Annotated in this window: 53 protein-coding genes and 1 riboswitch; of the genes, 28 read left to right on the top strand and 25 right to left on the bottom strand. The window is 63.0% G+C overall.

The genetic code is table 11. The annotated features are described in order from the left end of the window. Positions 1 to 123 precede the first annotated feature (123 nt). Together CTATCC11996_RS17625 and tenA are read right to left on the bottom strand one after the other, a co-directional pair. Positions 124 to 594 (bottom strand): hypothetical protein, encoded by a 471-nt coding sequence (locus CTATCC11996_RS17625; protein WP_003078689.1) that lies wholly within the window; start codon positions 592 to 594, stop codon positions 124 to 126. Positions 595 to 973: 379 nt separating this feature from the next. Continuing rightward, positions 974 to 1645, bottom strand: coding sequence for a thiaminase II (gene tenA, locus CTATCC11996_RS17620; RefSeq protein ID WP_003078687.1), 672 nt, complete (start codon positions 1643 to 1645; stop codon positions 974 to 976). Positions 1646 to 1960: 315 nt separating this feature from the next. Here tenA and CTATCC11996_RS17615 point away from each other — a divergent pair, with 315 nt between their 5' ends. Then, entirely contained in the window at positions 1961 to 3136 is a 1176-nt protein-coding gene (locus CTATCC11996_RS17615; RefSeq protein WP_003078685.1) for an aromatic ring-hydroxylating oxygenase subunit alpha, read from the top strand. Positions 3137 to 3492: 356 nt separating this feature from the next. After that, a complete protein-coding gene (locus CTATCC11996_RS17610) occupies positions 3493 to 4119 on the top strand; it encodes a TetR/AcrR family transcriptional regulator (protein WP_034349556.1) in 627 nt (208 codons plus the stop codon). A gap of 14 nt (positions 4120 to 4133) precedes the next feature. Here CTATCC11996_RS17610 and CTATCC11996_RS17605 read toward each other — a convergent pair whose 3' ends face one another. Next, a complete protein-coding gene (locus CTATCC11996_RS17605; RefSeq protein ID WP_003078682.1) occupies positions 4134 to 5090 on the bottom strand; it encodes a LysR family transcriptional regulator in 957 nt (318 codons plus the stop codon). Positions 5091 to 5287: 197 nt separating this feature from the next. Between CTATCC11996_RS17605 and CTATCC11996_RS17600 the strand changes: the two genes are divergently transcribed. The 3 genes from CTATCC11996_RS17600 to CTATCC11996_RS17590 all read left to right on the top strand — a co-directional run bounded on the left by CTATCC11996_RS17600 (position 5288) and on the right by CTATCC11996_RS17590 (position 9102). Beyond that, positions 5288 to 6481 (top strand): acyl-CoA dehydrogenase, encoded by a 1194-nt coding sequence (locus CTATCC11996_RS17600; protein ID WP_003078680.1) that lies wholly within the window; start codon positions 5288 to 5290, stop codon positions 6479 to 6481. A 289-nt stretch (positions 6482 to 6770) separates the two neighbouring features. Further along, the gene (locus CTATCC11996_RS17595; RefSeq protein ID WP_003078678.1) at positions 6771 to 8021 is read left to right on the top strand and encodes a CaiB/BaiF CoA transferase family protein; all 1251 of its coding nucleotides are present in this window, start codon (positions 6771 to 6773) and stop codon (positions 8019 to 8021) included. 112 nt (positions 8022 to 8133) lie between these two features. Beyond that, positions 8134 to 9102, top strand: a complete 969-nt coding sequence (locus CTATCC11996_RS17590; RefSeq protein WP_003078675.1) for a tripartite tricarboxylate transporter substrate binding protein BugE — start codon at positions 8134 to 8136, stop codon at positions 9100 to 9102. A gap of 107 nt (positions 9103 to 9209) precedes the next feature. Here the strand turns inward: CTATCC11996_RS17590 and CTATCC11996_RS17585 are convergent, their stop codons facing one another. The 3 genes from CTATCC11996_RS17585 to CTATCC11996_RS17575 form a co-directional block, all read right to left on the bottom strand. Further along, positions 9210 to 10259: a porin gene (locus CTATCC11996_RS17585; RefSeq protein ID WP_003078673.1), complete on the bottom strand. Its 1050-nt coding sequence runs from the start codon at positions 10257 to 10259 to the stop codon at positions 9210 to 9212. Positions 10260 to 10330: 71 nt separating this feature from the next. Further along, on the bottom strand, positions 10331 to 11539 hold the full coding sequence (locus CTATCC11996_RS17580; protein ID WP_003078671.1) for a sugar transporter: 1209 nt from the start codon (positions 11537 to 11539) through the stop codon (positions 10331 to 10333). A 129-nt stretch (positions 11540 to 11668) separates the two neighbouring features. Beyond that, positions 11669 to 12328 (bottom strand): NAD(P)-dependent oxidoreductase, encoded by a 660-nt coding sequence (locus tag CTATCC11996_RS17575; protein WP_003078670.1) that lies wholly within the window; start codon positions 12326 to 12328, stop codon positions 11669 to 11671. Positions 12329 to 12436: 108 nt separating this feature from the next. On the opposite strand from CTATCC11996_RS17575, the gene CTATCC11996_RS17570 reads away from it, so the two are divergent. After that, the gene (locus CTATCC11996_RS17570; RefSeq protein WP_034349555.1) at positions 12437 to 13348 is read left to right on the top strand and encodes a LysR family transcriptional regulator; all 912 of its coding nucleotides are present in this window, start codon (positions 12437 to 12439) and stop codon (positions 13346 to 13348) included. Positions 13349 to 13492: 144 nt separating this feature from the next. On the opposite strand, the gene CTATCC11996_RS17565 is transcribed toward CTATCC11996_RS17570, so the two are convergent. Next, positions 13493 to 14629, bottom strand: a complete 1137-nt coding sequence (locus CTATCC11996_RS17565; RefSeq protein ID WP_003078665.1) for a branched-chain amino acid ABC transporter substrate-binding protein — start codon at positions 14627 to 14629, stop codon at positions 13493 to 13495. A gap of 239 nt (positions 14630 to 14868) precedes the next feature. After that, on the bottom strand, positions 14869 to 15411 hold the full coding sequence (locus CTATCC11996_RS17560) for a 6,7-dimethyl-8-ribityllumazine synthase (RefSeq protein ID WP_003078663.1): 543 nt from the start codon (positions 15409 to 15411) through the stop codon (positions 14869 to 14871). Positions 15412 to 15501: 90 nt separating this feature from the next. Then, a riboswitch (FMN riboswitch) is annotated at positions 15502 to 15670 on the bottom strand. Positions 15671 to 15917: 247 nt separating this feature from the next. On the opposite strand from CTATCC11996_RS17560, the gene CTATCC11996_RS17555 reads away from it, so the two are divergent. Continuing rightward, a complete protein-coding gene (locus tag CTATCC11996_RS17555; protein WP_042438484.1) occupies positions 15918 to 16541 on the top strand; it encodes a hypothetical protein in 624 nt (207 codons plus the stop codon). A gap of 87 nt (positions 16542 to 16628) precedes the next feature. Next, positions 16629 to 17312, top strand: a complete 684-nt coding sequence (locus tag CTATCC11996_RS17550) for a DUF4124 domain-containing protein (protein WP_003078660.1) — start codon at positions 16629 to 16631, stop codon at positions 17310 to 17312. 119 nt (positions 17313 to 17431) lie between these two features. On the opposite strand, the gene CTATCC11996_RS17545 is transcribed toward CTATCC11996_RS17550, so the two are convergent. Further along, positions 17432 to 18379 (bottom strand): SDR family oxidoreductase, encoded by a 948-nt coding sequence (locus CTATCC11996_RS17545; protein ID WP_034349553.1) that lies wholly within the window; start codon positions 18377 to 18379, stop codon positions 17432 to 17434. Positions 18380 to 18488: 109 nt separating this feature from the next. Here CTATCC11996_RS17545 and CTATCC11996_RS17540 point away from each other — a divergent pair, with 109 nt between their 5' ends. Further along, on the top strand, positions 18489 to 19535 hold the full coding sequence (locus CTATCC11996_RS17540; protein ID WP_003078655.1) for a CDP-6-deoxy-delta-3,4-glucoseen reductase: 1047 nt from the start codon (positions 18489 to 18491) through the stop codon (positions 19533 to 19535). 120 nt (positions 19536 to 19655) lie between these two features. Continuing rightward, positions 19656 to 20624 (top strand): Bug family tripartite tricarboxylate transporter substrate binding protein, encoded by a 969-nt coding sequence (locus CTATCC11996_RS17535; protein WP_034349551.1) that lies wholly within the window; start codon positions 19656 to 19658, stop codon positions 20622 to 20624. Positions 20625 to 20742: 118 nt separating this feature from the next. Here CTATCC11996_RS17535 and folK read toward each other — a convergent pair whose 3' ends face one another. The 4 genes from folK to hda are packed head-to-tail and all read right to left on the bottom strand — an operon-like array spanning position 20743 to position 24267. After that, complete coding sequence (gene folK / locus CTATCC11996_RS17530) at positions 20743 to 21255, bottom strand: 2-amino-4-hydroxy-6-hydroxymethyldihydropteridine diphosphokinase (RefSeq protein WP_003078652.1); 513 nt, start codon at positions 21253 to 21255, stop codon at positions 20743 to 20745. Next, complete coding sequence (gene pcnB / locus CTATCC11996_RS17525) at positions 21248 to 22813, bottom strand: polynucleotide adenylyltransferase PcnB (RefSeq protein WP_003078650.1); 1566 nt, start codon at positions 22811 to 22813, stop codon at positions 21248 to 21250. The genes folK and pcnB overlap by 8 nt, the downstream gene beginning before the upstream one ends. Beyond that, entirely contained in the window at positions 22810 to 23511 is a 702-nt protein-coding gene (locus tag CTATCC11996_RS17520) for an HAD family hydrolase (RefSeq protein WP_034349549.1), read from the bottom strand. The genes pcnB and CTATCC11996_RS17520 overlap by 4 nt, the downstream gene beginning before the upstream one ends. A 57-nt stretch (positions 23512 to 23568) precedes the next feature. Beyond that, the gene (hda, locus tag CTATCC11996_RS17515; RefSeq protein ID WP_003070849.1) at positions 23569 to 24267 is read right to left on the bottom strand and encodes a DnaA regulatory inactivator Hda; all 699 of its coding nucleotides are present in this window, start codon (positions 24265 to 24267) and stop codon (positions 23569 to 23571) included. A 357-nt stretch (positions 24268 to 24624) separates the two neighbouring features. Here hda and purM point away from each other — a divergent pair, with 357 nt between their 5' ends. Both purM and CTATCC11996_RS17505 read left to right on the top strand, forming a co-directional pair. After that, complete coding sequence (purM, locus tag CTATCC11996_RS17510; RefSeq protein ID WP_003078647.1) at positions 24625 to 25677, top strand: phosphoribosylformylglycinamidine cyclo-ligase; 1053 nt, start codon at positions 24625 to 24627, stop codon at positions 25675 to 25677. Between the two features lie 37 nt (positions 25678 to 25714). Then, positions 25715 to 26773, top strand: a complete 1059-nt coding sequence (locus CTATCC11996_RS17505; protein ID WP_034349547.1) for an AI-2E family transporter — start codon at positions 25715 to 25717, stop codon at positions 26771 to 26773. 24 nt (positions 26774 to 26797) lie between these two features. Here the strand turns inward: CTATCC11996_RS17505 and CTATCC11996_RS17500 are convergent, their stop codons facing one another. Continuing rightward, a complete protein-coding gene (locus tag CTATCC11996_RS17500; RefSeq protein WP_003078643.1) occupies positions 26798 to 27646 on the bottom strand; it encodes a SirB1 family protein in 849 nt (282 codons plus the stop codon). Between the two features lie 104 nt (positions 27647 to 27750). Next, the gene (gene murJ / locus CTATCC11996_RS17495; protein ID WP_003078641.1) at positions 27751 to 29316 is read right to left on the bottom strand and encodes a murein biosynthesis integral membrane protein MurJ; all 1566 of its coding nucleotides are present in this window, start codon (positions 29314 to 29316) and stop codon (positions 27751 to 27753) included. Between the two features lie 234 nt (positions 29317 to 29550). Here murJ and rpsT point away from each other — a divergent pair, with 234 nt between their 5' ends. The 3 genes from rpsT to CTATCC11996_RS17480 all read left to right on the top strand — a co-directional run bounded on the left by rpsT (position 29551) and on the right by CTATCC11996_RS17480 (position 33352). Continuing rightward, positions 29551 to 29844, top strand: coding sequence for a 30S ribosomal protein S20 (rpsT, locus tag CTATCC11996_RS17490; RefSeq protein ID WP_003052598.1), 294 nt, complete (start codon positions 29551 to 29553; stop codon positions 29842 to 29844). Positions 29845 to 30169: 325 nt separating this feature from the next. Further along, a complete protein-coding gene (mqo, locus tag CTATCC11996_RS17485) occupies positions 30170 to 31864 on the top strand; it encodes a malate dehydrogenase (quinone) (protein WP_003078637.1) in 1695 nt (564 codons plus the stop codon). A gap of 111 nt (positions 31865 to 31975) precedes the next feature. Beyond that, a complete protein-coding gene (locus tag CTATCC11996_RS17480) occupies positions 31976 to 33352 on the top strand; it encodes an MATE family efflux transporter (RefSeq protein ID WP_003078635.1) in 1377 nt (458 codons plus the stop codon). Positions 33353 to 33431: 79 nt separating this feature from the next. On the opposite strand, the gene CTATCC11996_RS17475 is transcribed toward CTATCC11996_RS17480, so the two are convergent. Further along, entirely contained in the window at positions 33432 to 33758 is a 327-nt protein-coding gene (locus tag CTATCC11996_RS17475) for a DUF3579 domain-containing protein (protein ID WP_003052588.1), read from the bottom strand. A 236-nt stretch (positions 33759 to 33994) separates the two neighbouring features. Between CTATCC11996_RS17475 and CTATCC11996_RS17470 the strand changes: the two genes are divergently transcribed. The 4 genes from CTATCC11996_RS17470 (at position 33995) to CTATCC11996_RS17455 (ending at position 37094) form a co-directional block, all read left to right on the top strand. Then, on the top strand, positions 33995 to 35191 hold the full coding sequence (locus CTATCC11996_RS17470) for an aspartate aminotransferase family protein (RefSeq protein WP_003078633.1): 1197 nt from the start codon (positions 33995 to 33997) through the stop codon (positions 35189 to 35191). A gap of 17 nt (positions 35192 to 35208) precedes the next feature. Next, entirely contained in the window at positions 35209 to 36129 is a 921-nt protein-coding gene (argF, locus tag CTATCC11996_RS17465) for an ornithine carbamoyltransferase (RefSeq protein WP_003078631.1), read from the top strand. A 214-nt stretch (positions 36130 to 36343) separates the two neighbouring features. After that, positions 36344 to 36607, top strand: a complete 264-nt coding sequence (locus CTATCC11996_RS17460) for a hypothetical protein (RefSeq protein ID WP_003078629.1) — start codon at positions 36344 to 36346, stop codon at positions 36605 to 36607. A 121-nt stretch (positions 36608 to 36728) separates the two neighbouring features. Further along, positions 36729 to 37094, top strand: coding sequence for a YkgJ family cysteine cluster protein (locus CTATCC11996_RS17455; protein WP_003078627.1), 366 nt, complete (start codon positions 36729 to 36731; stop codon positions 37092 to 37094). A 153-nt stretch (positions 37095 to 37247) separates the two neighbouring features. Here CTATCC11996_RS17455 and CTATCC11996_RS17450 read toward each other — a convergent pair whose 3' ends face one another. Genes CTATCC11996_RS17450 through CTATCC11996_RS17440 form a run of 3 tightly spaced genes read right to left on the bottom strand, consistent with a single transcriptional unit; the run spans position 37248 to position 39719 of the window. After that, positions 37248 to 37442: a hypothetical protein gene (locus tag CTATCC11996_RS17450; protein WP_003078625.1), complete on the bottom strand. Its 195-nt coding sequence runs from the start codon at positions 37440 to 37442 to the stop codon at positions 37248 to 37250. 13 nt (positions 37443 to 37455) lie between these two features. After that, positions 37456 to 39390 carry a ferrous iron transporter B gene (gene feoB / locus CTATCC11996_RS17445; RefSeq protein ID WP_003078623.1) on the bottom strand — a complete coding sequence of 645 codons (1935 nt, stop codon included), beginning with the start codon at positions 39388 to 39390 and terminating at the stop codon, positions 37456 to 37458. Then, positions 39387 to 39719 carry a FeoA family protein gene (locus tag CTATCC11996_RS17440; protein WP_003078622.1) on the bottom strand — a complete coding sequence of 111 codons (333 nt, stop codon included), beginning with the start codon at positions 39717 to 39719 and terminating at the stop codon, positions 39387 to 39389. The genes feoB and CTATCC11996_RS17440 overlap by 4 nt, the downstream gene beginning before the upstream one ends. Positions 39720 to 39976: 257 nt before the next feature. On the opposite strand from CTATCC11996_RS17440, the gene CTATCC11996_RS17435 reads away from it, so the two are divergent. Then, positions 39977 to 40297, top strand: coding sequence for a YkgJ family cysteine cluster protein (locus CTATCC11996_RS17435; RefSeq protein WP_034349544.1), 321 nt, complete (start codon positions 39977 to 39979; stop codon positions 40295 to 40297). Between the two features lie 35 nt (positions 40298 to 40332). Here CTATCC11996_RS17435 and CTATCC11996_RS17430 read toward each other — a convergent pair whose 3' ends face one another. Continuing rightward, a complete protein-coding gene (locus CTATCC11996_RS17430; RefSeq protein ID WP_003078616.1) occupies positions 40333 to 41064 on the bottom strand; it encodes a Stp1/IreP family PP2C-type Ser/Thr phosphatase in 732 nt (243 codons plus the stop codon). A 228-nt stretch (positions 41065 to 41292) separates the two neighbouring features. On the opposite strand from CTATCC11996_RS17430, the gene CTATCC11996_RS17425 reads away from it, so the two are divergent. From CTATCC11996_RS17425 to kynU, 5 genes are all read left to right on the top strand, one after another. Continuing rightward, positions 41293 to 41919, top strand: a complete 627-nt coding sequence (locus CTATCC11996_RS17425; RefSeq protein WP_003078613.1) for a LysE family translocator — start codon at positions 41293 to 41295, stop codon at positions 41917 to 41919. A gap of 10 nt (positions 41920 to 41929) precedes the next feature. Beyond that, positions 41930 to 42730 (top strand): AraC family transcriptional regulator, encoded by an 801-nt coding sequence (locus tag CTATCC11996_RS17420; RefSeq protein WP_003078610.1) that lies wholly within the window; start codon positions 41930 to 41932, stop codon positions 42728 to 42730. A gap of 100 nt (positions 42731 to 42830) precedes the next feature. Continuing rightward, entirely contained in the window at positions 42831 to 44207 is a 1377-nt protein-coding gene (locus tag CTATCC11996_RS17415; RefSeq protein WP_003078606.1) for an amino acid permease, read from the top strand. Positions 44208 to 44328: 121 nt separating this feature from the next. Continuing rightward, positions 44329 to 44961, top strand: a complete 633-nt coding sequence (gene kynB / locus CTATCC11996_RS17410) for an arylformamidase (protein WP_003078601.1) — start codon at positions 44329 to 44331, stop codon at positions 44959 to 44961. A gap of 164 nt (positions 44962 to 45125) precedes the next feature. Then, positions 45126 to 46433 (top strand): kynureninase, encoded by a 1308-nt coding sequence (gene kynU, locus CTATCC11996_RS17405; protein ID WP_003078599.1) that lies wholly within the window; start codon positions 45126 to 45128, stop codon positions 46431 to 46433. 34 nt (positions 46434 to 46467) lie between these two features. On the opposite strand, the gene CTATCC11996_RS17400 is transcribed toward kynU, so the two are convergent. Further along, on the bottom strand, positions 46468 to 47883 hold the full coding sequence (locus CTATCC11996_RS17400; protein ID WP_003078597.1) for an SLC13 family permease: 1416 nt from the start codon (positions 47881 to 47883) through the stop codon (positions 46468 to 46470). 97 nt (positions 47884 to 47980) lie between these two features. Here CTATCC11996_RS17400 and CTATCC11996_RS17395 point away from each other — a divergent pair, with 97 nt between their 5' ends. Further along, complete coding sequence (locus CTATCC11996_RS17395; protein ID WP_003078594.1) at positions 47981 to 48553, top strand: helix-turn-helix domain-containing protein; 573 nt, start codon at positions 47981 to 47983, stop codon at positions 48551 to 48553. Between the two features lie 41 nt (positions 48554 to 48594). Here CTATCC11996_RS17395 and CTATCC11996_RS17390 read toward each other — a convergent pair whose 3' ends face one another. Then, positions 48595 to 49584, bottom strand: a complete 990-nt coding sequence (locus CTATCC11996_RS17390; protein WP_003078592.1) for a DNA-3-methyladenine glycosylase family protein — start codon at positions 49582 to 49584, stop codon at positions 48595 to 48597. A gap of 93 nt (positions 49585 to 49677) precedes the next feature. Beyond that, positions 49678 to 50556: a bifunctional DNA-binding transcriptional regulator/O6-methylguanine-DNA methyltransferase Ada gene (gene ada, locus CTATCC11996_RS17385; protein WP_003078589.1), complete on the bottom strand. Its 879-nt coding sequence runs from the start codon at positions 50554 to 50556 to the stop codon at positions 49678 to 49680. Positions 50557 to 50711: 155 nt separating this feature from the next. Between ada and kynA the strand changes: the two genes are divergently transcribed. Then, positions 50712 to 51587, top strand: a complete 876-nt coding sequence (gene kynA, locus CTATCC11996_RS17380) for a tryptophan 2,3-dioxygenase (protein WP_034349541.1) — start codon at positions 50712 to 50714, stop codon at positions 51585 to 51587. A gap of 110 nt (positions 51588 to 51697) precedes the next feature. Continuing rightward, a complete protein-coding gene (locus tag CTATCC11996_RS17375) occupies positions 51698 to 52963 on the top strand; it encodes an MFS transporter (RefSeq protein ID WP_003078581.1) in 1266 nt (421 codons plus the stop codon). Between the two features lie 61 nt (positions 52964 to 53024). Here the strand turns inward: CTATCC11996_RS17375 and CTATCC11996_RS17370 are convergent, their stop codons facing one another. After that, positions 53025 to 54215, bottom strand: coding sequence for an FAD-dependent monooxygenase (locus tag CTATCC11996_RS17370; protein WP_003078579.1), 1191 nt, complete (start codon positions 54213 to 54215; stop codon positions 53025 to 53027). A gap of 123 nt (positions 54216 to 54338) precedes the next feature. After that, the gene (locus CTATCC11996_RS17365; protein ID WP_003078576.1) at positions 54339 to 54629 is read right to left on the bottom strand and encodes an H-NS histone family protein; all 291 of its coding nucleotides are present in this window, start codon (positions 54627 to 54629) and stop codon (positions 54339 to 54341) included. Positions 54630 to 54797: the final 168 nt, after the last annotated feature.

Below are 54797 nucleotides of genomic sequence, written 5' to 3'. Positions count from 1 at the left end.
AGCACAAGCCCGATGCGTCGTTGCTTCCCCTTGTCGTAGCTCTGTACTATTTGCGGCTTCGCGCCTCATCTCAACCACAACCCCAGGTTTGCCGGGTCGTGTTGGCCGCTCTAAATCCATGACTCAAACAGGCCCGGTCGCAGCGGCCTGATGGCCAGCCACATCGACAGTCGCTGCGGCGGCTTGCGGCCAGAAAAGAGCACGCACGTCAGCGCAGACATAGGGCAGGATCAGCGCCATACCGCTCAGCAAGGTGCCGACACTGGCGGCAGCGCTGCCCAGACCCGATTGCAAGATAGGGCCCGCAAAACAGGACAGCAGCAAGCCGGCTAGCGTTGAGCTGACAGCCAGACTCGGCGCCCAACTCCTGAAGCGCAGTTGCCCGTAAAAAGACACCAGCATGGTCACAGTCACCACCGCCATGGCCAGCCATACTCTTGGCAGGTAGCGCTTGATAGCACCAAATTGCACCATGCTGTCATAGATCGACTTCAGACTCGCCGGGATCAGCGGGAAATAGGAATCCAGGCACAGGCCCGCCACAGGCATAGCCATGGAGGCAAGAACAATGGCCCGGTACGTCGATTTCTCCAACTCCCTCTCCCTCAATGTTTTTAGCGCGCATCGCATCGGGATATCCCCATTCGCCCGCTACAAGCTTGTGGACAATACCAACCACTCAACGGGATAAGAGCATCAAGTCATTGTTCTGTAAAGACTTTTGAATGCGCGCTTATTTTTTAAGCAAATCACACCACGAGGCTCTTAAAGCCGACAAACTCCGCATTTCATAGCAGCTCGCGCCTACCCAAATTGGGCTGCAGTCCAGTTTTCCCCACTAAATCACTACAAGCTTGTGGACAAACCGGAGCAAGCACTTGAATAAGCGACTTAACTCCTTGTCACACTAGGGAAAACGGGGTGCTGATTATTTTTTAATCAGCACCCCATTTATGCACCAGAACTCAGCGACTCAGCGCAGCGGCCCTTGCCAATCGGCCAGGCGATAGGCACTGTCCCAGAACTGCCATTCCAGCCGGGCCGCATCCTTGTAGGCGGCATGCATGGCAGTACGCGTGGTCTCGGTGGCTTCCTCGGCCAGGCGATCGACAGTGGCGCAGACGCCGCGCACCGCCGCATGAAACTCCTCGCTGGCATAGGTGTCCACCCAGGCCTGATACGGATTGTCCTTGGCCGAGCGCGCATGAATGTCGCGCCCGACCTCTGCATAAATCCAGAAGCAGGGAAGCAACGCGGCCACAGCCACCGGGTAAGTGGCGCTCCAGGCCGTGGCCAGCAGATAGCTGGTGTAGTGATGGCAGGCAGGCGTCAGCGGCGCTGCTGCAAACTGCTCGGGCGTCACGCCGAAATCACGCATGAAGCCGCCATGCAGGGCGCGCTCCACCACCACGGCCTCATTGGCGGCATTGGCAAACTGCACCACGCCTTCGGCGTTATCGGATTTGGCCGCCGTCACGGCCAGCGCGCGGCCATAGGCGACGAGGTAGTGCGCATCCTGAATCATGTAGTGGCAAAAGCGCTCCCGGCTCAGCGTTCCGGCTGCCAGTTCCTGGTTGAAGGGCAGCTCCAAGGTACTTTGAAACAGCGCCTGGTTGGCATTCCACAGACTTTGGCTGAATGACATGACTCGACTCTCCACTACAAAAATTCATAGCAGCCAGCGCTTTACTGGCTGGTCCAGAAGCTGTTTTTACCTGAAATAAGCCATTTGCTATTCATACAGCTACGGCTTTGAGGTCAAAGCTGTATTGCGCGCTGATGCGCGCCATTCGCCCGAACTTGTCCGTTGATTCATACAAGTGCCAAACCAATAGACAAGACTGAAGAGGCCACAGGCTCCAAAGGCCTCATTAGCCCCATTGACTGACTGATCAGTCAGTTCATAAACTTGCATCGAGGAATCACCAAAACATCACAGGTATTGGAAGGAGCCAGGGGAATGAATACCAATTTCGCAAACGAGCTTCACCGCCGCTCCACACATGCCATGCAAACCGGACTGGCCGACGCCGATACACAGGGCGGGCAGGTCGCAGTCTCCCAATACATCAGCGATGAGCAGACCACGCAGGAGCTGCGCCTGTTGCGCCAGTTTCCCCAGCCCGTGGCCGGTAGCTCATCCATTCCCACGCCCGGCGCCTGGCTGTCGCTGACTCCATTTGATGTTCCGCTTTTGTTGGTCAGGCAATCCGACGGAGCCGTCCACGCTTTCTTGAATGTCTGTCGCCACCGCGGCGCACGCGTTGTGGCTGAGGGCAGCGGCACCGAAGCACGAGCCTTCATCTGTCCCTACCACGCATGGACTTACCAGCCCGATGGCGACTTGCGAGGTGTTCCCGACTCCTTCGGCTTCCCTCGCCTGAAGAAAGAGAAGTCCGGTCTCAAAAGGCTGGCCGCCGTAGAGCGAGGCGGCATCATCTGGGTGGTGCTGGACCCCACATCACCCATCAGAGATATCGACACACACCTGGGCCCACTCATGGAGAACCTGGAGTCGCTGGACGGGCTCCACACCCCCGTGTCCTATGCGCAGCGCTCGCTCGAAGTCAACGCCAACTGGAAGCTGCTGACAGATGGCATCTTTGAAGCCTATCACTTCAAGGTTGCGCACCGCCAGACCATTGCCCACATGTTCATGAACAACCTGCAACTGGTGGACGAATTTGACTTGCACCGACGCTTGTACCTCATCAAGTCCCGCTTTCCAAAAGAGCAACCCGAGGCAAACGGCTTTGACCCGCGCAAGTATGGCAACCTGACTTATTACTTCTTTCCCAACACGATGATCCTGGTCCAGCCCGACCACGGGCAGCTCAGCTACCTGGAGCCGCTCAGCGCCTCTCGCACACGGATTCATGAGATCACGCTGCTTCCGTCCGAGCCCGCTACGGACAAGGCCGCTGCGTACTGGAACGCCAACGTGGACCTGTACCGCCGGACTCTGGCCGAAGACTACGCTCTCGCAGAGTCCATACAGGCCGGCCTGGCCTCGGGCGCCAATGACAGTCTCACATTTGCCTCCTTCGAGTACAGCGCGCCCCGCTTTCACACGCAGCTCCAACAGCAGCTGGAATCGCTCCAGCCCAGCCCAGCCCTCAGACCCACAAGCCTGTAAAAACCGCCACTAGCTGACCCCTGACCTCTACATTTGCCTCTGCGTTTACTGCTGCATTAGGTTGAGCCACGACCACCTGTTGTGCTTGAAGATTCGGACGCCCGCATGCTGATCATCGACACGAAGTTTCTAGACCGTATCGGCGCTCGCAGCACTTCGTCAGGCAAATGGGGCAGGTCAAACGCCCGAAACGCGTGGAATATCTGACAAGCCTACTGCGCACGGAATCAGGCAAGCTGCTCAAGCGCCAACTGCGCGCACCGAACTGGGCGGGACAAGAGCGGGCCATCAACTCAACGAGCCACAGCACACGCGCCGCCCACCGGCCTGTGCCTTCCCATTTCTATAATCACTGGATGCCCTGCAAACCGCTCTCTCGTAAAGAACTGATTCTGGATCGTGCCGAACAGCATTTCGCCGACCACGGATTTCAGGGGGCATCACTATCGGCCATTGCGCGGGACTGCCAGATTGGCAACCCCGGCCTGCTACACCACTTTCCCAGCAAGGAGGTGCTGTATCGCACCGTGCTTGAGGCTCAGGCACACGAGTTGATGCAGCGCATGGACAAAGGCGTGCAGTCCGAGGATCTGCTGCAGCAGCGCCTGCAGGCCTTCATCTTGCTGCAGATCGAATGGATGCAGGCCCGCCCTGCGGGCTTCAAACTCATTACTCGCGAGCTGTTGGATAACTCCGAGCGCATTGAACAGGCTCATTCCCGGCCGCTAGAGATTTTTTTGCTTCAGAGTGTGGCCTTGATTGAGGAAGGTCAGGCCGCCGGATTGCTGCGTCAAGACATCGCTGCCGTTGCTTTGCTGACCATTATTCTGGGCAGCCTCAATTACGCACAGATTGTGCGCCCCACCTTCGGCAGAGCCTTTACCGAGCCGACCCTCAAGAGCAACAGCCACTGGATGCAGCGCATCGCTGCCGATGTACAGCTACTCATCAGCAATTCAAGCTTCGCCCTGAAAAAGGCATAACGCAGCCAGTTCACTCACTCTGTTTTTCCACCACGAATTTCCTGTGCGCGGCCCTGCAGCCACTGGCTGAACACCCGCAGCGCCGGCGACGGTTGTGCATCGGCCGCCAGCGCAGGCGTAACCAGATAGTAGGCACGGTTGCCGCGCAGCGGCTGGGGGCAGGCAATGATGAGGTCGCCGCGCGCCAACTCCTGCTCGATCAGCATGGGCGGCACCAGGGCTACGCCCAGCCCCTGGCTGGCGGCCACGGCCAGCATGGAAAACAGCTCCAGCCGCATTCCGTCCAGGGCACGCGGCGCATCGACATGCATCGCGTCGAACCACTGGCGCCAGCCCTGGGGGCGCGTGCTTTGCTGCAGAAGCGGCAGGCGCGCAATCACCTCGGGGCCCACCGGCAGCCAGGCGCGGCCCAGGTCGCGCTGCTGGGCCGTGGCCAGCAGTTGCGGACTGCACACGGGAACCACCTCTTCGTCCATCAGCCACTGCGCCTGCACGCCGGGCCAGCGGGCCACCTGCTCGGGCGTTCCCGCATAAAGGGCCGCGTCAAACACGGTGTCGGCAAACAGAAACGGCCGGGTCTGCACATCGATGTGCACGGTGATGTCGGGGTGCTGCTGGGCCAGTTGCGGCAGGCGCGGCAGCAACCAGCGTGTGGCAAAGGTGGGCACTGCCGCCAGATTGATGGGGCCTCCCTCGCCCTGATGGCTCATCAGATCCAGCGTGTCACGCTCCAGCCCCTGCAGCCAGCGTCCGACCTGCTTGGCGTAATGCAGACCCGCATCGGTGAGCAGCACGCCGTGGCGCGTGCGCTTGAACAGGGCCACGCCCACAAACTCCTCCAGCGCAATGATCTGGCGCGAGACGGCACTTTGCGTCAGCGACAACTCCTGTGCAGCCTTGGTGTAGCTGATATGGCGGGCGGCCGATTCAAAGCAGGCCAGAGCCTGAGTGGAGGGCAGAACTCTGCGCATCTCTCTTATTCCTTGCTCGCATACATAGGAAACAAACAAAAGGGAAAACCCTTGATAATTAATTTATACATGCATTTTTCTCATCCATAGATGATTATTCATCGTTTGCCAGCCCCTGTTCTGCAAACCTAATATGTGTGCAAGCACTCAGGCGAAAATGCGCCTGCAACCCGACACCTTGCATTCAGGAGATGAACATGGCCAATGGCTACCAGTGGGACGACTGCTTCCAGCTCGACCAGCAACTGACCGAAGACGAGCGCATGATCCGTGACGCAGCGCGCGAGTACTGCCAGGACAAGCTCAAGCCTCGCGTGCAAGCCATGTTCCGCAACGAGTCCGTGGACATCAGCATCTTCCGCGAGATGGGTGAGCTGGGCCTGCTGGGTCCCACCATCCCCACGCAATACGGCGGCGCAGGCCTGAACTACGTGAGCTACGGTCTGGTGGCGCGCGAGATCGAGCGTGTGGATTCGGGCTATCGTTCCATGGCCTCCGTGCAATCGTCCCTGGTGATGGTGCCCATCAACGAGTTCGGCACCGAAGCGCAAAAGATGAAATACCTGCCCAAGCTGGCTTCGGGCGAGTTCATCGGCTGCTTCGGCCTGACCGAGCCCGACCACGGCTCCGACCCCGGCTCCATGGCCACGCGCGCCTACAAGGTCGACGGCGGCTATCGCCTCAAGGGCAACAAGATGTGGATCACCAACAGCCCTGTGGCCGACGTGTTCGTGGTCTGGGCCAAGGAAGTCTCCGAGGACGGCACTGTGGGCCAGATCCGCGGCTTTGTGCTGGAAAAGGGCATGAAGGGCCTGTCCGCCCCGGCCATCCACGGCAAGGTGGGCCTGCGCGCCTCCATCACCGGCGAAATCGTGATGGACGATGTGTTCTGCCCCGAAGAGAACGCCTTCCCCGAGGTGCGCGGCCTCAAGGGCCCGTTCACCTGCCTGAACAGCGCCCGCTTCGGCATTGCCTGGGGCGCGCTGGGTGCAGCAGAAGACTGCTGGCACACCGCCCGCCAGTACACGCTGGACCGCAAGCAGTTCGGCCGCCCTCTGGCCGCCAACCAGCTGATCCAGAAGAAGCTGGCCGATATGCAGACCGAAATCACCCTGGGCCTGCAAGCCGCGCTGCGCGTGGGCCGCATGAAGGACGAGCACCAGAACGTGATCGAGATCACCTCGCTGGTCAAGCGCAACAACTGCGGCAAGTCGCTGGACATCGCACGCATGGCGCGCGACATGCTGGGCGGCAACGGCATCTCCGACGAGTTCGGCGTGGCCCGCCATCTGGTGAACCTGGAAGTGGTCAACACCTACGAAGGCACCCATGACGTGCACGCGCTGATTCTGGGTCGTGCGCAGACTGGCATCGCGGCGTTTGCTAATTAACTCCCCCTGAGCGGCTACGCCTAGGCGGCTCCGCCGCTTCCCCCTCTCTCTACGCGCTTCGCGCTATGGGAGGGGGGGCGGCAGCTTCGCCGCAAGGCGGCTCTTGCTTGCTGCCCTTACCTTGGGTCGATGGCAGAGATTCGAGCCTCTTTTTCGCTATCTATTTGTTAGCTTCTACCGCTTTATCTGTATGGGTTTTGGATAGTTTTTCTATCAAAATCCATACCAATAAAGCGCAAGCAGCTTCTGTTTTCATAGTTCCTTCACTCGGTTTCTGGATTCCTCCTCAATGAACGCAAGCCCCATCACTCCCACCGGCGCACTGACAGGCATCAAGGTGCTGGATCTGTCTCGCGTGCTGGCAGGACCCTGGGCCACGCAGATGCTGGCCGATCTGGGCGCCGATGTGGTCAAGGTTGAGCGCCCGGTTGCTGGCGACGATACGCGCCACTGGGGCCCTCCGTTCCTCAGGGACGATGCGGGCAACGACACGCGCGAGGCCAGCTACTTCACGGCCTGCAACCGCAACAAGCGCTCCATCACCGTGGACATGGCACACCCCGAGGGCCGCGCCCTGCTGCTGCGCATGGCGCAGGAGGCCGATGTGGTGGTGGAGAACTTCAAGACCGGCGGTCTCAAGCAGTACGGACTGGACTATGCCAGCCTGAAGGCACTGAATCCGCGCCTGGTGTACTGCTCCATCACCGGCTTTGGCCAGGACGGTCCTTATGCGGAGCGCGCCGGTTACGACCTGATGGTGCAGGCCATGTGCGGCCTGATGAGCATCACCGGGCATGCCGATGGCGAGCCCGGCGGTGGCCCGCTGAAGGTGGGCGTGGCGGTGATCGACGTGTTCACCGGCCTGTATGCCAGCAACGCAATTCTCGCGGCCCTCAATGCGCGCCACACCACAGGCCAGGGCCAGTACATCGACATGGCGCTGCTGGATGTGGGCATGGCCGTGCTGGCCAATCAGGCCGCAGGTTTTCTGACAACCGGCCAGGCACCGGGCCGCGCCGGCAACACCCACCCCAGCCTCGCGCCGTATCAGGACTTTCCAACGCTGGACGGCAATGTGCTCTTGGCCATTGGCAACGACGGGCAGTTCGCCCGCTTCTGCGCCGCCATCGAATATGCCGAATGGGCACAGGACGAGCGCTTTGCCACCAACACCGCCCGCGTGCAAAACCGCAGCGCGCTGCTGGCGTTGATGAAGCCCGTGATGCTGACACGCAGCACGACAGACTGGATTGCGCTGCTGGAAGACAAGGCCGTGCCCTGTGGCCCCATCAACACCATTGCACAGGCATTTGAAGACCCACAGGTCAAGGCGCGCGGTATTCAGCAAAGCTTGCCGCGCAATGCAGGCGACGGCATTGGCCACATTGCCACTGTCTCCAATCCCATGCGCCTTTCGGCCACACCGGTTACCTACCGCCGCGCACCGCCCGCCCTGGGTCAGCACACCGATGAGGTGCTGCGCGAATTCGGACTTGATGACAACGCCATTGCTGCGTTGCATGAGCAAGGAGTGGTTTGAGGCCTTCATGGCCAAAGCAACCTCCTGACAACAAAAGAGGGCCCAAGCCCCGAAAACCGCAGGCAATTTCACCAGAGATGCACTGCCAATCACACTTTCCAAGGAGACATTGATGTTCAAGTTCACAGCCACCGTTCTGGCTGCCATGGCTTTTTGCGGCGCTGCACAGGCACAAGGCGCCTATCCCAACAAGCCCATCCGCCTGCTGGTTCCCTTTGCCGCCGGCGGCACGACCGACCTGATCGCCCGCGTCATTGCCGAGCCTCTGAGCCGTGAGCTGGGCCAGTCCGTTGTGGTGGAAAACAAGGGCGGCGGCGGCGGCACCATTGGCGCAGCCGAGACGGCACGCGCCAAGCCCGATGGCTACAACCTGGGCATTGCCACCGTGTCCACCACGGCCACCAACCCAGCCATCAACCCCAAGATCACCTACAACGTCGCCACCGATTTCACGCCCATCGTGAACATCGCTGCCACGCCCAACATCATTGCCGCCAACCCCAAATTTGCGGGCAAGGATTACAAGAGCTTCCTGACTGAGGTCAAGAGCAACCCCGGCAAGTACTCTTACGCATCGCCCGGTCAAGGCTCCATCACCCATCTGATGATGGAAATGTTCAAGCTGGAAACCAAGACCGACGTAGCCCACGTGCCTTATCGTGGATCGGGCCCTGCGCTGAACGACGCGGTTGCCGGCCAGGTGCCGCTGATTTTTGACAACCTGCCCTCCACCCTGCCCTTCGTCAAGGAAAAGCGCCTGACGGCCCTCGTCGTCGCCGCTCCCCAGCGTCTGGCTGCACTGCCTGATGTGCCCACCTTCAAGGAAATGGGTCTGCCCCAGGTCAACCGCATGGCGTACTACGGCATCGTTGGCCCCAAGAACCTGCCTAAGGAAGTGGTGGACAAGATCAACGCCGCCGTGCGCAAGGCGGTGCAAGATCCTGCGGTGAAAAAGCGCATCGAGGAAAGCGGCTCCATCATCATGGCCGACACCCCTGAAGCCTTTGCCAAGCAGATGGCCGAAGAGCTGGCCGTCTACAAGAACGTGGTGCAAAAGCAGAACCTGAAGATGGAAGACTAAGCGTCTTCATGCCAAAAAAGTCCTCGCAGGTGTGAATGCCTGCGAGGACTTTTTTCTTTGTACTGCTCATGCACAAGCAAGGTGCTGGTGCATGAAACTGGTGCAGCTTAGAAACGATGGCGGATACCCACCACCGCGCTGGTGCCGGATTTGTTGGGAATGTCCATGCTCACGCGGTCATACATGGCCACGGCGTAGACATCGGTGCGCTTGGACAGGAAATGGTCGTAGCCCAGGCTGACGGTGGTGCGTGTGCCGCTGACGTTGCCCACTTCCGACTTGGTGCGTGCAGCCGCAGCCTTGATCGTGCCTGCCGTGCCGCTGACGGGTACATCCAGACCCAGCGAGTAGGTGGTGTTCTCGCGATCCTGGGCGTTGATCTTGGCCTGGCCGTAAGTGGCATAGAGCTTGGCCACGCTGAAGTCATAGCTGCCGCCCACCATCCAGTTGCTCTTGGTCGGCATCACCGCCAGAGAGACCGGGTTGTTGATCTGCGCACGCTCGTAGAACGCGGTCAGGCTCAGCGGGCCGCCGAAGTACATCAGGTTCAGGCCCACATTCTTCTTGCCCTTGTTGCCGCTGCCGGTCTGCTCGCCGAACTGGTAATGCACATTGGCCTTGAGACCGCCAAAGCTGGGCGTGGTGTACAGAACCTGATTGCTCCAACCCGTGTTGGAGGCCGTGGTCAGGCTGTCAGTACCCCAGGCCGCAGTCGTCATATTGGCATGCAGCACCAGTGGCGAGACCGTGAAGGAGTCGCCAAACGGGTTGGTCAGCACCGTGGGCAGGAAGTTCGGTGCCAGGCCACGACCCAGGCTCACACGACCAAAGCTGCCGGCCAGACCCACATTGGCATCACGCGAGAAAAAGGGGTCGGCATCGAAACGGCCAGGGGTACCTGTATCGGCACGGAAAAAGCTCGTGATATTGAAGTCGGCCTTGAGACCGCCGCCCAGATCTTCCACGCCCTTCACACCCCACCAGGAAGTGGTCAGTCCGCCGGAGCCGACCGAGGCCACGCGCTCCTGCCCTGCCATCTTCATGGAGCCCACGTAGGTATCGACGGTACCAGTGAGCTGCACCGAGCTTTGGGCCTGAGCCGACAGACTGGCTGCTGCCAAGGCAATAGTGGTAAAGGTTGCGGTAAACGCTTTCATGGGTGGTTTCCTCTCTAAAAAGTTTGAGACAAACCACCCATGCAAGAGTCAGGCCAGTTTTGTATACAAAACTAGAACTTCAAACGGAAGCTGTCGGCCAGCTTCAGCATCATGAACAACCAGAGCGCAGCGCCCATGGCGATCAGCAGGCCCCCCACCAGGCCGATATGCGTCATGCCCCATTGCTGGCTGACGATGCTGCCCAGCAGTGCGCCGCCGCCGATGCCGATATTGAAGATGCCCGAGAACATGGACATGGCCACATCGGTGGCATCGGGCGCCAGATTAAGCACCTTGGACTGCATGGACAGCGCAAAGCAGATCATGGCGATGCCCCAGACCGAGCTTTGCAGATACAGGCTCCAGACATGTGTGCTGCTCATGACCAGCAGCAACAGGCTCAGCGCCAGCACGCCGATGGACGCCAGCAGAAAGCCACGCGGAAAGCGCAGACCGAACCAGCCGAACAGCACGCTGCCCACAATGCCCATGCCGCCATACAGCAGCAGCACAGCCGTGGTCACATCGCCGGCGTGGCCTGCAATGTCCTGCACAAAGGGCTCGATATAGCTATAGGCCGTGAACTGGCCGGTAATCACCAGCACCAGCAGCACATAGATGCCGACCAGGGCCGGGCGCCTGAACAGCATGGGCACACTGGACAGGGAGCCGGCGTTCTCGCTGGGCAGCAAAGGCAACAACTTGCCCAGCACCAGCATCACCGCTGCAGCCACCGCGCCAATGGCCAGAAACGTCATGCGCCAGCCCAGCCATTCGCCCACGATGCGACCCAGCGGAATGCCCAGCACCATGGCCACGGAAGTGCCCGTGGCCAGCAGGCTCAATGCCATGGCCTTCCTGCCCGGAGGTGCCACCCGCACGGCCAGCGAGGCCGTGATGGACCAGAACACCGCATGCGACAGCGCAATGCCGATACGGCTGATGACCAGGGACGCATAGCTCCAGGCCACACCCGAGAGCAGATGGCTGAGCACGAACACCGCGAACACGCCCATCAGCAGCTTGCGCCGCTCCACCTTGCGCGTGAGCAGCATGAAGGGCAACGAGGCCAGCGCCACCACCCAGGCATAGATGGTGAGCATCAACCCCACCTGCTCGACCTGCATGTCAAAGCTGGCGCCAATGCTGCTGAGCAGACCGACCGGCACGAACTCGCTGGTATTGAAAACAAAAGCCCCCAGCGCCAGCGCAATCACGCTGAGCCAGGCCTGGGTGGGAGATCGGGTCGATTCGATAGGGGCAGTCAAGGTTTCTGTCATGCAATAAAGGCGTGCCGGCTTCCAGGGCCGCAAAACCCGAAATTGTGCGCTTGCAGCATGACAACGGACAGACAGCCCGGCCTTGCCCCATCAATCAATGGGGTCGGACCGGGCGAGGACAAGGCCTGGTCAATACGCGACGGTGAAGCGGGCCTTGAGGTGTTCGTTCCTGTCCAGGGCATCGATCAACGCTACGGCCAGGTCCTGCACTGAAATATCGCCGGGCTGACCGTCGGCCTGCACCAAAGGTTCATCCTTGCCCGTACGGTACTGACCGGTACGGCCCCTGGATTGCGCATCGGAGCCGCCATGAAAGCCCACGGCCGGGCTCAGCATGGTCCAGTCCAGAGCAGCATCCTTTTGCAGCTCGGCAAACATGTCGCGCGCCGCCGAGGCGCCGGGCTTGATGAACGCAGGAAAGTCGGGGGAATCCACCAGTTGCTGGCCATTCACATACAGGCTGCCGGCTCCGCCCACGACGAGATAACGCTTGATGCCCGCAGCCTTGACGCCTTGCACGATGGCACGCGAGCCCTGCATGAAATCGTCATAGATATTGGGATTGCTCCAGCCTGCGTTATAGGCGCTGACCACCGCATCGCAGCCGGTCACAGCGCGCTGCACCTCGTCGGCGTTGAGCACGTCGGCCTTGACGAACTGCACATGCTCGCGTGGAGCAGCGGCCTCGGGTTTGCGTACCAGGGCCACGACCTCATGACCGCGACGCAGCAACTCATCCAGCAATCCGGCACCGACAAAACCCGTGGCGCCAATCAATGCGACTTTCATTGGAAAACTCCTTGTATCTTCAACAGGGCTAAAGATTAATCGGCATTAATTGCGAGAAAAACCCCTTTCAGCCACCATGACCTTGAAGCTGCACTTCAAAATAACCTCATGGAAGATTTCAGACGCATGGCCATTTTTGCCGCCGTGGTGGAGCGCGGCAGCATGAGCGCGGCCGCCCGCCAGCTCGACATGACGCCCTCGGCCGTCAGCCAGCATATCCGTCAGCTGGAGCAGGAGGCCGGCCTGACGCTGCTGCACCGCTCCACGCGCCAGCTGACGCTGACCGATGCCGGCCAGCGCTTCTACATCCAGTGTGCAGCCATGTGCGAAGCGGCCAGCCGGGCACGCGCCGAGCTGGCCGCCGAGCATCAGCGCCCCAGCGGCGAGCTGCGTCTGGCTGCCCCGGCAGGTTTCACCCAGCATGCTGCCCCGGCGCTGGGCCGGTGGCTGGCTGTGCATCCTGAGCTACGGCTGCGCCTGCTGATGGATGACGCTCCCATAGACCTGATCCAGGCGCGCGTGGATCTGGCGCTGCGCTTCGGCAATCTGCAGGATTCCAGCTGGGTGGCCCGTCACCTGGGCCGCAGCGCCACCGTGCTCTGCGCCTCGCCGCATTGGATCACGGCCCACAGCAGCACGCCTCGACACCCTGGCGAGCTGGCACAGCTGCCCTGGCTGGAGATGAGCCGCAGCGACGACGCTCAGGCCGACTTCCTATGGCGTCAGCAGGGCACAGCGCAGGAATACCGGCTGCAGGTGCGGCCGCTCATGGTCAGCAACCACCGCAGCGCGGTGCAGCAGTTCTGCGAAGCGGGTCTGGGGCTTGCCCTGCTTTCTGCCCATGACGTGGCGGCAAGTCTGAAAGCGGGCAGCCTGGTGCGCCTGCTGCCTGACTGGGACATGGGCATGCTGGATATCTGGGCCGTCACCGCCAGCCGCGACAGCCTGCCCGCCAAGGTGCGCGAGGCCATCGAGGTGCTGCGCGAGTATTTCGCGCAGCTAGAGGGCATGCAGAACTAGCGCAATCCTTGCACATGCAAGGACCCAACCAGCAGCCATCCAGGCCCGCCGCCCGGGCGCTGCAAGCAAAAAAGCCTGCAAATGCGAGGCATCCGCAGGCTTTGCAAAACAGGCCACACCACATGGCCCGTCGCACTCAAGCCATCATTTCAGGTCGATAGGCGTCTTGTTGCCGCCAACATAGCGGCTCAGCGTGTAGCTGGGGTTCTTCATCTCGCCATTTTTCTCGAACTGGATCTTGGAGGTCACACCCGAATAGTCGGACTTCTGCAGGAAGGGGATATAGACCTTGGGGTCCCATGAATTGGCACGCTTCATGGCATCGGCCAGCAGCATGGTGCCGTCATAGAAATAGGGGCTATAGACCTGGAACTGGCCGGGATACTTGGCGTCATAGCGCTTCTTCCACTCCGTGCCACCAGGCATCTTGGCAATGGAGGCACCACCATCGGCGCAGACCACGTTCTCCAGAGGCTTGGCGCCGGCAGCCACCTTGGCCAGCTCGGTCACGCAAATGCCGTCACCACCAAACATCTTGACGTCGTTCATGCCCAACTGGGCCATCTGGCGCAGCATGGGACCGGCCTGGCCGTACATGCCGCCGTAGAAGATGGCATCGGGCTTCTTGGCCTTGATGGAGGTCAGAATGGCCATGAAGTCCGTGGCCTTGTCGTTGGTGAACTCGTTGGCCACGATCTTGATGCCCTGCTTTTCGGCATCCTTCTTGAACACATTCGCCAGACCCTGGCCATAGGCCGTGCGGTCGTCGATCACGGCCACGTTCTTGAGCTTGAGGTTCTTGGCCGCATAGGTGGCGAGGGCCGCGCCCAGGGCGTTGTCGTTGGCAATCACGCGGTAGGTAGTGTTCCAGCCGGGCTTGGTCAGGTCGGGGTTGGTGGCCGCACCTGTGATCATGGGAATGCCGCAGTCCTGGAAGACCTTGGACGAAGGAATCGCCACGCCGGAGTTCACAAAGGCGACGGCACCGGCCACCTTGTCATCGCAGAGCTTCTGCGAAGCGGCCGTTCCCTGCTTGGGGTCGGCCACATCGTCTTCGGCCACCAGCACGAACTTGACCTTCTTGCCGCCGATTTCCATGCCTTTGGCGTTCAGGTCCTCGATGGCCATGCGCACGCCGTTTTCATCGTCCTTGCCGAAGTGAGCCTGAGGGCCGGAGGTCGGGCCGATATGGCCGATCTTGATGATCTGCTCCTGGGCCATCACGCCCCCTGCCATACCTGCTACGACTGTCGCGATACACAACTTGCCAAAATTCTTCATTGCGCACTCCACTCGGTTGAGACAAGACGCAACCTTATGCCCCGCGACAGGCAATTGGCAATGAGGCAATCACATAGGTGCAGCGAGTGCTACACCGGCACAACAATCAGTGTTTTCAGGGATCGGCAAGCGCCCCGGGCTGTGCTGGAAAAAACCGCCGCAAGCCCTTGCTCGCGAAATGGCAGCAGCGCCAAAGAAAAACGCCCCAGACTGGGGCGTTTTTCATCAAGGCCTGCTGCTCAGGCAGCCTTGGCCTGCAGCAGAGCATCCACCTTGGCATGCTGGTCCAGCGTGCTCAGGCAGGCATGGGCCACTTCCACGCCCTTCTTCACGAAGTGCTGGCGGAAGAACTCCACATGATCACCATGCTCGTGAAAATCGCGCGGCGTCAGCACGGCGGAGAACACGGGCACTTCGGTATCCATCTGTACTCGCATCAGACCATCGATCACGGCCGTGGTCACGAATTCATGGCGATAGATGCCACCGTTGACGATCAGTGCCGTGGCGATCACTGCATCGAAACGACCGCTTTGTGCCAGCTTCTTGGCCAGCAGCGGGATTTCAAAGGCACCGGGTACGCTGAAATGCGTGACGCTGGCGGCCTGCACGCCCTGCGCCTGGAGTTCGGCCTGGGCCGCATCGCGGGCCTGGTAGACCACTTCGGTGTGCCAGCTGGCGCTGATGATGGCAATGCGGCTGCGGCCGGCCACGGTCTTCCAGGGCGTGCCTTCGGAAGTCGCGTGAGTGGCAAAGTTCATGGAGATAGGAGTCTGATTCATGGTGGTATTTCCAGAAAATTCCAATGAATCAGGGCGTGCGCGGGTACACCTGCCCATGCGGCAGCGATAGCTGCATCAAGGACCGATGCTGCGCAATCTCTTTCATCCGGACTATGACCGTCGGCTCTGGCATCTCACCAGATCTGCTGACCCTGCAGGCTCTGGCGAGACTGCAGGCGCTCGCGGGCTGCTGCAGTCAATGCAAGGCATTGCCGCAGATACCGCCGGTGGGGAATTGCACCCCGCCCTGAGAACGCTGCTTTGCGGTGAACCTGGATTCACCGCAAGACAATTCATTCTAGCGAGGCTTTGGCTGCGCTTTTGGCAAAAGGGTCACTCTGGTGTCATTTTGAAAAATCAAGGCAAATACACCTCAAACGAGCACCCATCAAGCGCAAGCAGCTCTAGTTTGATGAGCAGACAACCGCATGCGGTCAACCTACAACTGCCGCCGGACGTTGAGAGCACAAAGCCTTGTTTCCACCCACACCTCCAACCGAGCCGCCATGAAGTCATCCCTGCAGGCAATGATGTCCACCTCCAAACGCTGGGCCAGCATGGGAGCTTTGGCTGTGCTGTGCACTGCCTGCGCGGTTCCCGGTGAGTTTGACTCCGGCTATGGCGGTGGTTATGGCGGCAGCTATGGCTCCACCACCATCTACAGCACCCAGCCTGCTTATCCGGCCTATCCGGTCTACCAGGGTCAGGACCGCAACGACTGGGCCTGGCGCGAGCGTGAGCGCCGTCAGTGGGAGCGCCAGCGCGAGCTGGAACGTGATCGCGCCCAGAACATGCGCGATCGCGAGCAATGGCAACGCCAGATGGAGCGCGACCGCGCTCAGCAACAGCGCGACCAGCAGCGCATGCAGGATCAGCAACGCCGTGAATGGGATCGTCAGCAATCCCAGAACCGTCGTGATCAGGACCAGATGCGCCGCCAGCAGGAGCGCGAACAACAACAGCAGTCGCAGCAACGCGAGCGTGAGCGCATGCAGGCCGAACGTGATCGCCAGCAACAGGCCCGCGACCGCCAACAGCAAGACCGCGAACGTGAGCGCGATCAGCGCCAGCAGCAACACCAGCGCGAAGGCCAGCAGCAAGGCTTTCCTCCTCGCGGTGACTGGCGTTGACCGGGCGCTGTGGCACGTCACCGCTTCTGCTTTTCCTGCCGCCACTTCATAATTTGCAGGCACTCAAACGCCTTTGAAGGAGCGGTCATGCCAGAGCCCCTATCTCCCGCCGTCACCATGCGCAAGCTGCCGCTGGGCTTGCTGCTGGGCTGGGTGCTGATCGCAGGCACAGCCCAAGCTCAGGTCATGCGCTGTGTCGATGCCAAGACCGGCGAGGTGACCTATACCAACGGCCGCTGCATCTCAGGCGAAATGAGCACGCAGATTCAGGCGGCGCAAAGCGCCGAGGAAATTGCGGCCGAGCGTGCCAATGCCAGCCAGGCGCGGGAGCGCAGCAAGGCCCAGATGGCGCGCGAAGATGCCCAGCGCCGTCAGCGTGAAGAGCAGGAGCGCAAGGAGCGCGAAGCCGCCGAGAAAGCCCAGGCCCGGGCCGGTGCCAATCTGGAAAACACACCCGCCTGCCGCCAGGCCCGCGAGCGCTACAACGCCATACTGGCCGAAGCCAGCCCCGATCCAGCCACCTGGGGCGAACGCAGCCACGCAGCCCAGGCCCAGATGGAGATGAGCTGTCTGGGCACAGCCGCCTACCAGCAGCTGCAGCAAAGCCGGGCGCTGCAGCCCAATGCCATCAACCGCCCGCAGTGGGGCTATGGCTATCCCAACCGCTACCCGCCGGCACGTCCCACGCCATCGCAGCCGCCCGCCAAGATCGTCAACTGCAATGTCTTCCGCTGCTATGACAACCGCGGCGGCGTTCATCCAATACCGTAATCCCCCTGAGGCGCTGTGCGCCTTCCCCCAGGGGACGACAGCTTCGCTGTGCGGCGGCGCCTGCTTGCTGCCCGATGCTTGTCCGCGCCAATTTTTGACGGTCGTGCTCTTGGCCCTGCCTAGCTTTGCAGGCCCTCGTTCACCGTGGGATAGCGCAGCCTGAGTCGCAACTCGCGCTTGAGCCGCCGATTCGACAGCCGCCGCGACTCGCTCATGAAACTCAGCAGACTCGCCGGCAGTTCGGTCTGCGCCTGCTCGCGCGAAATGCGCGGCGGCCGGGCCAGGCCGTAGAGATCGGCCGCCAGATCGAAGTAATCCCCCATCTTCAGCTGCGTGTCGTCGCTGGCGTGATAGATGCGCTGCGGCTTGCCACGCCACAGCGCAAGCAGACACGCACGCGCCAGGTCATCGGCATGAATATGGTTGGTATAGACATCGTCTTCGGGCTGCAGCACGGCGGTGCCTCGCTGCAGCCGGGCGCGGGGCGTACCGCCCTCACGATCAGGTGCGTAGATGCCGGGAATGCGCAATATGCTGACCCGCAGACCCGAGCGCCCTGCAAAGCGCACCGCGAGCTCGGCATTCACACGGCGCTGCGCCCTGGCGGTCGTCGGCGCGACGGACCGGGTTTCGCTCACCCACTGCCCCTGGCAGTCGCCATAAACGCCTGAGGTCGACGCATACACCAGGCTGCGCGGCAGACTGCGCAGGCGCAGTGTCCGCATGAGAGCCGTGGTGCGGGAGTCCAGCCACGAGCGTTCATCCCCTGCAACCGGTGCCTGAGGCGGTGCCAGATGCAGCACCCGCGTCGCAATGCCTGCCAGTCTGCGCAGGCTGGCCGGGTCATCCAGATCCCCCCACAAGGGCTTCACGGCCTGGGCATGCAGCTGCTCGGCCCGCACCGGGTTGCGGCTCAAGGCCAACACCTGAATGCCGTGCCTGCCACCGCCTGAAGCGACCGGCAATCGGGCCACGCGCTGACCCACATCGCCGTAGCCGACGATCAATAAGCGTTCACGACGAAAGCGCGCTGGCAGCGCGCCCAATGGGCTTTGGTTTGAAGGCAAAATCGGGACCTGCTGCGTACAAGATCTAAGGAGCCACTGGCGTTGCTGCGACAGCAGCAGCGCCGACAAAAAGGCTGCCGGATACGCCTTCAAGGATAACCAAAACGTCATGACCGAGATTGCCCACGCTTCGTTTGAAATTACCGTCCAGCCCAGCGGACGTGCTTTTGCCACTCAGGGCGCTGAAACCATTCTGGCCGCGGCCATTCGCACCGGCGTCGGCCTGCCCTATGGCTGCAAGGACGGTGCTTGCGGCTCCTGCAAGTGCAAGAAGCTCAGCGGCGAAGTCAGCCACGGCACGCACTCGGACAAGGCTCTGACCGCCGAAGAGGAAGCCGGCGGCTATGTGCTGACCTGCTGCGCCACGCCCCACAGCGATGTGGTTCTGGAGTCGCGCCAGGTTACGGACGCCAGCTCCTTCCCCATCAAGAAGATGCCCGTGCGCGTGGCCGCCCTCGAAAAGAAATCGCATGACGTGATGCAGGTGCGCCTGCAGCTGCCAGCCAGCGAGAAGTTCCGCTACCACGCAGGGCAGTATGTGGAGTTCATCCTGCGCGACGGTGCCCGCCGAGCCTACTCCATGGCGACCGCGCCCCACGTGCAGGAGACTGCGCCCGGCATCGAGCTGCATATCCGTCACATGGAAGGCGGCAAGTTCACCGACCATGTCTTCGGCGGCATGAAGGAAAAGGAAATCCTGCGTGTGGAGGGCCCGTTCGGCAGCTTCTTCCTGCGCGAGGACTCGGACAAGCCCATCATCTTGCTGGCCTCGGGCACGGGCTTTGCCCCTATCAAGGCACTGATCGAGCATATGCGCCACAAGAGCATCAACCGCCCCGTCACGCTGTACTGGGGTGGCCGTCGCCCCACCGACCTGTATGACGCCAGCTGGATTGCCGAGCACACGGCCTCCATGCCCCAGTTCAGGTATGTCCCCGTGATCTCCGATGCCCTGGCCGAAGATGCCTGGACGGGCCGCACCGGCTTTGTCCATCAGGCCGTGCTGGACGACTTTGCCGACCTGTCCGGCTACCAGGTCTATGCCTGCGGTGCCCCCATCGTTGTGGATTCAGCCCGCGCCGCTTATACCAGCGAACGCGCGCTGCCTGCCGAAGAGTTCTACGCCGACGCCTTCACCTCCGAAGCGGACAAGTAAGAACGCTGTTTTGCACAAACCCCGATGCATTCCATGGTGCATCAGGGTTTACGCGCAATTTTCTTGCACAAGTAACCGCCAGCTCCGGAGCCGCTGCAATTTTTTGCACAATAGAGCTCTATGAACCGTAGAAACAGCCTTCTCTCGGTCATGGCGGCCGTTGCTGCCTTGGCCTCTCCCCTCTCCCAGGCCCAAGAACCCATCCGTCTGATCGTGCCCTATGCGCCCGGTGGTCCGCTGGACATCACCTCGCGCGCACTGGCAGAGCGGGTGCGCGACTCCCTGGGCGTCGTCATCATCGACAACAAGGCGGGTGCCGGTGGCAATATCGGCGCCGACGCCATTGCCAAGGCCCAGCCCGACGGCCTGACCATAGGCCTGGCCGCCACAGCCACCCATGCCGTCAACCCCTGGCTCTACACCAAGATGCCCTATGACGCAGGCAAGGACTTTGCCGGTATCACCCAGATGGTGCGCGTGCCCAATGTGCTGGTGATGAATGCCGCCAAGGCCGAGCAGCTCAAGATCCATAGCGTGGCCGATCTGATCACCTACGCCAAGGGCCATCCCGGCAAGCTCAACTACGGCAGCGGCGGCAATGGCTCCGCAGGCCATCTGGCCGGCGAGATGCTCAAGCAAAAGGCCGGCATCTTTGCACTGCACGTGCCCTACCGTGGCGCCAACCCAGCCCAGCTGGCCCTGCTGTCTGGCGAGGTGGACTTCAATATCGACAACCTGGCTGCGGCCGCGCCCAATATCAAGAGCGGCAAGCTGGTGGCTCTGGCTGTGACTTCGCTCAATGCCTCGCCGCTGCTGCCCGGCGTGCCTGCGCTGTCCAAGACCTACCCCGGTTTTGCCATTGACACCTGGTGGGGACTGGTTGCCCCGGCCGGCACCCCCAAGCCCGTGCTGGACAAGCTGAGCAAGGCCTTCAATGATGCCCTGCAAGCACCGGAAACCAAGACCCGCTTCAACGCCCTGATGGCCGAACCCGTGGGCTCCACGCCTGCAGAATTCGACAAATTCATGGCCACCGAGCGCGCCAAGTACCAGCCCATCGTCAAGGCCTCCGGCGCCAAGGTCGACTGATAGCTGCTGACGCCGATTGAAAAGCCCCGGGAGCCATTGGCAGCCGGGGCTTTTTTTTCATAGGTGATCTCGGCATCCATCGCTTGCCAGGCAAGCGCGACAAGCTATTAAATCAGAACTACGCTGACTGCTCTGTCCACCAACCCTGAGCCAGGCTGCGTTCTATGCCCTGGTCTGCCACGGCCTGCAGTTGCTCGGCGCTCACGCAGCCTGGCGCAATTTCGGCCAGCGGCAGCAGTACAAAGGCGCGCTGCCACATGCGCGGGTGGGGAAGGATCAGCTCGGGATCGTCCGACTGACGGTTGCCCCATAACTCGATATCCAGATCCAGCGTGCGCGGTGCATTGCGGTAGGGGCGCTCGCGTCCGGCCTGCAGCTCGATCGCCTGCAGCGCATGCAGCAGATTCAGCGGCTCCTGCCCGGTGCGCAGCAGCGCCACCGCATTCAGATAGTCAGGCCCGGAAGAATCAATGGGTTTGCTGCTGTAGAGCGAGGACACAGCCAGCAGCTCGGTCCGGGCCAGCCCGGCCATCGCCGCCACGGCCCAGGACAGGGTCTGGCGCGCATCACCGAGATTGGCCCCGAGACCGACGGCAACCGTATCGGTTGCCAGGGAAGGCGGTCTATTCATCGCCACCGGCGGCAGAAGCAGCGCCAGCGGATGGTTTGCGACGACGGCGGCGGCGCTTTTTGGGAGCGGCTGCATCGCCTTCTGCGGCGACCTGATCCAGCGGACTGTCCTGTTCGCCTTCGGCTTTTTTCTTGGCCACGCGATGCACCTTGGGCGCCGTCTGCTGCTGGGCACGCTGGCGGGCGCGCTGTTCGTCGCGGGCCTGGGCGATCAGGTCATCGCGCTGGGCATCATCGGCCTGCTGGAACTCCTGCCACCAGCTGGCCAGGCTTTCCTCGACCTCGCCGATATCGGCACGCAGGCGCATGAAGTCAAAACCGGCACGGAAACGCGGCTGCGCCACCATGGAGTGCGGAGTGGCTCCGGTGCGCTTGTCAAAACGCGGCTGCATGACCCAGATCTCGCGCATGTCGGCGGCCAGCTTGCCTCGGCCCGAGACATCGCCGATACGCTGATCGAACACCTCGTCAATCGACTCCTGCAGTGCAGGGAAAGGGTGATAGCTCTTGGCCAGACGCTTTTCCCAGCCCTGCTTGACGTCCTGCCACAGCACGCAGGCCAGCAAAAAGCTGGGCGCCACGGGCTTGCCTTCGGCCACGCGGCGGTCGGTATCCATCAGTGCGGCCTGCACGAAGGGATGGTCGGCGCGCTCCATGACCACGTCCAGCAGCGGATAGATGCCGCGCGACAGGCCCAGTTCCTTGAGCTGAGCTACCGAGGCCAGCGCGTGGCCGGTCTGCAGCAGCTTGAGCATTTCGTCGAACAGACGGCTTTGCGGCACTTCCTGCAGTAGCGGCTCGCACTCGACCAGAGGCTTGGCGGTCTTGGCTTCGAGCTTGAAGCCCTTGCCACTGAGCTTGGCGGCAAAGCGCACGGCACGAATGATGCGCACCGGGTCTTCGCGGTAGCGCGTGGCCGGATCGCCGATCATGCGCAGCACCTTCTTCTTGGCGTCCGCTATCCCGCCGTGATAGTCGACCACGATCTGTGTCTCGGGGTCGTAGTACATGGCGTTGATGGTGAAGTCGCGGCGTGTGGCGTCCTGATCCTGCGGGCCCCAGACGTTGTCGCGCAGCACGCGGCCGCTGGCATCCACGGCATGTTTCAGCCCTGCCAGCTGATTCTTGCTGGTGCGTTCGTTGCCGCTGACCTGCTCGGCCGCGCTGTTGTCCAGAAAGGCGCGGAAGGTGGAGACCTCGATGACTTCGTTTTCCCGGCCACGGCCGTAGACCACGTGCACGATGCGAAAACGCTTGCCGATGATGAAGGCACGGCGAAACAGGTTCTTGACCTGCTCGGGCGTGGCATCGGTGGCCACATCGAAGTCCTTGGGACGCAGGCCCAGCAGCAGGTCGCGCACGGCGCCGCCGACGATATAGGCCTCGTAGCCCGAGCTCTTGAGGGTCTGCACCACGTCGATGGCGCGACGGTCAACCAGATTCGGGTCTATGCCATGCACCTGAACCGGCACTTCCTCACGCTTGCCGAACTTGGGCTTGCGCGAGCGGGGAGCTGCGGGCGCCTTGCCCAGCAGCTTGTCAATAATGGTCTTGATCATGGTGCTTCGCTAAATAGGTCCACGATGCGCCAGCCGCGTTCCTCGGCCAGGGCACGCAAGCGCGCATCGGGGTTGGTGGCCACCGGGTGATCCACTTTTTCAAGCAGGGGCACATCGTTCATGGAGTCGCTGTAGAAGGTCGCCTCGACATCCTCCCAGCGCAGGCCGCGCTGGGTCAGCCATTCGGTCATGCGCACGACCTTGCCTTCGCGCATATTGGGCACACCGTCAATCTCTCCCGTGAACCAGCCGCTGCCATCACGCACCAGCTCGGTCGCAAGCAGATGCTGCACGCCGAAAGCCTGGGCGATGGGGCGCGTCACAAACTCGTTGGTGGCCGAGGTGATGACCACGGTATCTCCCGCATCCAGGTGCTGCTGCACCAATGCCAGGGCGGCAGGCTTGATCGCAGGGCGAATCACCTCGTCCATGAAACGCTGGTGCGCAGCCGTGGCTTCAGCCTCGCCGCGCTGCACCACGGCAGCAGTGGCAAAGCGCACATAGTCGGGAATGTTGAGACGGCCGGCCAGATAGTCGTCAAAAAAGGCATCGTTCTGGCGCCCGAACTCCTCGCGGTCGCACCAGCCGATGGCAATGGAGAACTCGCCCCAGCCATGGTCGGAGTCCAGCGGCAGCAGCGTATGGTCCAGGTCAAACAGGGCCAGCCTGGGCTTGATAGCCAATTCAGAAGTCGACATGCAAATCCAACAAAAAGTGCTGTGGCATGGCCAAAGCGGGGAGCGTGAGCACAGGCCTCACTCGGTTTCCAGCATGGTCTTGAGCAGCGGGATGGTGATGGCGCGCTTGTTGCGCAGGGCAAAACCGTCCAGCATGTCCAGCAGCTGCATCAACGAGCCCAGGTCACGAGAAAAGCGCCTGAGCATGTAATCCATCACTTCGTCGCTCAGAAACACGCCACGGGCATCTGCCTCCTGACGCAGCACGGCACGCCGCGCCGACTCGTCGAGCAGATGCAGCTGATAGACATGCCCCCAGCCAAGACGGGTGCGCAAGTCCTCGCGCATCTTGAGATCGGCCACCGGCAACTGACCGGCGGCCAGCACCCAGCGCGGCAGACCGGTGGCGGGGCTGGTGGCATTCACAAACCAGTTGAAGGCACGCGCCTGCTGGAACGGGGTGTAGATGTCCACATCGTCCATCAGCACGGCGGCCCAGCGTTCGTCGAACTCGGGCGGGAACGGAGTGGATGCATCCATCCAGCCCACCATGGCCCCTTGCTCGCGCAGGGCTTCACGCACCGCCTTGAGCAAATGACTCTTGCCGGACCCTGCCTCACCCCAGAGATAAGTAGGCACTGGCGTTCGCGACTGCTGCAACTGGCCATCGCCCACCCAGTGACGCAGGTGATCGATCAACGCAGCATTGGGGCCGACAAAGAAACGCGCGAGCGTCGGGCCGGGCGCCATGCTGATATCCAGAGCCAGCTGCTTCATCTGCGACATACGCGCAGCGCCCCCTTTCCTGGGCACTCAACAGCCCATGCGGCGAAATCTGGCAGGAGATTCATCAGCATCAATGGTGGAAGAAACAAAGGCCCGGACGCGTATTCAGATCAGGCCCTGCAATATGCCCTAGCGTGATCACTCGGTAACAAAAGCACCAATTTTAGTCTGCACTCGCAGCCCCCGAGCGGCTTCGGGCTGATTTTGCCTACTGCCGTTGTTGTAGTCAGGCCATGAATGCTCCAGCAAAACCCTTTGACGCATGTCCGGGCGCCCCCGCTGCATGGGCAAGCGCCGTAGAATCCCGGGGTTTCCGCCCAGCAGGGCGCCCCCGCACCGGATCCATCGATGAGCTCTTCCGCATCCTCCTCTACCCCCATTTCCTACAAAGACGCCGGTGTTGACATCGACGCAGGCGACGCCCTGGTCGAACGCATCAAGCCCCTGGCCAAGAAAACCATGCGCGAAGGCGTGATGGCCGGCATCGGCGGCTTCGGTGCCCTGTTCGAAGTGCCCAAGCGCTACAAGGAACCCGTGCTGGTGTCCGGCACCGACGGCGTGGGCACCAAGCTCAAGCTGGCCTTCGAGTGGAATATGCACGACACCGTGGGCATCGATCTGGTGGCCATGAGCGTGAACGATGTACTGGTGCAGGGTGCCGAGCCCCTGTTCTTCCTCGACTACTTCGCCTGCGGCAAGCTGCATGTGGACACCGCTGCTGCCGTGGTGGGCGGTATTGCCAAGGGTTGCGAGCTGTCCGGCTGCGCGCTGATCGGCGGTGAAACCGCTGAAATGCCCGGCATGTACCCCGACGGCGAATACGATCTGGCCGGCTTTGCCGTCGGTGCGGTCGAAAAGTCCAAGATCCTCAGCGGTCAGAACGTCAAGCCCGGCGATGTGGTACTGGGTCTGGCCTCGCACGGCGTGCATTCCAACGGTTTCTCGCTGGTGCGCAAGTGCATCGAGCGCGCAGAAGCCCAGGGCACTGTGCCCGAGACCCTGGACGGCAAGCCCTTCAAGGCCGCCATCATGGAGCCCACCCGTCTGTATGTGAAGAACGTGCTGGCAGCACTGGACAAGCACCCCATCAAGGCCCTGGCCCACATCACCGGCGGCGGCCTGCTGGAAAACATTCCCCGCGTGCTGCCAGAAGGCACCGCAGCCCATCTCAAGGCTGGCAGCTGGCCTCAGACCGAGCTGTTCGCCTGGCTGCAAAAGACCGCCGGCATTGACGACATCGAGATGAACCGCACGTTCAACAACGGTATCGGCATGGTGGTGGTGGTGGCCGCTGAAGACGCAGAAGACACGGCAGCCACACTGGCCAAGCTGGGCGAGAAGGTCTACAGCATCGGAGCCATCACGGAAATCGGCTCCGGCAAGCCCGTTGAAGTTCGCTAAGCAAATCTTCATCACAGCCCCTCTACCCCGAGCCTGAATGACGCAGCATTTGCCCGCCCCCATCACTACGCAACCGGGCCCTTCGCCCAAGGTCATACTGGCCAGTTACATATTGATGGGAGCAGCATTGCTGCTCGTCATGCATCAGGGAATACTTCCCGGCCTGCTGTGTGTGTGCGTGGGTTTCATGTTGACCCGCTCACTGTCGCGCCTGCTGTCACGCGCCAATCCTCGCGCCTTTGCCAGCAACCAGCTGCCACGCTGGGCCCAGGTGGTTGCCACCACCATCGTGATTCTGGCGCCACTGGCCCTGCTCAGCGGCGCCCTCTCCCAGACCCGAACCTATATCACCGAAGCCCCTGCCCAGTACAAGGAACTGCTGGACTATCTTGCGGCCACGGTGCTGGAGCTGCGAGAGAAACTGCCCTCGGACATTGCAGATCAGCTGCCTGACGGCGCCCAGGAAATTCAAAGCAAGCTGGCCGGCTATCTGGCCGCCAAGGCCGGCGTGCTGGCCACGGCGGGCCGCGCCTGGCTGACCGGCCTGCTCTATGCCTATGTGGGCCTGATCATCGGCGCTCTGGCCGCCGTGCGTCCCATCGCCACGCGCCACCCGCCGCTGGTGCTGGCCCTGCAGCAGCGCATCGGACACTTTGCCCTGGCCTTCAAGCAGATCGTGGCAGCCCAGTTCTGGATCGCCGCCTTCAACACCTTGCTGACGTCCGTCTTTCTGCTGGCCATATTGCCGATCTGGAAGCTGCAGCTGCCCTACACCCCCGCGCTGATCACGCTGACTTTCATCGCCGGACTGATCCCCATCGTCGGCAACCTGCTGTGCAACGCCGTGCTGACGCTGGTCGGCCTGTCGGTGTCGCCCGTGGCCGCCGCCGCCTGCCTGGGCTTTCTGATCCTGATCCACAAGGCCGAATACGTGATCAACGCCAAGGTCGTGGGCACACGCACACATATGGGCGTGTGGGAGTTGCTGGCCGTGATGTTCGTGGCTGAGTCCGTCTTCGGCCCCGCCGGTCTGGTGGCTGCGCCGCTGTTCTATGCCTATCTCAAGAAAGAGCTGGAAGCCGCACACCTGGTGTAAGCAAGCTGCTTGCCACCAGGGCGTTCAGCCCGTCCGGCGCAGCCGGGCAATGGTTCTCGCGATGTAATCGGACTCCTGCCCTTGTGCGGAAGGCGCATAACGCTCCAGATCCGATAGCGCTCTTTCAATCACTCCCCATTGGGCATACGCCATACCGCGGTCCCTGAACAGCTCCTCGCGACCGGGCTGCAGCAAGATCAGGCGATTGAGCACGGCCACCAGCATGGGCCAGTCTTTCTGGACCTGATGAATCTCCTGCAGATTGCGCAGCATGCGCGCCACGACATCGCGGGGATGAGCGGCCTGCAGATACAGCCCCAGCGGCGGCGCATCGTCGGGTGTAATGCCTGCCTGATCGAGAAACGGCTGCAAGCGCTCTGCCAAGGCGCTTGCGGAGTAGGAATCGCCTGTCAACGGATCCTGCACCACCTGCCCCTGTGGCAGCATGACCTTGACCAGGAAATGCCCTGGAAAGCCTATGCCCTCCACCGTCAGACCAATGCTGGAAGCCAACTCCAGCCAGATCAGCGCCACACTGATGGGAATGCCGCGCCTTGTCTGCAGCACATGGTGGATATAGCTGTTGGCGGGGTCGTAATAGTTGTTGAGGTTACCGGCAAAGCCCAGTTCGCCATAGAAGAACTTGTTGAGCGCACTGAGCTTGCGCAAACCGTCCTCCTCGCCTGCCAGACGCTGCACCAGACGCACTTGCAGCCTGTCCAGCTCGGCCAGCACGGATTGCAGGTCAAGATCAGGTTCGGCATCCTGAGCAATGCTGATGGCTGCTTCCATCAAGGCAAAGTTTTCATCACTCTGCACCAGGGACGCAAAATACTGCAGGGCCGTGGGGTACTCGTCTATCGTCCAGCTCATAGGCTGATTTGTAAGCCGCCTTGGCAGGTCATGCAAGCGAAATCCCCTTGATACGCCTGTAAAACCTGCGCTGACCGCTCACTTTTCCATGAGCAGCCCAAGCTTTAACGGCGCAGCAACTGACGCAGATTCAGGCCCGAGAGCTTCAGCACGCCGAAGTAGAGTGCAGCGGCCCCAGCCATCATGGCGGCCAGCAGCGCTGCGCGCAGCAAGCCATTGCTGCGCAGGCCCACCCAGTCAAAGTGCTGACTGCCCCAGAGCAGCAGCACCGCCAGTAAGGCACTGGCCGCAATCACCTGCAGGATGAACTTCAGCCAGCCCGGCCCGGGCTTGTAGGTGCCGCGGCGCAGCAGGCCGATGAGCAGCCAGCTCGCATTGACCAGTGCGGCCAGACCGATGGACAGGGCCAGCCCCGTGTGCTTGAGCCAGGGCACCAGCACCAGGTTGAGCAACTGCGTAATCACAAGCACCACGATCGCAATCTTCACGGGTGTACGGATGTCCTGGCTGGCGTAGTAGCCGGGCGCCAGCACCTTGATGGCCACCAGGCCGAGCAGGCCGGCGCCATAGCCCATCAGCGCCAGGGCAATCTGCCCCACATCGCTGTCATGCAAGGCACCACGATGGAACAGCGTGGCCACCAGCGGCGTGGCGAAGGTCAGCAGGCCCACGGCGCAGGGCACGGCCAGTAGCACCACCAGACGCAGGCCCCAGTCCAGCATATTGGAATAGCGCTCGCCGTCGCCGGCCGCCTTGGCGGACGCCAGCTGCGGCGTCAGCACCACGCCCAGCGCCACGCCCAGTAAGGCCGTGGGGAACTCCATCAGGCGGTCGGCATAGAACAGCCAGGTCACGCTGCCGGGAGCCATGTAGGAGGCGATCTGGGTATTGATCATCAATGAGACCTGGGCCACGCCAACCCCCAGCAGCGCCGGCCCCATCAGAGTCAGGATGCGGCGCACCCCCGCCTCGTCCCAGGCTGCGCGAATGGCTGCGGGCGAGAAGCCGATGCGCGGCATCAGCCCCATGGAGCGCAGCGCAGGAATCTGCACCGCCAGTTGCAGCACGCCGCCCAGCATCACGCCGCCAGCCATGGCATAGATGGGCTCTATGCCCTGCTTCTCAAACCAGGGCGCTCCCAGCAGAGCCGCCACGATCATGCTGAGATTGAGCAGCACGGGCGTGGCGGCCGATACCGCGAACTTCTTCCAGGTATTGAGAATGCCCGCCGACAGCGCCACCAGCGACATGAAGCCGATATAGGGGAACATCCAGCGCGTCATCACCACAGCGGCTTGATAACCGTCGGGCGACTGTCGCATGCCGCTGGCCAGCAGCCAGACCAGCAGCGGAGCGCCGATCACGCCCAGCACGCAGACCACCAGCAGCGCCCAGAACAGCAGGGTCGCGACATGGCTGATCAGGTGGCGCGTGGCCTCCTCGCCATCCCGGGTCTTGCTGGCGGCCAGCACCGGCACAAAGGCCTGACTGAAAGCGCCTTCGGCAAACAGACGGCGAAAGAGATTGGGAATTCTGAATGCGACATTGAAGGCATCGGTCAGCGCATTGGCGCCGAACATGGAGGCCATGAGCAGATCGCGTACCAGCCCCGAAATACGGGAGGCCAGCGTCAGAAGAGATACGGTGGAGGCGGCTTTGAACAGTGACACGCAGCGAAGTGTATGCGTTCATGCCAAGCGCTGCAGACTGATTTGCGGCGCTTTTCACTCTGTAGCAATCCAGCGATCTCAAAGCAGACACGGCCCAACACAGAGACATCGAGCAAGGGCCGCCCCGCCGCGAGGATGTCGTCCCCCTTAAAGGGGGAAGCGGCGAAGCCGCACAGGGGGTGATACAATCCACGGTTTTGCTGACATCATCCTCAGACACACAAGGAAATAATCATGGCAACTAAAGCCAAAAAGAACCCCCGCCTGGCTTCCGGCCGCAAGCGCGCCCGCCAGAACGTCAAGCTGAACGCTGCGAACACTTCGCTGCGTTCCAAGTACCGTACTGCTGTCAAGAATGTCGAGAAGGCTGTTGTGGCCGGCGACAAGACCAAGGCAGCTGAACTGTTTGCCAAGGCTCAGTCCGTGATCGACGCGATCGCTGACAAGGGCATCTTCCACAAGAACAAGGCAGCTCGCGATAAGAGCCGCCTGTCCGCCAAGGTCAAGACCCTGGCTCTGGCTGCTTAATACCAGCCTCCCTCAAGCACGGATGACTTCGGTCATCTGCCGTTTGTAACGGGTGCGCTGTCAGCAAAAAACATCAAAACCGCCCTAGGGCGGTTTTTTTGTTGTCCGCGCTCGACAGTTGACTGCCTCATCAGCGCATGCGCAAACCGCCTCTCCTTTAGCACAAAGCGTCCTAATACGAATTGATTAGCGTCAGATTTTGACTTCCCTAGGACAATCCCCAGGTCGGGGAGTCTCATGTCTTTTATAGGACTTGCCCCGTATCTTCGCAAAAAGCCTGCCGCCTGCCCGCAGGCTTTTTTGATAGTCAAGTCTAGAAAAAGTCATGAAAAAGTCGATCAAAGCAGGACTGGGAGCCGTCGCGGCCCTGGTCCTGGCCGCGCTGTTATTTTTGTTTTGGCCAATATTTCCTCGCTCCGTGCCCAAGGCCGAGAACGAGCAGCCCGTCGATGTGGTGATGGTGGGCGCCGGCGTGATGAGCACGACGCTGGCCACCTACCTGCAGGAGCTGCAGCCCGACTGGAAGATCGAGGTCTTCGAGCGCCTGGACGGCGTGGCCCTGGAAAGCTCCAACGGCTGGAACAACGCCGGCACCGGCCACTCGGGCTTTGCCGAACTCAACTACACGCCCCAGCTGCCCGATGGCAGCGTGGAAACCAAGCGTGCCGTGGGCATTGCCGAGCAGTTCGAGGTGACGCGCCAGTTCTGGGCCCACCAGGTCGGCCGCGGCCACCTGCAGTCGCCCGAGACTTTCGTGAACGCCACGCCCCATATGAGCTTCGTCTGGGGTGATGACAACATCGCCTTCCTCAAGAAGCGCCAGCAGGCCCTGGTCCAGAACCCGCTGTTCTACGGCATGGAGTACTCCGAAGACCAGGCACAGATCAAGAAGTGGGCCCCGCTGATGATCGAAGGCCGTGACCCGGCCCAGAAGATCGCCGCCACCTACATGCCCCTGGGCACCGACGTGAACCATGGCGTCTGGACCGAGCAGCTGATGGCCTCGCTCCAGAAGAGCCCCAACTTCCAGCTGCACCTGCAAAGCGAAGTCACGGCCCTGCGCCAGAACGCAGACAAGACCTGGAACGTGACCGTTGCGGATCTGGCCAAGGGCGGCCAGGAAAAGACTGTCAAGGCCAAGTTCGTCTTCGTCGGTGCCGGCGGCGCCGCACTCAAGCTGCTGCAGGCCTCGGGCATCCCCGAATCCAAGAACTACGCCGGCTTCCCCGTGGGCGGCCAGTTCCTGGCCATCGAGAACCCCGAGCTGGCCAAGCGCCACGACGTCAAGGCCTACGGCATTGCCTCCACCGGCTCGCCTCCCATGTCCGTGCCCCATCTGGACGCCCGCCAGCTCGACGGCAAGCCCGTGGTGCTGTTTGGCCCCTTTGCACTGGCCACCACCAAGTTCCTCAAGAACGGCTCCTGGTGGGACCTGTTCTCCTCGGTCACCCATGACAATCTGATGGGCATGCTGCGCGTGGGCATCCACAACCTGGACCTGGTCCAGTATCTGATGCAGCAGGCCGAGCTGACCGACGCAGACCGTCAGGCCGTGCTGGCCCAGTACTTCCCCGAAGCCAAGCGCGAGGACTGGAAGCTGGTCACCGCCGGCCAGCGCGTGCAGATCATCAAGCGCGACCCTGAAAAAGGCGCCGTGCTGCAGTTCGGCACCGAAATCGTGGGCTCGGAAGACGGCAGCATCGCTGCCCTGCTGGGTGCATCGCCCGGTGCCTCGACCGCTCCCCACATCATGCTGAACCTGCTCAAGAAGTCCTTCCCCGAGCAGATGGCCAGCGCCGAGTGGAAGGCCCACATCCAGCAGATCGTGCCTTCCTACGGCCGCAAGATCAACGAGGATGCCGCCTATACCAACGAGATCCGCCGCATGACCAGCTCGGCCCTGAAGCTGCCCTATGTGGATGTCCCTGCCGACCTGGGCAAAAAGGCCGAAGCGGCTCCCGCGCCTGCCGCAGCTCCCCAGAACCCGACCCAACTGAACAAGGAAATGCAGGCGCTCTAAGCCCAGCTCTCCCCGCACCGGCCCGCCGGTGCCCGCCCCGCCGGCCTGTGCCGCGCGGGGTTTTTTCTTGCAGAGCCCGCCGCTTGAGGTTGCGCCGCCTCCTTTTTTTCCATGCACCAGCCACTGACCCATGCACCGATAGGCCGCGCCCTGCTGCGTTTTTCCCTGCCTCTGTGGGGCGGCTATGTGCTGCAGTCGCTCAATACCTCGGTCAATGCCTTCTGGATCGGACGCCATCTGGGCGAGACCGCACTGTCTGCGGCCGTGCATGCCAACAATCTGCTGTTTGTGCTGATTGCTCTGGTCTTCGGCATCAGCCAGGCCGCCAATCTGCTGGTGGCCCAGGCCGTGGGCGCGGGCCGCTGGGCCCTGGCCCGGCGCATCACAGGCACCAGTGCCAGCCTGTTTCTGGGCATGTCCCTGCTGATGGCCGCACTGGGCTGGCCGCTGGCCGTCCCCATACTGGGCGCCATGGGGGCCGAACCCGCCACCGCCGCACTGGCCGTGGACTATCTGAGGGTGCTCTTTCTCGCGCTGCCGCCCATGCTGCTGCTGATCTTCGTGGCCGCCGTGCTGCGCGGCACGGGCGACAGCCGCACGCCTTTCGTGGCCCTGCTGGGCGTGGCCCTGGGCGATGCCCTGCTCAACCCCTTGTTCATCTTCGGCGCCGGCCCCTTGCCCGGCCTTGGCATGGCAGGCTCGGCACTGGCCACCCTGGCGGCCAACAGCCTCGGCCTCGCGGGCCTGCTGGCCTGGCTGCGCTGGCAGCGGCTGCCGCTATGGATAGGCTGGCGCCAGCGCCGCCATCTACGGCCCGAGTCGGCGCTGGTGCGCTGCCTGGTCACCAAGGGCCTGCCCATGGGCCTGCAGATGCTGGTGGTCTCGCTCTCCCTGGCGCTGATGCTGACCCTGATCAACACCCATGGTGCCCAGGTTTCGGCCGCCTACGGCGCGGCCCTGCAGCTCTGGGCCTATGTGCAGATGCCGGCCATTGCCGTGGCCTCGGCCTGCACCACCATCGCCGCCCAGAACGTGGGCGCCGGCCACTGGCCGCGTGTGGCGCGCACGGCGCGTGCCGGCGTAGCCTGCCATCTGCTGCTGACAGGCGCCTGCGTGGCCCTGATCCTGGCCTGCGACCGCTTCGTGCTGGCCCTGTTTCTGCCCGAGGGCAGCACGGCCCTGGAGCCCGCACGCCACCTCAACCGCATCGTGCTGAGCTCGTTCATGCTGCTGGGCGTGAGCAGCGTGCTGGCCGGCGTGGTGCGCTCCACGGGTGCGGTGCTGGCCCCTCTGGCCATCCTGACCCTGACGCTGTGGGGCCTGCGCCTGCCCCTGGCCTGGGGGCTGCAGCCGCTGTGGGGGCAGGATGCGCTGTGGTGGAGCTTTCCGCTCAGCGCACTGGCATCCATGCTGCTGTCCATCGTCTACTACCGCTGGGGCCCGTGGCGCCGGTCACGGCTGCTGGACAGCACGACAGCGCAGAGCTAGACCTGCAGCGCACAGATACAAAAAAAGCTTCCCGTGGAAGCCTTTGTCGTTTGCGCGGCGCCTCTGGGCACCTGAAAAATCACTTCTTGCCGGCTGGCAGCTTGTCTGGCAGCAGACAGGCCTCGGCCACTTGCAGATCGTTGTCCTTGGCGAAATTCAGGCAGAAGTCCCATGCCATGGGTTCGTAGTCGCGCAGATCCCGGTTGATGACCACGCATTTGGTGCCGTTCATCACCGTGGGCACGCACCAGGGAGAGTAGCTCAGATGGCTTCCGGCGCAGGCACCACCAGGGCGGAACTGACTCATGACACCGGCCAAGCGCTCGGCCCAGTCGCTGGGTCGAAAGGTTTTTCCGGCATGGGTCATACCCATGATGAACAGTTCTTTGCTGGAAGGGGTAACCATCAAATATTCGCCAAAAAGATCCGGCAACCAGGCGGGATCCCCGCCAACATGCCTAAACGAGCATTCTAACTCTTGTATAAGAGCCATGCTGTCAACCCCACAATGGCGTAGGTTGATTGCATGGCAGCGATGCGCAATCCGCAATGTTGGGGTTATCCGGGCACTCTAGAATCAAAGCTCTCATTTTTCAGGTGCCGCAGTGCACCACTGACCTTCCTTTTCAGGAGATTCTTGCAATGACCGCTTTCATCGAGGCAGCTTCGCCCCACGTTATGCCCACTTACGGCCGCGTACCCATCGCGCTGGAGCGCGGCCAGGGCTGCCGCGTTTGGGACGTGAACGGCAAGGAATACCTGGACGCGCTAGGCGGCATCGCCGTCAACACCCTGGGGCACAACCACCCCAAGCTGGTGCCTGCCCTGCAGGAGCAGGTGGCCAAGCTGATCCACACCAGCAACTACTACCATGTGCCCGGCCAGGAAACCCTGGCCAAGCTGCTGACCGAGCGCTCGGGCATGACCAATGTGTTCTTCTGCAACACCGGCCTGGAAGCCAACGAGGCAGCCATCAAGATCGCCCGCAAGTACGGCGTGGACAAGGGCATTGCCAAGCCCGAAATCGTGGTCTACGACCACGCTTTCCACGGCCGCTCCATCGCCACCATGAGCGCCACGGCTAACCCTAAGGTACGTAACGGCTTTGGCGATCTGCTCGCAGGCTTCACGCGCGTGCCCCCCAATGACTACGAAGCCCTGATCGACGCGACCGAAGGCAACCCCAACATCGTCGCCATCATGATGGAGCCCATCCAGGGCGAAGGCGGCCTGCACCCCATGCGCGCCGACTACCTCAAGAAGGTGCGCGAGCTGTGCGATGCCAATGGCTGGCTGCTGATGATGGACGAGGTGCAGGCCGGCATGGGCCGCACCGGCAAGTGGTTTGCCCACCAGTGGGCCGGCATCACCCCCGATGTGATGACCCTGGCCAAGGGCCTGGGCTCTGGCGTGCCCGTGGGTGCCGTGGTGGCGCACAAGGCCGCTGCCGAAGTGCTCAAGGCCGGCAACCATGGCTCCACCTTTGGTGGCAACCCGCTGTCCATGCGTGCCGGCGTGGAAACCATCCGCATCATGGAAGAAGATGGCCTGCTGGCCCATACCACGGAAGTGGGCGAATATCTGAAGGCTAAACTGCAGGCTGAACTGGGCAGCCTCGAAGGCTTTGTCGAAGTGCGCGGACAGGGTCTGATGATCGGCGTGGAGCTGACCAAGCCCTGTGGTGAGCTGATTGGCCAGGCCGCAGAAGCCGGCCTGCTGCTGAGCGTGACCGCCGACACCGTGATTCGCCTGGTACCGCCGCTGATCCTGAGCAAGTCCGAAGCCGATGAAATCGTCGCCAGGCTCAAGCCCCTGGTTCAAGCCATTCTGGCAGCCTGATCCTCAAGGAATACTGCATGAAGCATTACCTGCAATTTAGCGACTTCACCGCCGACGAATACGACTACCTGCTGGAACGTGCAGCCCTGATCAAGAAGAAATTCAAGGGCTACGAAAAGCACCACACGCTGATCGACCGCACCATGGCCATGATCTTCGAGAAGGCCAGCACGCGCACGCGTGTGAGCTTCGAAGCCGGCATGTACCAGCTCGGCGGCTCCGTGGTGCATCTGACCACGGGCGACAGCCAGCTGGGCCGCTCCGAGCCGATTGAAGACAGCGCGCGCGTCATCAGCCGCATGACCGACCTGGTCATGATCCGCACCTTCGGTCAGGACAAGATCGAGCGCTTTGCCGAGTACTCGCGCGTGCCCGTCATCAACGGCCTGACCAACGAGTTCCACCCCTGCCAGATCCTGGCCGACATCTTCACCTTCATCGAGCACCGCGGCTCGATCAAGGGCAAGATCGTGGCCTGGGTGGGTGATGGCAACAACATGGCCAACACCTGGCTGCAGGCCGCCGATCTGCTGGGCTTCACGGTCCATGTCAGCACGCCCGGCGGCTACGAGGTGGACGAGCAGCTGGCCTTCAACGGCAAGCCCGTCAACCCCGGCTGCTACAAGGTGTTCAAGGACCCCCTCGAAGCCTGCAAGGGCGCCGATCTGGTCACCACCGATGTGTGGACCAGCATGGGCTACGAGGCTGAGAACGAAGCGCGCAAGAAGGCTTTTGCCGACTGGTGCGTGGATGCCGAGATGATGGCCTCGGCCAAGGCCGATGCCCTGTTCATGCACTGCCTGCCCGCCCACCGTGGCGAGGAAGTGGAGGCCGAAGTCATCGACGGCCCCCAATCCGTGGTCTGGGACGAGGCTGAAAATCGCATGCATGTGCAAAAGGCACTCATGGAGTACCTTTTGCTGGGTCGCGTGGACTGATGGCGCAGACATCGGCGCGCGCGGCGGCTCGCCAGAGCCCGCATGCGATTCGGGCGCAGGCTCATACCCGCTTGGCGGGTGTGAGGCGGCAGCATGCCGCGTGCCATAGCCAAAATCGCATGCATGTGCAAAAGGCACTCATGGAGTACCTGCTGCTGGGCCGCCAGCCAGGCTGATTCGCCGCGTCCGGGCTCATCTGCATACCTTCACCTCCATGCACCTGAGCCACATCACATCCCCACACCGCCAGAGGGCCCTGCGCCAGCTGGCGGTGTTTCTGTTTCCGCTGCGCCCCGCCCAGGGCGATGCGCGCTACGGCCAGCGCGGCGGCCTGCTGGCGCTGCGCCAGCCCCATATGGCACGCCACACGCGCGTGCCTTCCTTCTTCGGCCCGCGCAAATCCTTTGCCGCGCGCGTGCGTGCGCTTTATGTACGCATCCACACCTTCTATCTGAAGTTTCTTCAAGGCCATACCTAGTGGCCCGGCACCGGAAGCCGCAGGCAGCCCTGCGCGCCGGCTTCTCCTCCAGACCTCAAAAAGCCGTCCTTGCCCAAGGAGGACGGCGCGACCCCGATGCCTGAACCCTTGAAGAAACACGATGTCCGAATCCGTCCACCCCTGCCTGAACTGTGGCGCCTGCTGCCAGAACTACCGCGTTGAGTTTTCCATTTACGAGCTGCAATCCATGGGCGGCACCGTCCCCGATGAGCTGGCCCATGAAGTGCCCGGCAAGGGCAACCGCGCGCGCATGAACGGCACGGAACGTCACCCGGTGCGCTGCGTGGCGCTGCGCGAGCTGCCCGAGGTCGGCGCGGGCTGCATAGGCTGCGGCATCTACGAGCAGCGCTCGCGCCCCTGCCGCGACTTTCCGTTTGCCTCCTACGGCTGCCATGACACACGCGAGAAGTTCGGCCTGTCGGCACTGAGCGAGGAAGAAGTCCAGCCCTGGCTGGAAGCGGCCTGAGCTTTCGGCAAGCCCGCAAGCACTACTGCTATCAAATAAAAAGCTGCCTGCGCTTGCCAGTCAATCAATTCAGATACAAAAGTATCTGAATTGCAGAGATAGCAAGCGCAGGCAGCTATATTTTTAGCTGATTTGATCAGGCTCCGCCTGTGTTCAGGCCTTTCGGGTGTCCGAGCAGCTGTCGCCGCCACAGGCGCTGCAACCGCCGCAGCTGCCGCTCTTGGCTGCCGGAGCCAGCGAAGGATGAACCCGCGTCAGCCTGCGGCGCAGGCCGGCGGGCATGAAACGCCAGGTCAGCGACACGGCGGCCACCAGCACGATGGCGCCCACGATCAGTTCCTGCCACATAGACAATCCTTTCTCAGCCCCAGCCCAGGGCCACGGCGACGCGATAGGTCACAAAGCTGGCCAGATAGGCCAGAGCAAACAGATAGCCGGCCATCAGCAGCGGATAGCGCCAGCCATTGGTTTCGCGCTTGACCATGGCCAGCGTAGAGATGCACTGGGGCGCAAACACAAACCAGACCAGCAGCGACAGCGCGGTCGCCATCGACCAGCTGCTGGCGATCAGCGGGCTCAGTTGCTGGGCCATGGCATCGTCGCCCACGGCCGACAGCGCATACACCGTACCCAGCGCTCCCACCGCCACCTCGCGAGCGGCCATGCCGGGCACCAGCGCAATGGCGATCTGCCAGTTGAAGCCGATGGGCGCCAGCACCACCTCCAGCGCACGACCGATCTGGCCCGCGAAGCTGTAGCGAATCGCGCCTTCGGTCACGCCTTCGGGAGCGCCGGGGTAGCTGGAGAGGAACCACAACACGATGCTGACGGTCAGAATGATGCCGCCGACGCGGCGCAGGAAGATCATGGCCCGCTCGTACAGGCCCAGCACCAGACTGCGCAGGCTGGGGATGCGATAGGAAGGCAACTCCATCAGCAGCGGCGTGCGGGTCTTGACCTTGGCGGCCAGCTTACCCACCCAGGCCACGGCCATCGCGCTGGCAATACCACCCACATAGAGGGCAAACAGCACCAGGCCCTGCAGATTGAAGAAGCCGGCCACGGTCTGCTCAGGGATGAAGGCGCCGATCAGCAGCGTGTACACGGGCAGACGTGCCGAGCAGGTCATCAGCGGCGCGATCATGATGGTCAGCAGACGGTCGCGCCAGCTGGAGATCGAACGCGTGGCCATGATGCCGGGCACGGCACAGGCAAAGCTGGACAGCAGCGGGATGAAGGAGCGTCCGGACAGGCCCACGCTGCCCATGATGCGGTCCAGCAAAAAGGCGGCACGCGGCAGATAGCCCGAGTCTTCCAGCACCAGGATGAAGAAGAACAGAATCAGGATCTGCGGCAAAAAGACCACCACCGAGCCGGTGCCGGCGATCACGCCGTCGACCAGCAGGCTGCGCAGCACGCCATCGGGCATCACCCCATGCACCCACTGACCGAAGTCGCCGACCAGCCCTTCGATGCCGTCCATCAGGGGCTCGGCCCAGCTGAACACGGCCTGGAACATCAGGAACAGCGTCACCACCAGCAGCAGCGTGCCCCACAGCGGGTGCAGCACCACGGAGTCGATGCGATCGTCACGCTGGGTGGGCGCCGCGGGCTCCTGTACGGCCTGACGCATGATCTCGGCCACCTGCTGGTGCAGGGCCAGCAACTGGGCACGCGAGTTGCTGCCCGTCACGGGCTTGAACTGGCCTTCAAGCGTCGGAGCCTTGAGCTGCCTGGCCTGATCGCTGTCCAGCCAGGCCAGCAGATCCTTGGCGCCGGACAGATGCACGCCCACGCTCTCCACCACAGGCACGCCCAGCAGCTCGCTGAGCCTGGCCTTGTCGATGACCAGTCCCTGACGGCGTGCCATATCGCTCATATTGAGCACCACCACCATGGGCAGGCCAAGGGCCCGCGCCTCCAGCACCAGACGCAGGTTCAGGCGCAGATGGGTGGCATCGGTCACGCAGACCAGCAGCTCGGGCGGCGCTTCGCGCGGGTGCTGGCCCTTGACGATGTCGCGCGTGATGCGCTCGTCCTCGCTGTGCGCATCCAGGCTGTAGGTGCCGGGCAGGTCCAGCACGCGCACGCGGCGCTTGCCAGGCGTGCTCAGCCAGCCTTCCTTGCGCTCCACCGTCACGCCCGCGTAGTTGGCCACCTTCTGGCGGGCGCCGGTCAGCAGATTGAACAGCGCCGTCTTGCCGCAATTCGGGTTGCCCAGCAGCGCGGCACGCAAGGGCGCCTGCTCTGCGGCTTGAGGGCTCATCATGGTGATCTGGGATTCGCGCGCGTTCATGCTGCGGCCTCCAGTTGCACCAGCACCTGGGCCGCCTCATGGCGACGCAGGGCAAAAGTCGCCTGGCCTATGCGCACGGCCAGCGGGTCGGGGCCGGGAAAGCCGGTCGCGACGATGCGCACGGACTCGCCAGGCAGAAAACCGATTTCCATGAGTCTGAGCAGCAGGTTCTCATCCTCGCCTTCGGAGGAAGCCAGATCCACCACCCGGGCTGACTGGTTCACCGCCAGCTGGTCCAGGCCTATGACCGGCCCGGTCGCGGCTGCAGTCGCTGCAGCACTGGGAGATGGCACGCCGGATTCAGACGCTTGCACAGAAAAAGCATTCATGGACGAAGTAACTGACACCGGCTCAGAGATCGCCGAGGGGGACTGCAAAGAACTCATAGCGCATTATTAATTGATTTTGATTCTCATTTTCCATTTACTGTAGGCGATTGGCGCACAACGGTGGCGAATTGGCACCAGCAGCATGGACTTTTGGGCGGGTATTGAGCGGCGCGGTTGACAAATCTGCGGCCCGGCACACCCAAAGGGTTTGCACAGCTGCGAGAATTGCGGCCCCACGGAAAAATTCCGCCCTTCCCATGACCCATCCCTGTCTTAGCTGCGGCGCCTGCTGCGCGTCCTTTCGTGTCGATTTTTCCGTACACGAGTCCCAGGAGCATGGGGGCTGCGTCCCCGCAGGGCTGATCGAGGAGGTCACCGACTACACCTGCCGCATGCGCGGCACGGACTGGGCCAGGCCGCGCTGCGCAGCCCTGGTGGGCAAGGTGGGAGAGAAGGCGTACTGCGGCATTTATGAATGGCGCCCCTCCCCTTGCCGCGAGTTCGCCGCAGGCTCGGACGCCTGCAACCGCGTGCGCCAGCGCCATCAGCTGCCTGTGCTGGAAAGCGGTCTGATCTAGAAAACCGGGCAGCCAACGGCCGCCATATCAGCAGATCAGGCGTCCTGCTCGATCAGCACCACGCCGATATTGTCCTTGCCGCCCGCAGCATTGGCCGCCTCGATCAGGGCCTCCTGCAATCGCGCCAGCGGCAGGTTTTCCTCGAACAGGGTTTCAAGACTGGCATCGCTGAGCATATCGGTCAGGCCGTCGGAGCACAGCAAAATGCGATCTCCCTGCTGCAGCAGCCAGTGACTGAGTTCGGGCTCCACCTGGGGCATCACACCGAGCGCTCTGGTCACCAGATGACCGTAGCGCGAGGTCCTGGCATCTGCCTCGGAGATCAGGCCTGCATCGATATCCTGCTGTACCAGGGAGTGATCGCGCGTCAGCCGCTGCAGCCGGCCGGCACGCCAGGCATAGGCCCTGGAGTCGCCCAGATGGGCAATCAGCACCTCGCTCGCCAGCACCAGGGCGGCCACCACCGTGGTGCCCATGCCGCTGCAGCCGGGCGTGGACTGCGCGGCGGCATAGATGGCCGTATTGGCCATGTGCAGGGCGTCCGTCAGCTCGCACTGCGCAGCCAGCATGGATTCATCGGCGGCCGGGCCGTGCTGCACGCTGGTCGTGATCAGCTCCACGGCCATGACGCTGGCCACCTCGCCCGCGTTGTAGCCGCCCATGCCGTCGGCCAGCACGGCAACCGGCCAGGGCCTGGCCTGCGGCTCCAGGCCTACCGAGTCTTCGTTATTGCTGCGCTGGCGACCCATGTCGGCACGCCCCACCATGCGTACGGCTGGCCAGACTCGGGATGGGCTAGAAGCTGCTGCGGATGACATGGAAGATGGGGCGGGGGTCAGGTTCGCGAAAGCATTCAAGCGTAACGCAAGTCAGCTTCGCTCTTTGTCTGAAAAAGACACCGTTTTGCACTTGTTAACCAAGCAAAGACGCAATTTTGTTCAATACCTGGAAACGACCAAAGCTCAGACTGGTGGTCTCTTGTTTCAGGTTTGCCCATGCTTTCTTCTGTTCTGGCCATGGCCGGATTTGCACTGGCCGGTGCCATCACGCCGGGCCCGGTGAACGTGCTGGCCCTGCGCCATGGCAACGGCCGCGCCGGGGCCGCCTTCTGCTATGTGCTGGGAGCCAGTCTCAGCTATGCCCTCATCGTCTGGCTGATGGGCCAGAGCGGGCAATGGCTGCTCAAGCAGCCAGAGCTGCTGCGCTGGGCGCCGCGCATCTGTGCTCTCTATCTGCTGTGGCTTGCCTGGCAACTGGCCAAGGCCCCCGGGGCCCAAGGCCGGGCGGCCTGGGAGAGCGCCCCCGCATCGCTGCCGGCCGGTCCAGGCGGAGCGTTCGTGCAGGGCATTGCCATTCAAAGCCTCAACCCCAAGGCCTGGCTGGTGGCGCTTTCGGGCATCGGCATGTTCGTGGCTCCGCTGGCTGCGCAGCAGGTCTCGCTGCCAACCGCCTTGCTGCTGTTTTGCGCCGTCTCCTTGCTGGCCTGCCTGCTCGGCGTCGGCTGCTGGGCCGCGCTGGGCCACGCACTGACCCGGTGGCTGAGCACGCCACTGCGCCAGCGGCGGCTGAACCAGTCTCTGGCCATGGTGCTGGTGGCAAGCGTGGTCAGCATGCTGGCATGATGAGGCCGTCATGCCAGCCCCCAGCCACCATTTCCACCGCCACCCGGCCCTGCCCTGGGCCGAGCTGCGCATCAGCCGCCAGTCCTGCTACAGCTACCGGCTGCATGCGCATGCCCAGTACTCCATAGGCATCGTGGATGAGGGCGAGACCCTGTTTCTGCACGACGATGGCCCCGAAACATTGAGCGCGGGCAGCGTGGTGCTGATCGAGCCCGGCCACTGGCATGCCTGCAACCCCGAGACATTGCAGCCATGGTCCTACCGCATGCTGTTCGTGCAGGCCGACTGGGTTCATGAGCGGCTCGGCGTCGGCGCCCTGCGCTTTGCCCGGCGCGCCCTGAACGCGCCGGACATCTCGCGCTGGACCGACAGCCTCTGCCAGCCGCTTGCCGGCAGCGCCACGGACACGCAACTGCGGCAGCACGAGCAATCACTGGCGGATTTCCTGCAACTGCTGGGCAGTGCCGACCACACTCATGCAGAAAAGCCCCGGCCACCCGATGCCGTCCTGCCTGCGCTGCAGCACATGCACCGCAGCCCCGAAGACGAAACCAGCGTCCAGGCCCTGGCCCTGCGCTGCGGCATGAGCCCCAGCCGTTTCATCCGCCGCTTCAGGGCCGTCACCGGCGTCACGCCCGGGGCCTACCGCCTGAACCTGCGGCTCAATGGCGTGCGCCACCTGCTGGCCCAGGGCGAGCCCCTGGCCTCGGTCGCTCAACAGATGGGCTTTGCCGACCAGGCCCATATGCAGCGCGCCTTCAAGGCACATCATGCGCTGACGCCCGGCAACTACGCAGGAATGCCGCGCTGAGCCGGCTGGGCCTGCGCCAGGGACATTCGCCGCCACGCCGCTGCAGCCGGTCATTCGCGGGATACTTGCCGCTTCGATTTTTCGCATGCGCAAGTCAGCAATGGCCAACTTTGACAGTATTCAGCAACGCGAGACAGGCTTGCAGCAGCACCTGAACTCCGCCCAGATGACCATGATCGCCATCGGTGGCGCCATCGGTACCGGCCTCTTCATGGGCAGCGCCTTCGCCATCGGCTTTGCCGGCCCCAGCGTGCTCATCAGCTACGCCATCGGCGCCTTCATCGGCCTGCTGCTCATGGGGTGCCTGGCCGAGATGACCGTGGCCCACCCCACCTCGGGCTCCTTCGGCGCCTATGCCGAGCACTACATCAGTCCGCTGGCCGGCTTTGTGGTGCGCTATGCCTACTGGGGAGCCGTGGTGCTGGCCGTGGGCATGGAGGTCACGGCCGTGGGCAAGTACATGGCCTACTGGTTCCCCACGGTGGACCCATGGATCTGGGTGGCGCTGTTCTCGATCCTGCTGGCCGCCGTCAATGCCACCAGCGTCAAGGCCTTCGGCCAGGTCGAGTACTGGTTCTCCATGGTCAAGGTGATTGCCATCGTGGCCTTCATCCTGATCGCAGCCTATGTGGTCTTCGGCACCCGACCCGAGGGCGTGGGCTTCGACAACTACTTTGTCGATGGCGGCTTCTTCCCCAACGGCTGGTGGGGCACCTGGGTGGGCGTGATCGTGGCCATCTTCAGCTATCTGAGCCTGGAATCCATTGCCATTGCTGCCGGCGAGGCCCAGAACCCCAAGCAGGCCGTGACCCGTGCCTTCCGCACCACGGTGCTGCGCCTGGTGCTGTTCTATCTGCTGTCGCTGGCACTGATGCTGGCCGTCGTGCCCTGGAGCCATGCGGGCACGGACAAGAGCCCGTTTGTCAAGGTGATGGAGATTTTGCAGATCCCGGGCGCGGCCGCGGCCCTCAACTTCGTGGTGCTGCTGGCCTCGCTGTCGGCCATGAACAGCCAGCTCTACGTCACCTCGCGCATGATGTTCAGCCTCTCGCGCGGCGGCTATGCCCCCAAGGGACTGAGCAAGCTCAGCAAAAGCGGCGTGCCGCTGGGCGCGATTGCCGTCTCCTGCCTGGGCATGGCCGTGGCCATGGTGCTCAACGTGCTCAAGCCCGAGCAGTCGCTGGAGCTGATGATGTCGATCGCCATGTTTGGCGCCATGTTTGCCTGGTTCATGGTGTTCGTGACCCATCTGTTCTTCCGCCCGCGCTGGCAGCGCGAACACCCGGGCCAGAAGCTGGAGTTCCGCATGTGGGGCTTTCCCGTGCTGACGCTGGTCGGGGCGCTGCTGATGGCGGGCGTGATCGTCACCACGCTGTTTACCAAAGAGTTCCACACCACCGTGCTGGTGGGTGTGCCGTTTCTGATCGTGCTGGTGCTGGTCTATGCTCTTTGGTATAGAAAGAAAGTGACCCCCTGAGGCGCTAGCGCGCCTTCCCCCGAAGGGGGACGACGGCCTTTGCTGCGGGGCGGCCCTTGCTGGCCGTCCCGCACTCGGGCCTGTTATCGATCACAAGCGACTGACCCCATTCATACACACCATGACACGCCAGATCTGGGATATTTCTCCTGCCATTCATCCTGCCGCTCCGGTGTTTCCGGGCGACACGCCCTATAGCCAGGAATGGGTGGCCAGCATTGGCCCGGGCTGCCCGGTCAATGTCAGCGCCATTCATCTCTCGCCCCATGTGGGCGCGCATGCCGATGCGCCGCTGCACTACGATGCGCAGGGCGCGGCCATTGGCGCCGTCGATCTGGATGCCTTTCTTGGTCCCTGCCGCGTGATCCACGCCATAGGCTGCGGGCCACTGATCGAATGGCATCACATAGCGCACGCCATCGATGCCGACCTGCCCGGGCGTGTGCTGGTGCGCACCTACGAGAAAGCGCCCACCGGCTGGGATGCCGACCTCGCCGCCTATGCCCCCGAGACCGTGCAAAAGCTGGCCGACCTGGGCGTGAGGCTGATCGGCATAGACACAGCCAGCATCGACCCCGCCAGCAGCAAGAGCCTGGACAGCCATATGGTGATCCGCCAGCGCGGCCTGCGCGTGCTCGAGAACCTGGTGCTCGACGAGGTCGGCGAAGGCGACTACGAACTGATCGCTCTGCCGCTCAAGCTCACCGAAGCCGATGCCTCGCCGGTGCGTGCCGTGTTGCGCAGCCTGCTCTGAGGCGCTTGGCGCAAAGAAACCGATGTCCTCGCTGCGAGGCGGCTGCACCGCCCCGGTCTCGGACACAATGGGCGATTCTGAGTCCAGCCATATTTGAATCAGAACCGGCTCTGACATAGACACAATCACCGTCAGCAGCTATCAAAAATGAGAGAAGGAAGACAATGACCACTTTGCAAGACTGCCAGGCTCTGGACGCCCAGGACCCGCTGCGCGCGCTGCGCGAACGCTTTGCCCTGCCCCAGGGCGTGATCTACCTGGACGGCAACTCCCTGGGCGCCCAGCCCAAGGCCGCCGCCGCACGCGCGGCCGAAGTGGTGACGCAGGAATGGGGCCAGGACCTCATCACCTCCTGGAACAAGGCCGGCTGGATCTCGCTGCCCGAGCGCCTTGGCAACCAGTTCGCCCCCTGGCTGGGCGTGGGCCAGGGCGAGCTGGCGTTCACCGACACCACCTCCATCAATCTCTACAAGGTGCTGAGCGCTGCCGCCCGCATCGCCCGCGAAGATGCGCCCGGCCGCAAGAAGCTGATCAGCGAGCGCAGCAACTTCCCCACCGACCTCTATATCGCCCAGTCCGTGTGTCAGGAATACGGCCTGGAGCTGGTGCTGCTCGAGCCCGAGGAAATCGCTGGCGCGCTGCAGACCGATGTGGCGATCTCCATGCTCACGCATGTCAACTACCGCACAGGGGCCATGCACGATATGGCGGCCGTGACGGCCGCCGCCCATGCCAAAGGCATTCTCTGCGTCTGGGATCTGTGCCACAGCGCAGGTGCCGTGCCCGTGGACCTCAAGGGCGCCGATGCCGACTTTGCCGTGGGCTGCAGCTACAAATACCTCAACGGCGGCCCCGGCGCGCCGGCCTTTGTCTGGGCGCATCCGCGCCTGATCAACCGTTTCTGGCAGCCGCTGTCGGGCTGGTTCGGCCACGCCGAGCCTTTCAAGTTCGTGCCCGACTACCACCCCGCCCAGGGCATCCAGCGCTATCTCTGCGGCACCCAGCCCATGATCAGCATGAGCGTGCTGCAATGCGGTATCGACATCTACACCGAGGCCGAGGCTTTCGGCGGCATGGCCGCGCTGCGCAAGAAATCGCTGGCACTGACCGATCTGTTCATCCAGCTCGTGCAAGAGCGCTGCCAGGGCCACGGCCTGGGTCTGGCGACACCGCGCGAGCATGCGGCACGCGGCTCCCAGGTCTGCCTGACCCGGGAAGAAGGCCTGGGCGTGAACGGCCAGGGCAGCGGCGCTTACGCCATTGTCCAGGCGCTGATTGCACGCGGCGTGATCGGTGACTTCCGCAAGGGCGACGGCGGCACGGGCAGGCACAAGGACATTCTGCGTTTCGGCTTCACACCGCTGTATGTGGGCTTTGCCGATGTCTGGAATTCCGTCGAGCATCTGCGTCAGGTGCTGGAATCGGGCGAATGGCAACGGCCCGAGTTCAATACCGTGCACGCCGTGACCTGAGGCAGGCACCGGGCGCGGGCCGGCCAGCATACGGTCAGGCCCGCGCCCAGCTCCAATTGAGCACACCCATCAGCGCAACGGCGGCCAGGGCCAGCATCAGCACGCTTTGCTGCACCCAGCGCCGCTGGGCAGCGCCTTGCGTCAGCAGTTGCACCGCCATCTCCACCTTGCCGGGCGAAGCCATGAGCAGCAGCGAGGCACTGACGTTGTGCACGGCCATGAATGGCAGCAGCGGCGCGCCCAGCGCCTGGGCGATCTCGGCCTGCGTGGCCGCGAACATGGCATTGGCCCCGGTATTGGAGCCGGTCACGAAACCGCCCAGCGCGCCCACAAACGGTGCGGCCAGCAGATACAGCGGCCCGCTGCGGGCCAGCGCCTGCGCCAGCTGCGCGGCCATGCCCGAGACCGCCATCAGCACGCCCAGCACAATGAACAGCGCCGTGACCGGTGCCACCTGCAGCCAGGAGCGCCAGACCTTTGCCAGCGATGGGCGCGCCGGCCGGCCCTGCGTGAAAAAAACCGCCGCCACCAGCAGCCACAGCCCCGGTGAAGCCAGCCCATGCCAGACGGCGGGCAGATCCAGGACGCGCAGCAGCGCCGCGGCCGCCAGCACACCGCCCAGCAGCAGCGCATAGGCCGCCAGCGCACGCCGCCCCGGCGCGCTCAGAGGCGGCTTGTCCGCGTCCGCTTGCGACACACCCAGCCTCAGGCGCAGCAGATGCCAGCCCACCACCAGCAAGGCACCGAGCGCCCCAGCTGGCGCCGTGCCGGCCAGGGTATTCATCAGAGCCACGGCCGCCGTCAGCAACAGACCCGACAGAAGGCCCTGCAACAAGGCCTGTCGCCGGCGGCCCGGCGCACTCGCCAGAGCCGCCGCCGCCATGCCGGTGATGACAAACGGAATCACGCTGACCAGCGCCGAAGCCTGACCCAGCTCCTTGAACGGCAGACCGGCCATGGTGGCCGCCACCAGCGTCCCCGGCCCCATGGAGCCCCAGGGCACGGCGCACAGGCCCAGCAGGCCGATGAGCACCACCTTGCGCGGCGGCAGCCCGTAGTGGGCGAGCAGCGGTATGCCTATGGTCACGCCCACGCCAAAGCCGGTGACCGACTCGGCAAACGGCGTGATGCCATGCACCACCAGCAGCACGGCGCCCGTGCCGCTGCCGGCCCTGGCCAGCAGCCAGTCGGCCAGGGCCTTCTGCGCTCCCAACTCGCGCAGCACCTCGGACAGCAGCAGCCCGCCGCCCACGATCAGCAGCACTTCCAGCAGCACCGGCGCCCAGTGCATGCCGGCGGCCAGCCATGTTGAAGCGGGCTGCGCAAAGGCTGCGGCAATCACCAGCAGCGCCACCGCCACGCCCAGCGCTGCGGCATGCAGCGAGCGCCAGCCCGCCAGCAAAACGGCGATGACGGTGGCCACGGGCAAGGCACTGATAAACATGTACATTGCATTCATCCTTGAAAAATAATTTCCTATACGCAAAATTATTTTCTCATAGGAAAATTTTCAACACAAAAACAGACGCCATGACAAGGAGCCAGGCTTGAACTCCACCACCGCATCGCAGGCATCGGAGCACGATGCGCTTTTCGGCGCCGCCGTCCGCGCACGCCGCGCCCAGCTGGGCATCACACTGGATCAGCTGGCCCAGGCCAGCGGCGTCTCACCGGGCGCGCTGTCGCGCGTGGAGCGCGGCCTGCTGGCCACCAGCCTGCGCAATGCGATGGCGATCGCACAAGGCCTGGGCTGCGAGCTGGGCGAGCTGGTGCAAAGCGCGCCCAGTGCGCAGATCACGCGCGCCGGCGAGAATCTGCGCTTTGTCGACGAGGCCAGCGGCGTGGAGCGCCTGGCCCTGGCCAGCCCCAGCGCGGGCGTGAACCTGGTGCATTACCGGTTTCCGCCGCATGCAGTCTCCAGCCATTTCGCGGCCCATCGCGCAGGCACGCGCGAGGTCTTTCATGTGCTCGAAGGCAGCATCGAAGTCTTCACCGCCCAGGAGCAGGTGCTGCTGCACGCGGGCGACACGGCCACGCTGGTGGTGGACAGCGAGCACCGGCTGGCCAATGCCTCGGGCCAGCCCGCACGCCTGCTGCTGCTGGTGCTGTCGCCGCTCTGAAGCGCTGCCGCCTGTCGCCTCTCAATAGGCGTTAATAGGCGCTAATAGGCGCTGTCGGCCAGCGAGGCCCACAGGTGTGCGGCCACCAGTGCGCGCCAGGGCCTGAACTGCTCCAGCCAGTCGCTGGCGGCACGCGCATCGGGCTTGTCGCTGCCCGTGAGCAGACCGATGGCCCGGCGCACCGCCACATCCCCGTGCAGGCTGCCGTCGGGCCAGCCATAGCCGCGCAGCAAGGTGTAGTTCACCGTCCACGGCCCTATGCCCTTGACCGCCAGCAATTGCGCCGAGGCAGCGGCCACATCCTCCTCATCCCAACGGCCGGCGGCGCTGCGGGCGGCCCAGTCGTCCAGCGGCAGGCTATCGTCGGCAACGGCCTGGGCCACGGCCAGCAGAGTCTGGGCCTTGGCCTGGGAAAAGCCCGCGCCGCGCAGCGCGTCCAGCCCCAAGGCCGCCACGCGCGGTGCATCGGGATAGGCGTGCAGCGCCGGCATGCCCCCGTCTTGCGCCATCAGCTCGCCCGCCAGCGCTATCAGCTTGCGCCGCAGCGAAACGGCCACGGCCACCGTGATCTGCTGGCCGGTGATGGCCCAGGTCAGCGCCTCGAAGGGCGTAGGCGAGCCGGGCACATGCAGGCCGGCCTGGCGCGAGAGCAGCGCGCCCAGCTCGGGGTGGTCGCCATGCGCCAGCTCCAGCTGGCCGGGCGCGTAGATCAGCCCCAGCATGCGTTTCACCATCGCTTGCAGCGCAGCCCGGTCTGCCGCAGCCGACTCTGCCTGCGGCGCATCCAAGCTGGCCTGCACCTGTCCGCTCTGCCATTGCAGCTGCAGCAAGGCGGGGCTGCGCTGCCACATGATGGCCTTGTGCAGGCTGCGCGCACCGGCATCGACCCGCTCGGCCAGCTGCTGTTCGTCGCGATCATGGAAATGCACGAATTCGTCAAAGCGGTAACGCGCGGGCAGGGCAATGGAGACTTCAAGCAGCATGCGGTTTTCTATCACAGCGGGCAGCGCCGTGGCGCGCCTGTGCTTCATTCGTAAAATTCATAGCTTCTATCGCTTATCAGACAATGATTTCAGATAGATATCTATTCAAAATCATTGTGAGGAATGCGATAGCAGCTCTCTTTAAGAGAGCTTGAGCTGGGCCTGCTGGGCCTCGCGCAGCAGCAGCGCACGCTTGCGCTCCACGCCCCAGCGATAGCCCGAGATGCTGCCGTCATTGCGCAGCACACGATGACAGGGCACGGCCACTGCAATCGGGTTGGCAGCCACCGCGCTGGCCACGGCCCGCGTGGCGCTGGGCTGGCCCAGTTGCCGGGCCAGCTCACTGTAGCTGACAGTCTTGCCGGCCGGAATGCTCTGCAGCGCCTGCCACACGCGCTGCTGAAACGCCGTGCCCTGAATATCCAGCGGCAGGGCCAGCCCCAGCCTGGGCTGCTCCATCAGGGCCACCACCTGGGCCACGGTCTGTTCATACCGGGCGTCGGCCCCGATCAGTTGCGCCGCCGCAAAACGCTGCTGCAGATCGTCCACCAGCGCATGGGGATCATCGCCCAGCAGCACGCAGCACACGCCCTTGTCGGTGCTGGCCACCAGCAGGCTGCCCAGCGAGCATTCGGCCAGGGCAAAGCGGATGCGCTGGTCCTGGCCGCGCCTGCGATAGGACTGCGGCGCCATGCCCAGCATGGCCGGCGCGTCCTTGTAGAAGCTGCTGCTGGCTTCATAGCCGCTCAGATAGGCCGCATCGGTGACCGACTCGCTGGCCTCCTGCGCCAGCGCGGCACGCACATGCCTGCCGCGATAGGCCTTGGCATAGGCCTTGGGCGTAAGCCCCGTGGCGCGCTTGAAGTTGCGGTGCAACTGCCAGGGACTGAGCCCGAGGCGCTGCGCCAGCTCCTCCAGAGCGGGCATGGGCTCCTCGCTCTCCAGCCAGCGGCAGCACTGGATCATGCGCTCATCGGTTTGCGAATTTGCAGCGGCGGTGGAAGGCAGAGGACTGGGCATGGCGTGAATCTCGGCGGAGTGCGTTTTCTGTCATCGGTCTGTGTCTGGCCTGACTTTACGCAAAGCTATGGCAGCTTGCATCCACGTTCTTGCAGGCTTTGTGTGCCCGGATTCGGTTACGCTGCGCGCACCTGTCCATCAACAATGACTTCACCATGACGAATGAATCCTCCGGCTGCCCTATGCATGGCGGCGCCGCCATCGTCCACGACGAGAAAGCCCAGCTCGACTTCAGCCGTGACATGAGCTATGGCGACTATCTGCATCTGGACCAGATTCTCACGGCCCAGCACCCGCTGTCGCCTGCCCATGACGAGATGCTGTTCATCGTGCAGCACCAGACCAGCGAGCTGTGGATGAAGCTGATGCTGCACGAGGTGCGCGCGGCTACGGCAGCCATTGCCAATGCCTCGGGCGAGACCAAGCCCGATGCCTTCAAGATGCTGGCTCGCGTCTCGCGCATCATGGAGCAGCTGGTCAGCGCCTGGACCGTGCTGTCGACCATGACGCCGCCCGAGTACTCGGCCATGCGCCCCTACCTGGCCAACTCCAGCGGCTTTCAGAGCTACCAGTACCGCTGTATCGAGTTTGCGCTGGGCAACAAGAATGCGGCCATGCTCCAGCCCCACGCCCACCGCTCGGACCTGCTGGCCCAGGTACAGGCTGCCTACGAATCGCCATCGCTGTACGACGTGGCCCTGCAACTGCTGGCCCGCGAAGGCATAGCGGTTCCTGCCGACCGTCTGCAGCGCGACTGGACCCAGCCCTATGAGGCCAGCGAGGGCGTGAAACAGGCCTGGATCACCGTCTACCGTGACCCGCACAAGCACTGGGATCTGTACCAGCTGGGAGAAAAGCTGGCCGATATCGAGGATGCCTTCCGTCTCTGGCGCTTTCGCCATCTGACCACGGTGGAGCGCGTCATCGGCTTCAAGCGCGGCACAGGCGGCACCGGCGGTGTGAGCTATCTCAAGAAGATGCTGGACGTGGTGCTGTTCCCCGAGATCTGGAGTCTGCGCACCGAGCTGTAAGCCGCTTTGGCCATCGCCACTCAGGCTGCCCCTGCTGCTCTTTCGTGACAGCGCGGGCAGCCTGAATTATTTAGGCTCCGTGCAAAACCTAACATCGCAACAAACCGCCCATGCCCTCCGATCACAGCGCCGCCCCGCCAGCGCCGAACACCAGTCCAAAACCCGACTCTTCCGGCTGGGCCATGCTGGTCTGCCTGCTCACGGGCTTTGCACTGAGCCAGGCCTTCAGAACCGTCACCTCCATCATCGCCGACGGTCTGCGCACGGACTTCGGCTTGTCCGCGCAGTCGCTGGGCTCGTTTGCCGGGCTGTTCGCACTGTCCTTCGGCGTGGCCCAGCTACTTATGGGCATAGGCATGGATATCTACGGCCTGCGCCGCACCGTGCTGCTAGCCTTTCCGCTGTCGATTGCGGGGGCTGCGCTGTCCGCACTCGCACCCAGCTATTCCTGGCTGATGCTGGGCCAGTTGCTGATCGGCGTGGGCTGCTCGCCCGCCTTTCTGGCCAGCACCATGTTTATTGCGCGCCACTTTCCGGCCGATAAATTTGCCTACCTCTCGGGCATAGGCCTTGGCCTGGGCGGGCTGGGCCTGCTGTTTACCGGCACGCCCATGGCCTGGCTGGTGCAGCATATGGGCTGGCGCGCCGGCTTTGCGCTGCTGGCGGTGCTGAGTGTGCTGTCCTGGCTGCTGATCTTCTTCAAGGTGCACGAGCCCGAGCTTCCCGGGGACTCCCAGCCCAAACCCGGCTTCATGCAGGCACTGCAAGGTTTTGGCAGCCTGCTGCTGCTGCCCCATACCTGGGGCATTGTGCTGCTGGGCATGGTCAGCTATGCCTCGTTCCTCACCGTGCGCGGCCTCTGGCTCAGTCCCATGCTGATGGATCGCTACCAGTTTTCATTGGTCACGACCGGCAATGTGGCACTGGCCTGCTCCGTCATTTCGCTGTTTGTGCCTTCCATGTTCGGCCGGCTGGACCCCGGTCCGGCCAGGCGCCGCCAGCGCATTGCACGCTTTGCGCTGCTCATGGCCGCCGTTTTTGTCGCACTGGCCCTGGTCCACCAATCCGTAGGCAGCGTGCTGCTGCTGCTGGTCATGAGTGTGCTTTCAGGCTATGGCACGCTGATCTATGCCGATGTGCGCTCCTCCTACCCACAGGCCACGACGGGACGCGCGCTGTCCATCTTCACCATGGCCATGTTTCTCGGAGCCGCGCTCATGCAATGGCTGTCCGGCCTGGTTGCAGGCGTTGCGGAACGCCAGAATGCCGACATCTATCAGGCCGTGATGCTGATGATTGCCGCCATGCTGGGCAGCGGTGTGCTGGCTTACCAGCTCATCAAGCCTTCGCCGCTGCTGCTCAAGGCAAGCCACTGAAGCTGTCTATCTGCCAGGCCGGCGCCGACGCGAAAGCCATCCCGGTGATGGTGACCTCTCGCTAAAGCGCACCCTCATAGAGCCAGGGCACATCCATGATGCGCCCGCCCAGAGCGCGCAGCGACAGGTCGCGCCCCCAGCGCATAGGCCCTGTCGCATGGAAGATCCGGCCATTGCGCAGCGAGCGCTCCTGCACCCTGGCATTGCGCTGCCAGCGATTGAGCGCATAGCGGCGCAGCCGCAGACTGACATCCAGATCATGCATGGACAACGCACTTTGCAGCTCGGCCGCATCCTCGATGGCCATGCCCGCACCCTGCGCCAGATAGGGGCGCATGGGATGGGCTGCATCGCCCAGCAGGGCCACAAGGCCTTGCGCCATCTGAGTCTCTGAGGACACTGGCTGCCGGTCGGCCACCGGCCACAAACGCCATTCGCCGCCCACATCGGGAACATGCTGAACCAGATCCTGCAGGTAACCGCATGCGCCCTGAAGATGCTGGAGCAGGTCGGGCAGATTGGCAGAATGGTCCCAGTGGTCGAGATCCTCTGGCGCCGGCCCCTGCACTATGACCACCAGATTCTGCAGCTCGCCCCGGCGCACGGGATACTGAATGGCATGCAATTGCGGCCCCATCCAGGCCGTGACCTCGCTGGTGCGCAAGCGCTTGGGCAGATTTGCCTGATGCACCATGGCCCGATAGGCCAGGTGCCCGGTCACACGCGGCGGGCCATCGCCCAGCATCTGTGCACGCACGGCGCTGCGCACGCCGTCAGCGCCGATCAGGGCATCGCCCTCGATGAGCTTGCCGGTACTAGTGCGAATGGTGACCACACCGTCCTGCTGGCTATAGCTGCTGACGAACTGGTTGAGGTTGAGGTGAGCCTGAGGCAGAACCTGCAATGCCTCCAGCAGAATCTGGTGCAGGTCGGCTCGATGAATGGTGAGGTAGCTGGCTCCATAGCGCTGCACCATATCTGCGCCCAAGGGCAGTCGCCCCAGCTCTTGCCCCGTCACGGCACTGCAGGCTCGCAAGGCCGAAGGGCAGGCCACGACCTGCTGCAACGATCGCTGCAGCCCCCATGCCTGAAGGCGGCGCACCACATTGGGTCCCAGTTGAATGCCGGCTCCGACTTCCGAAAACTGCGCGGCACGCTCGAACAGGCGCACATCCCAATCAGCCCGCACCGCCGCAATGGCGGCTGCCAGACCGCCAATACCGCCACCCGCAATCAACACCTGCTTGTTCATGGACTCTTATTGTGCCGCTTAGTCACCGGTATCGAAGAGAACTCTGGTTTGCGCTGCCGCAAACCTTGCTGCCATGAAAAAAGCCCGCCAAGGCGGGCTCTTTCAACGTGCGCAAACAGCAGATCAAATCGCGAACTTTTCGCGGTCCTGGTCTGCAATCCACTTTGGCGGCTTGCCGCGGCCGGTCCAAGTCTGACCCGTAGCAGGATCACGATACTTGGGAGCCACCTTGGCGCCCGCATTGGCGGAAGAGCGCGCGCGAGCGGGAGGGAAGACATCTTCAGCAGTCAGGCCGTACTCGGCAATCAGGCCGCGAACCTTGCTCACAGCGTCGGCCAGTTCACGCGAACGGGCTTCGTTGATTTGCTGTTCCAGCTCTTCTCTCTGCTTCAGGAGTTCCTTGTAAGTGCTCATGATTTGCGCTTCTTGGTTGATTAAAGAGACTGCATTATAAATGCCGGAATTTCAAAATCATGATTTTCCGAGTAAGCAAAAACCACAATTCAGAATATTTATAAAATGCAACTACGTGTTAATAAATAGCTATTACGCCTGCTGAACTACCAATATCTTGTCGGTACG

This window comes from Comamonas testosteroni ATCC 11996, from assembly GCF_000241525.1.
Lineage (GTDB): Bacteria > Pseudomonadota > Gammaproteobacteria > Burkholderiales > Burkholderiaceae_C > Comamonas > Comamonas testosteroni.
Note: the sequence above shows the minus strand (reverse complement) of the source record. Positions and strands in the feature narration are given on the sequence as shown.

Excerpts from the sequence above, each read along its gene's own strand:
- tenA (WP_003078687.1), bottom strand. The coding sequence starts at position 1,645 with ATGTCATTCAGCCAAAGTCTGTGGAATGCCAACCAGGCGCTGTTTCAA.
- CTATCC11996_RS17615 (WP_003078685.1), top strand. The coding sequence starts at position 1,961 with ATGAATACCAATTTCGCAAACGAGCTTCACCGCCGCTCCACACATGCC.
- CTATCC11996_RS17610 (WP_034349556.1), top strand. The coding sequence starts at position 3,493 with ATGCCCTGCAAACCGCTCTCTCGTAAAGAACTGATTCTGGATCGTGCC.
- CTATCC11996_RS17605 (WP_003078682.1), bottom strand. The coding sequence starts at position 5,090 with ATGCGCAGAGTTCTGCCCTCCACTCAGGCTCTGGCCTGCTTTGAATCG.
- CTATCC11996_RS17600 (WP_003078680.1), top strand. The coding sequence starts at position 5,288 with ATGGCCAATGGCTACCAGTGGGACGACTGCTTCCAGCTCGACCAGCAA.
- CTATCC11996_RS17595 (WP_003078678.1), top strand. The coding sequence starts at position 6,771 with ATGAACGCAAGCCCCATCACTCCCACCGGCGCACTGACAGGCATCAAG.
- CTATCC11996_RS17590 (WP_003078675.1), top strand. The coding sequence starts at position 8,134 with ATGTTCAAGTTCACAGCCACCGTTCTGGCTGCCATGGCTTTTTGCGGC.
- CTATCC11996_RS17585 (WP_003078673.1), bottom strand. The coding sequence starts at position 10,259 with ATGAAAGCGTTTACCGCAACCTTTACCACTATTGCCTTGGCAGCAGCC.
- CTATCC11996_RS17580 (WP_003078671.1), bottom strand. The coding sequence starts at position 11,539 with ATGACAGAAACCTTGACTGCCCCTATCGAATCGACCCGATCTCCCACC.
- CTATCC11996_RS17575 (WP_003078670.1), bottom strand. The coding sequence starts at position 12,328 with ATGAAAGTCGCATTGATTGGCGCCACGGGTTTTGTCGGTGCCGGATTG.
- CTATCC11996_RS17570 (WP_034349555.1), top strand. The coding sequence starts at position 12,437 with ATGGAAGATTTCAGACGCATGGCCATTTTTGCCGCCGTGGTGGAGCGC.
- CTATCC11996_RS17565 (WP_003078665.1), bottom strand. The coding sequence starts at position 14,629 with ATGAAGAATTTTGGCAAGTTGTGTATCGCGACAGTCGTAGCAGGTATG.
- CTATCC11996_RS17560 (WP_003078663.1), bottom strand. The coding sequence starts at position 15,411 with ATGAATCAGACTCCTATCTCCATGAACTTTGCCACTCACGCGACTTCC.
- CTATCC11996_RS17555 (WP_042438484.1), top strand. The coding sequence starts at position 15,918 with ATGAAGTCATCCCTGCAGGCAATGATGTCCACCTCCAAACGCTGGGCC.
- CTATCC11996_RS17550 (WP_003078660.1), top strand. The coding sequence starts at position 16,629 with ATGCCAGAGCCCCTATCTCCCGCCGTCACCATGCGCAAGCTGCCGCTG.
- CTATCC11996_RS17540 (WP_003078655.1), top strand. The coding sequence starts at position 18,489 with ATGACCGAGATTGCCCACGCTTCGTTTGAAATTACCGTCCAGCCCAGC.
- CTATCC11996_RS17535 (WP_034349551.1), top strand. The coding sequence starts at position 19,656 with ATGAACCGTAGAAACAGCCTTCTCTCGGTCATGGCGGCCGTTGCTGCC.
- folK (WP_003078652.1), bottom strand. The coding sequence starts at position 21,255 with ATGAATAGACCGCCTTCCCTGGCAACCGATACGGTTGCCGTCGGTCTC.
- pcnB (WP_003078650.1), bottom strand. The coding sequence starts at position 22,813 with ATGATCAAGACCATTATTGACAAGCTGCTGGGCAAGGCGCCCGCAGCT.
- CTATCC11996_RS17520 (WP_034349549.1), bottom strand. The coding sequence starts at position 23,511 with ATGTCGACTTCTGAATTGGCTATCAAGCCCAGGCTGGCCCTGTTTGAC.
- hda (WP_003070849.1), bottom strand. The coding sequence starts at position 24,267 with ATGAAGCAGCTGGCTCTGGATATCAGCATGGCGCCCGGCCCGACGCTC.
- purM (WP_003078647.1), top strand. The coding sequence starts at position 24,625 with ATGAGCTCTTCCGCATCCTCCTCTACCCCCATTTCCTACAAAGACGCC.
- CTATCC11996_RS17505 (WP_034349547.1), top strand. The coding sequence starts at position 25,715 with ATGACGCAGCATTTGCCCGCCCCCATCACTACGCAACCGGGCCCTTCG.
- CTATCC11996_RS17500 (WP_003078643.1), bottom strand. The coding sequence starts at position 27,646 with ATGAGCTGGACGATAGACGAGTACCCCACGGCCCTGCAGTATTTTGCG.
- rpsT (WP_003052598.1), top strand. The coding sequence starts at position 29,551 with ATGGCAACTAAAGCCAAAAAGAACCCCCGCCTGGCTTCCGGCCGCAAG.
- mqo (WP_003078637.1), top strand. The coding sequence starts at position 30,170 with ATGAAAAAGTCGATCAAAGCAGGACTGGGAGCCGTCGCGGCCCTGGTC.
- CTATCC11996_RS17480 (WP_003078635.1), top strand. The coding sequence starts at position 31,976 with ATGCACCAGCCACTGACCCATGCACCGATAGGCCGCGCCCTGCTGCGT.
- CTATCC11996_RS17475 (WP_003052588.1), bottom strand. The coding sequence starts at position 33,758 with ATGGTTACCCCTTCCAGCAAAGAACTGTTCATCATGGGTATGACCCAT.
- CTATCC11996_RS17470 (WP_003078633.1), top strand. The coding sequence starts at position 33,995 with ATGACCGCTTTCATCGAGGCAGCTTCGCCCCACGTTATGCCCACTTAC.
- argF (WP_003078631.1), top strand. The coding sequence starts at position 35,209 with ATGAAGCATTACCTGCAATTTAGCGACTTCACCGCCGACGAATACGAC.
- CTATCC11996_RS17460 (WP_003078629.1), top strand. The coding sequence starts at position 36,344 with ATGCACCTGAGCCACATCACATCCCCACACCGCCAGAGGGCCCTGCGC.
- CTATCC11996_RS17455 (WP_003078627.1), top strand. The coding sequence starts at position 36,729 with ATGTCCGAATCCGTCCACCCCTGCCTGAACTGTGGCGCCTGCTGCCAG.
- CTATCC11996_RS17450 (WP_003078625.1), bottom strand. The coding sequence starts at position 37,442 with ATGTGGCAGGAACTGATCGTGGGCGCCATCGTGCTGGTGGCCGCCGTG.
- feoB (WP_003078623.1), bottom strand. The coding sequence starts at position 39,390 with ATGAACGCGCGCGAATCCCAGATCACCATGATGAGCCCTCAAGCCGCA.
- CTATCC11996_RS17440 (WP_003078622.1), bottom strand. The coding sequence starts at position 39,719 with ATGAATGCTTTTTCTGTGCAAGCGTCTGAATCCGGCGTGCCATCTCCC.
- CTATCC11996_RS17435 (WP_034349544.1), top strand. The coding sequence starts at position 39,977 with ATGACCCATCCCTGTCTTAGCTGCGGCGCCTGCTGCGCGTCCTTTCGT.
- CTATCC11996_RS17430 (WP_003078616.1), bottom strand. The coding sequence starts at position 41,064 with ATGGTGGGGCGTGCCGACATGGGTCGCCAGCGCAGCAATAACGAAGAC.
- CTATCC11996_RS17425 (WP_003078613.1), top strand. The coding sequence starts at position 41,293 with ATGCTTTCTTCTGTTCTGGCCATGGCCGGATTTGCACTGGCCGGTGCC.
- CTATCC11996_RS17420 (WP_003078610.1), top strand. The coding sequence starts at position 41,930 with ATGCCAGCCCCCAGCCACCATTTCCACCGCCACCCGGCCCTGCCCTGG.
- CTATCC11996_RS17415 (WP_003078606.1), top strand. The coding sequence starts at position 42,831 with ATGGCCAACTTTGACAGTATTCAGCAACGCGAGACAGGCTTGCAGCAG.
- kynB (WP_003078601.1), top strand. The coding sequence starts at position 44,329 with ATGACACGCCAGATCTGGGATATTTCTCCTGCCATTCATCCTGCCGCT.
- kynU (WP_003078599.1), top strand. The coding sequence starts at position 45,126 with ATGACCACTTTGCAAGACTGCCAGGCTCTGGACGCCCAGGACCCGCTG.
- CTATCC11996_RS17400 (WP_003078597.1), bottom strand. The coding sequence starts at position 47,883 with ATGTACATGTTTATCAGTGCCTTGCCCGTGGCCACCGTCATCGCCGTT.
- CTATCC11996_RS17390 (WP_003078592.1), bottom strand. The coding sequence starts at position 49,584 with ATGAAGCACAGGCGCGCCACGGCGCTGCCCGCTGTGATAGAAAACCGC.
- ada (WP_003078589.1), bottom strand. The coding sequence starts at position 50,556 with ATGCCCAGTCCTCTGCCTTCCACCGCCGCTGCAAATTCGCAAACCGAT.
- kynA (WP_034349541.1), top strand. The coding sequence starts at position 50,712 with ATGACGAATGAATCCTCCGGCTGCCCTATGCATGGCGGCGCCGCCATC.
- CTATCC11996_RS17375 (WP_003078581.1), top strand. The coding sequence starts at position 51,698 with ATGCCCTCCGATCACAGCGCCGCCCCGCCAGCGCCGAACACCAGTCCA.
- CTATCC11996_RS17370 (WP_003078579.1), bottom strand. The coding sequence starts at position 54,215 with ATGAACAAGCAGGTGTTGATTGCGGGTGGCGGTATTGGCGGTCTGGCA.
- CTATCC11996_RS17365 (WP_003078576.1), bottom strand. The coding sequence starts at position 54,629 with ATGAGCACTTACAAGGAACTCCTGAAGCAGAGAGAAGAGCTGGAACAG.